Origin of the sequence: Gluconacetobacter dulcium (genome assembly GCF_014174165.1) — a bacterium.
GTDB lineage: Bacteria > Pseudomonadota > Alphaproteobacteria > Acetobacterales > Acetobacteraceae > Gluconacetobacter > Gluconacetobacter dulcium.
Map to the genome: position 1 here is coordinate 111,040 of NZ_JABEQN010000004.1, position 56,173 is coordinate 167,212.

Annotated in this window: 52 protein-coding genes (2 of these 52 running past the window's edge); 31 read left to right on the forward strand and 21 right to left on the reverse strand. The window is 67.0% G+C overall.

The window, feature by feature from the left end:
• The 10 genes from HLH25_RS04675 to HLH25_RS04720 all read left to right on the forward strand — a co-directional run.
• On the forward strand, positions 1-756 hold the 3' portion of the coding sequence (locus HLH25_RS04675) for an NCS2 family permease (RefSeq protein ID WP_182972972.1). The gene continues 609 nt to the left of window position 1, outside the view; only the last 756 of its 1,365 coding nucleotides appear in the window; its start codon lies beyond the left edge, outside the window; its stop codon occupies positions 754-756.
• The gene (locus HLH25_RS04680; protein WP_182972973.1) at positions 753-1,427 is read left to right on the forward strand and encodes a hypothetical protein; all 675 of its coding nucleotides are present in this window, start codon (positions 753-755) and stop codon (positions 1,425-1,427) included. The genes HLH25_RS04675 and HLH25_RS04680 overlap by 4 nt, the downstream gene beginning before the upstream one ends.
• A gap of 8 nt (positions 1,428-1,435) precedes the next feature.
• On the forward strand, positions 1,436-1,900 hold the full coding sequence (locus HLH25_RS04685) for a cupin domain-containing protein (RefSeq protein WP_182972974.1): 465 nt from the start codon (positions 1,436-1,438) through the stop codon (positions 1,898-1,900).
• Positions 1,897-2,529, forward strand: a complete 633-nt coding sequence (locus HLH25_RS04690) for an NUDIX hydrolase (protein WP_182972975.1) — start codon at positions 1,897-1,899, stop codon at positions 2,527-2,529. Before HLH25_RS04685 ends, HLH25_RS04690 begins: the two co-directional genes overlap by 4 nt.
• A 94-nt stretch (positions 2,530-2,623) precedes the next feature.
• Positions 2,624-4,507: a molecular chaperone HtpG gene (gene htpG, locus HLH25_RS04695; RefSeq protein ID WP_182972976.1), complete on the forward strand. Its 1,884-nt coding sequence runs from the start codon at positions 2,624-2,626 to the stop codon at positions 4,505-4,507.
• A 152-nt stretch (positions 4,508-4,659) separates the two neighbouring features.
• Positions 4,660-5,763, forward strand: coding sequence for an S-methyl-5-thioribose-1-phosphate isomerase (gene mtnA / locus HLH25_RS04700; protein WP_182972977.1), 1,104 nt, complete (start codon positions 4,660-4,662; stop codon positions 5,761-5,763).
• A 129-nt stretch (positions 5,764-5,892) separates the two neighbouring features.
• Entirely contained in the window at positions 5,893-7,704 is a 1,812-nt protein-coding gene (aspS, locus tag HLH25_RS04705) for an aspartate--tRNA ligase (protein WP_182972978.1), read from the forward strand.
• 67 nt (positions 7,705-7,771) lie between these two features.
• Entirely contained in the window at positions 7,772-8,608 is an 837-nt protein-coding gene (locus tag HLH25_RS04710; protein ID WP_182972979.1) for a cell envelope integrity EipB family protein, read from the forward strand.
• Entirely contained in the window at positions 8,602-10,005 is a 1,404-nt protein-coding gene (locus tag HLH25_RS04715) for an amino acid permease (RefSeq protein ID WP_182972980.1), read from the forward strand. The genes HLH25_RS04710 and HLH25_RS04715 overlap by 7 nt, the downstream gene beginning before the upstream one ends.
• Positions 10,006-10,117: 112 nt before the next feature.
• Positions 10,118-10,459, forward strand: a complete 342-nt coding sequence (locus HLH25_RS04720) for a YXWGXW repeat-containing protein (protein ID WP_182972981.1) — start codon at positions 10,118-10,120, stop codon at positions 10,457-10,459.
• A gap of 81 nt (positions 10,460-10,540) precedes the next feature.
• Here the strand turns inward: HLH25_RS04720 and HLH25_RS04725 are convergent, their stop codons facing one another.
• Positions 10,541-11,323, reverse strand: coding sequence for an exodeoxyribonuclease III (locus HLH25_RS04725; protein ID WP_182972982.1), 783 nt, complete (start codon positions 11,321-11,323; stop codon positions 10,541-10,543).
• A gap of 18 nt (positions 11,324-11,341) precedes the next feature.
• Positions 11,342-11,710, reverse strand: a complete 369-nt coding sequence (locus tag HLH25_RS04730) for a HesB/IscA family protein (RefSeq protein ID WP_182973087.1) — start codon at positions 11,708-11,710, stop codon at positions 11,342-11,344.
• A 151-nt stretch (positions 11,711-11,861) separates the two neighbouring features.
• Here HLH25_RS04730 and HLH25_RS04735 point away from each other — a divergent pair, with 151 nt between their 5' ends.
• The 8 genes from HLH25_RS04735 (at position 11,862) to serS (ending at position 20,304) form a co-directional block, all read left to right on the forward strand.
• Positions 11,862-13,043 carry a deoxyguanosinetriphosphate triphosphohydrolase gene (locus HLH25_RS04735; protein ID WP_182972983.1) on the forward strand — a complete coding sequence of 394 codons (1,182 nt, stop codon included), beginning with the start codon at positions 11,862-11,864 and terminating at the stop codon, positions 13,041-13,043.
• Between the two features lie 78 nt (positions 13,044-13,121).
• Positions 13,122-14,915 (forward strand): arginine--tRNA ligase, encoded by a 1,794-nt coding sequence (argS, locus tag HLH25_RS04740; RefSeq protein WP_182972984.1) that lies wholly within the window; start codon positions 13,122-13,124, stop codon positions 14,913-14,915.
• Positions 14,912-15,850, forward strand: a complete 939-nt coding sequence (locus tag HLH25_RS04745; protein WP_182972985.1) for an SPOR domain-containing protein — start codon at positions 14,912-14,914, stop codon at positions 15,848-15,850. Before argS ends, HLH25_RS04745 begins: the two co-directional genes overlap by 4 nt.
• Positions 15,851-15,931: 81 nt before the next feature.
• On the forward strand, positions 15,932-16,774 hold the full coding sequence (locus tag HLH25_RS04750; protein ID WP_182973088.1) for a segregation and condensation protein A: 843 nt from the start codon (positions 15,932-15,934) through the stop codon (positions 16,772-16,774).
• A 119-nt stretch (positions 16,775-16,893) separates the two neighbouring features.
• Positions 16,894-17,502 (forward strand): SMC-Scp complex subunit ScpB, encoded by a 609-nt coding sequence (gene scpB, locus HLH25_RS04755; RefSeq protein WP_246401410.1) that lies wholly within the window; start codon positions 16,894-16,896, stop codon positions 17,500-17,502.
• A 93-nt stretch (positions 17,503-17,595) separates the two neighbouring features.
• Positions 17,596-18,195 carry a Sec-independent protein translocase protein TatB gene (gene tatB / locus HLH25_RS04760; protein WP_182972987.1) on the forward strand — a complete coding sequence of 200 codons (600 nt, stop codon included), beginning with the start codon at positions 17,596-17,598 and terminating at the stop codon, positions 18,193-18,195.
• The gene (tatC, locus tag HLH25_RS04765; protein WP_415529601.1) at positions 18,195-19,037 is read left to right on the forward strand and encodes a twin-arginine translocase subunit TatC; all 843 of its coding nucleotides are present in this window, start codon (positions 18,195-18,197) and stop codon (positions 19,035-19,037) included. The genes tatB and tatC overlap by 1 nt, the downstream gene beginning before the upstream one ends.
• Positions 19,030-20,304 carry a serine--tRNA ligase gene (gene serS, locus HLH25_RS04770; protein WP_182972988.1) on the forward strand — a complete coding sequence of 425 codons (1,275 nt, stop codon included), beginning with the start codon at positions 19,030-19,032 and terminating at the stop codon, positions 20,302-20,304. Before tatC ends, serS begins: the two co-directional genes overlap by 8 nt.
• Positions 20,305-20,501: 197 nt before the next feature.
• On the opposite strand, the gene HLH25_RS04775 is transcribed toward serS, so the two are convergent.
• The 4 genes from HLH25_RS04775 to HLH25_RS04790 all read right to left on the reverse strand — a co-directional run bounded on the left by HLH25_RS04775 (position 20,502) and on the right by HLH25_RS04790 (position 27,161).
• Positions 20,502-21,701 carry a Dyp-type peroxidase gene (locus tag HLH25_RS04775; RefSeq protein ID WP_182972989.1) on the reverse strand — a complete coding sequence of 400 codons (1,200 nt, stop codon included), beginning with the start codon at positions 21,699-21,701 and terminating at the stop codon, positions 20,502-20,504.
• A gap of 11 nt (positions 21,702-21,712) precedes the next feature.
• Positions 21,713-22,867: an NHL repeat-containing protein gene (locus HLH25_RS04780; protein ID WP_246401342.1), complete on the reverse strand. Its 1,155-nt coding sequence runs from the start codon at positions 22,865-22,867 to the stop codon at positions 21,713-21,715.
• A 129-nt stretch (positions 22,868-22,996) separates the two neighbouring features.
• Positions 22,997-24,358 (reverse strand): carbohydrate porin, encoded by a 1,362-nt coding sequence (locus HLH25_RS04785; protein WP_246401345.1) that lies wholly within the window; start codon positions 24,356-24,358, stop codon positions 22,997-22,999.
• A 331-nt stretch (positions 24,359-24,689) separates the two neighbouring features.
• Positions 24,690-27,161 (reverse strand): helicase-related protein, encoded by a 2,472-nt coding sequence (locus tag HLH25_RS04790; protein WP_182972992.1) that lies wholly within the window; start codon positions 27,159-27,161, stop codon positions 24,690-24,692.
• 201 nt (positions 27,162-27,362) lie between these two features.
• On the opposite strand from HLH25_RS04790, the gene HLH25_RS04795 reads away from it, so the two are divergent.
• Positions 27,363-28,268 carry a ferredoxin--NADP reductase gene (locus HLH25_RS04795; RefSeq protein WP_182972993.1) on the forward strand — a complete coding sequence of 302 codons (906 nt, stop codon included), beginning with the start codon at positions 27,363-27,365 and terminating at the stop codon, positions 28,266-28,268.
• Positions 28,269-28,281: 13 nt separating this feature from the next.
• Positions 28,282-29,679, forward strand: a complete 1,398-nt coding sequence (gorA, locus tag HLH25_RS04800) for a glutathione-disulfide reductase (RefSeq protein WP_182972994.1) — start codon at positions 28,282-28,284, stop codon at positions 29,677-29,679.
• 67 nt (positions 29,680-29,746) lie between these two features.
• On the opposite strand, the gene HLH25_RS04805 is transcribed toward gorA, so the two are convergent.
• Positions 29,747-30,109 (reverse strand): hypothetical protein, encoded by a 363-nt coding sequence (locus HLH25_RS04805; RefSeq protein WP_182972995.1) that lies wholly within the window; start codon positions 30,107-30,109, stop codon positions 29,747-29,749.
• A gap of 406 nt (positions 30,110-30,515) precedes the next feature.
• Here HLH25_RS04805 and HLH25_RS04810 point away from each other — a divergent pair, with 406 nt between their 5' ends.
• From HLH25_RS04810 to HLH25_RS04830, 5 genes are all read left to right on the forward strand, one after another.
• A complete protein-coding gene (locus HLH25_RS04810) occupies positions 30,516-31,931 on the forward strand; it encodes a class II 3-deoxy-7-phosphoheptulonate synthase (RefSeq protein ID WP_182972996.1) in 1,416 nt (471 codons plus the stop codon).
• Positions 31,932-31,953: 22 nt separating this feature from the next.
• Positions 31,954-33,135 (forward strand): beta/alpha barrel domain-containing protein, encoded by a 1,182-nt coding sequence (locus HLH25_RS04815; RefSeq protein ID WP_182972997.1) that lies wholly within the window; start codon positions 31,954-31,956, stop codon positions 33,133-33,135.
• Between the two features lie 119 nt (positions 33,136-33,254).
• Positions 33,255-33,584 (forward strand): hypothetical protein, encoded by a 330-nt coding sequence (locus HLH25_RS04820; protein ID WP_220791690.1) that lies wholly within the window; start codon positions 33,255-33,257, stop codon positions 33,582-33,584.
• A gap of 60 nt (positions 33,585-33,644) precedes the next feature.
• On the forward strand, positions 33,645-34,979 hold the full coding sequence (gene gltX, locus HLH25_RS04825; protein WP_182972998.1) for a glutamate--tRNA ligase: 1,335 nt from the start codon (positions 33,645-33,647) through the stop codon (positions 34,977-34,979).
• 141 nt (positions 34,980-35,120) lie between these two features.
• On the forward strand, positions 35,121-36,005 hold the full coding sequence (locus HLH25_RS04830) for a hypothetical protein (RefSeq protein ID WP_182972999.1): 885 nt from the start codon (positions 35,121-35,123) through the stop codon (positions 36,003-36,005).
• A 20-nt stretch (positions 36,006-36,025) separates the two neighbouring features.
• On the opposite strand, the gene HLH25_RS04835 is transcribed toward HLH25_RS04830, so the two are convergent.
• A complete protein-coding gene (locus HLH25_RS04835; RefSeq protein ID WP_182973000.1) occupies positions 36,026-36,814 on the reverse strand; it encodes an RNA methyltransferase in 789 nt (262 codons plus the stop codon).
• On the reverse strand, positions 36,811-38,172 hold the full coding sequence (cysS, locus tag HLH25_RS04840) for a cysteine--tRNA ligase (protein WP_182973091.1): 1,362 nt from the start codon (positions 38,170-38,172) through the stop codon (positions 36,811-36,813). Before cysS ends, HLH25_RS04835 begins: the two co-directional genes overlap by 4 nt.
• A gap of 124 nt (positions 38,173-38,296) precedes the next feature.
• Here cysS and HLH25_RS04845 point away from each other — a divergent pair, with 124 nt between their 5' ends.
• Positions 38,297-39,700 carry an MATE family efflux transporter gene (locus HLH25_RS04845; protein ID WP_182973001.1) on the forward strand — a complete coding sequence of 468 codons (1,404 nt, stop codon included), beginning with the start codon at positions 38,297-38,299 and terminating at the stop codon, positions 39,698-39,700.
• On the opposite strand, the gene HLH25_RS04850 is transcribed toward HLH25_RS04845, so the two are convergent.
• The 3 genes from HLH25_RS04850 to HLH25_RS04860 form a co-directional block, all read right to left on the reverse strand.
• Positions 39,672-41,243, reverse strand: a complete 1,572-nt coding sequence (locus HLH25_RS04850) for a peptide chain release factor 3 (RefSeq protein WP_182973002.1) — start codon at positions 41,241-41,243, stop codon at positions 39,672-39,674. The two genes, HLH25_RS04845 and HLH25_RS04850, sit on opposite strands and share 29 nt — an antisense overlap.
• Before the next feature lie 99 nt (positions 41,244-41,342).
• Positions 41,343-41,960, reverse strand: a complete 618-nt coding sequence (rpsD, locus tag HLH25_RS04855; RefSeq protein ID WP_182973003.1) for a 30S ribosomal protein S4 — start codon at positions 41,958-41,960, stop codon at positions 41,343-41,345.
• 249 nt (positions 41,961-42,209) lie between these two features.
• Positions 42,210-42,710: a P-loop NTPase family protein gene (locus HLH25_RS04860; protein WP_246401363.1), complete on the reverse strand. Its 501-nt coding sequence runs from the start codon at positions 42,708-42,710 to the stop codon at positions 42,210-42,212.
• Positions 42,711-42,877: 167 nt separating this feature from the next.
• Between HLH25_RS04860 and HLH25_RS04865 the strand changes: the two genes are divergently transcribed.
• On the forward strand, positions 42,878-43,423 hold the full coding sequence (locus tag HLH25_RS04865) for an HdeD family acid-resistance protein (RefSeq protein WP_114726961.1): 546 nt from the start codon (positions 42,878-42,880) through the stop codon (positions 43,421-43,423).
• A gap of 49 nt (positions 43,424-43,472) precedes the next feature.
• Here HLH25_RS04865 and HLH25_RS04870 read toward each other — a convergent pair whose 3' ends face one another.
• From HLH25_RS04870 to HLH25_RS04880, 3 genes are all read right to left on the reverse strand, one after another.
• A complete protein-coding gene (locus HLH25_RS04870; protein ID WP_182973005.1) occupies positions 43,473-44,186 on the reverse strand; it encodes an NADPH-dependent F420 reductase in 714 nt (237 codons plus the stop codon).
• The gene (locus HLH25_RS04875; protein ID WP_182973006.1) at positions 44,183-44,779 is read right to left on the reverse strand and encodes a cupin domain-containing protein; all 597 of its coding nucleotides are present in this window, start codon (positions 44,777-44,779) and stop codon (positions 44,183-44,185) included. Before HLH25_RS04875 ends, HLH25_RS04870 begins: the two co-directional genes overlap by 4 nt.
• Positions 44,780-44,928: 149 nt before the next feature.
• Positions 44,929-45,861: a hypothetical protein gene (locus HLH25_RS04880; RefSeq protein WP_182973007.1), complete on the reverse strand. Its 933-nt coding sequence runs from the start codon at positions 45,859-45,861 to the stop codon at positions 44,929-44,931.
• Between the two features lie 166 nt (positions 45,862-46,027).
• Here HLH25_RS04880 and HLH25_RS04885 point away from each other — a divergent pair, with 166 nt between their 5' ends.
• Positions 46,028-47,002 (forward strand): bile acid:sodium symporter family protein, encoded by a 975-nt coding sequence (locus HLH25_RS04885; RefSeq protein WP_182973092.1) that lies wholly within the window; start codon positions 46,028-46,030, stop codon positions 47,000-47,002.
• Positions 47,003-47,198: 196 nt separating this feature from the next.
• On the opposite strand, the gene HLH25_RS04890 is transcribed toward HLH25_RS04885, so the two are convergent.
• Positions 47,199-47,996 carry an alpha/beta fold hydrolase gene (locus tag HLH25_RS04890; protein ID WP_182973008.1) on the reverse strand — a complete coding sequence of 266 codons (798 nt, stop codon included), beginning with the start codon at positions 47,994-47,996 and terminating at the stop codon, positions 47,199-47,201.
• Positions 47,997-48,120: 124 nt separating this feature from the next.
• Here HLH25_RS04890 and HLH25_RS04895 point away from each other — a divergent pair, with 124 nt between their 5' ends.
• Entirely contained in the window at positions 48,121-49,560 is a 1,440-nt protein-coding gene (locus HLH25_RS04895) for a pyridoxal phosphate-dependent decarboxylase family protein (RefSeq protein ID WP_182973009.1), read from the forward strand.
• 79 nt (positions 49,561-49,639) lie between these two features.
• Here the strand turns inward: HLH25_RS04895 and HLH25_RS04900 are convergent, their stop codons facing one another.
• The 3 genes from HLH25_RS04900 to HLH25_RS04910 all read right to left on the reverse strand — a co-directional run bounded on the left by HLH25_RS04900 (position 49,640) and on the right by HLH25_RS04910 (position 53,087).
• Positions 49,640-51,178 (reverse strand): APC family permease, encoded by a 1,539-nt coding sequence (locus HLH25_RS04900; protein ID WP_182973010.1) that lies wholly within the window; start codon positions 51,176-51,178, stop codon positions 49,640-49,642.
• Between the two features lie 175 nt (positions 51,179-51,353).
• Entirely contained in the window at positions 51,354-52,145 is a 792-nt protein-coding gene (locus HLH25_RS04905) for a GDSL-type esterase/lipase family protein (RefSeq protein ID WP_182973011.1), read from the reverse strand.
• A gap of 99 nt (positions 52,146-52,244) precedes the next feature.
• On the reverse strand, positions 52,245-53,087 hold the full coding sequence (locus tag HLH25_RS04910) for an undecaprenyl-diphosphate phosphatase (protein ID WP_182973012.1): 843 nt from the start codon (positions 53,085-53,087) through the stop codon (positions 52,245-52,247).
• Between the two features lie 116 nt (positions 53,088-53,203).
• Between HLH25_RS04910 and HLH25_RS04915 the strand changes: the two genes are divergently transcribed.
• The gene (locus HLH25_RS04915) at positions 53,204-53,671 is read left to right on the forward strand and encodes an MlaD family protein (protein ID WP_182973013.1); all 468 of its coding nucleotides are present in this window, start codon (positions 53,204-53,206) and stop codon (positions 53,669-53,671) included.
• 39 nt (positions 53,672-53,710) lie between these two features.
• Here the strand turns inward: HLH25_RS04915 and HLH25_RS04920 are convergent, their stop codons facing one another.
• Positions 53,711-54,808 (reverse strand): ATP-grasp domain-containing protein, encoded by a 1,098-nt coding sequence (locus HLH25_RS04920; RefSeq protein WP_182973014.1) that lies wholly within the window; start codon positions 54,806-54,808, stop codon positions 53,711-53,713.
• Positions 54,805-55,380, reverse strand: a complete 576-nt coding sequence (locus HLH25_RS04925) for a DedA family protein (RefSeq protein WP_114726973.1) — start codon at positions 55,378-55,380, stop codon at positions 54,805-54,807. The genes HLH25_RS04920 and HLH25_RS04925 overlap by 4 nt, the downstream gene beginning before the upstream one ends.
• 228 nt (positions 55,381-55,608) lie before the next feature.
• On the opposite strand from HLH25_RS04925, the gene HLH25_RS04930 reads away from it, so the two are divergent.
• On the forward strand, positions 55,609-56,173 hold the 5' portion of the coding sequence (locus HLH25_RS04930) for a lytic murein transglycosylase (protein WP_182973015.1). The gene runs 404 nt beyond the window's last position; 565 of the gene's 969 nt are visible here — the first part of the coding sequence; the start codon lies at positions 55,609-55,611; its stop codon lies beyond the right edge, outside the window.

Sequence of the window (56,173 nt, forward strand, 5' to 3'; positions counted from 1 at the left end):
CTGCTGAGCATCGTGGCGGTGACGCTGGCGGGGTGTTTCGTCCACCATCCCGATGGCCATCCGGTCACGTCGCGGCCCTCCGCCTGGCTGGAATGGCCGCATTATCCGGTCCACATGCTGTTTCCCTTCGATTTCCACGGGTTCGTCACGCATTTCGGCCTGGTGCTGCCGGTGACGCTGTATTTCTTCCTTGGCGATTTCTTCGATGCGACGGGCACCATGATGGCGGTGACGCGCAAGGCCGGACTGTCGGTCGAGGATGGGCAGCCGCTGCTTGGCCGTGCCGCCTTCGTGGCCGATGGTACGGCCAGCGTGATGGGTTCGATTCTCGGGACCTCCACGGTGTCGGCCTATCTGGAATCGTTGGTCGGGGCGGAGGCCGGGGGGCGGACCGGGCTGGTGGGGGTGACGGTGGCGGCGCTGTTCGCGCTGTCGTCCGTGCTGTGGCCGGTCATTACCGCCGTTCCGGCGGTGGCGACCGCGCCGGTGCTGATTCTGGTCGGGCTGGGCATGCTGTCCGACATGGGGCGGGCGGAGCAGGACGATGCGGGCGGGGTTCTCGTGCCCCTGCTGATGGTGCTGGTGACGGTCATGACCGGCAATTTCATGGTCAGTCTGGCGCTGGGGCTGCTGCTCTATACCGTGCTGGCGGCCGTGGGGCGGCGCTGGCGGGAGATGACGCCGATCCTGCTGCTGCTGGACGGGGTGTTCATTTTCTACCTCGTGCTGGCCAGCGGCATCGGGGGCGGGACGTGAGGGCGCCCGGCGCGTTGCTGCTGCTGTCGGGCCTGTTCTTCGCGGTGCCTGCCGCCGCGACGGAAGGGGGGAGTATGTGGCCCGATACGCCGGATGCGCGGCTGGAACTGGAGGCGCTGGTCGCGACGCTGGATGCGCGCCTGCTCTCCCACCCCAGCGCGACCCTGACGCTGGAAGGCTGGTGCCGCGATCACGGTCTGGCGCCGGTGGCCCATGTGGTGGCGCGCCGTGTGCCCGGCGCGACGCGGGCGCCGAGTGCCGGACAGCGGCGCGAACTGGCGGTTGGCGCGGAGGAGGAGGTGGCCTATCGCCGGGTGGAACTGGCGTGCGGGGGGCGCGTGCTGTCGGTGGCGGACAATTGGTATGTGCCCGCGCGCCTGACGCCGGCGATGAACGGGCTTCTGGCACGGACCGACACCGCGTTCGGCCATGTGGTGGCGGACCTGCATTTTACCCGCCGGACGTTGGAGAGCACCCGTCTGTTCGCGCCGCTGCCCGATGGATGGGAGCGGGACGGCCTGCCGCCGGCCGGGGCGGGGACGATTGCCATTCCGGCCGCGATCCTGCGCCATCGTGCGGTGCTGTATCGTCAGGACGGGGTGCCGTTCAGCGAGGTGGTGGAAACCTATACCGGTGCGATGCTGGATTTTCCGCCGCCGCCATTGAAGTGAGAGAGGCCATGACCCGATCCGCGATCGACCTGCGTGACCCCGACCTGCCGGCTGAGGCGGTACGGGAGGCGCTGGCGCTGGCGCCGCATCCGGAGGGTGGGTGGTATCGCGAAGTATGGCGCGACGCCCCGCCCGATGGCGGACGGGGCGCGGCGACGACCATCCAGTTTCTGCTGGCGCGGGGGGAGCGGTCGCATTGGCATCGGGTCGATGCCGCCGAAATCTGGTGCTGGCAGGGCGGCGCGCCCCTGCGGCTGCGCATGGCGCGGGATGGGGTGGAAGAGCGCGTGGTTCTGGGGCCATGCCCTGCCGAGGGGCACGTTCAGCAGGCGGTGGTGCCGGTGATGGACTGGCAGGCGGCCGAATCGCTGGGGGCGTGGAGCGTGGTGGGCTGCATCGTTGCCCCGGCCTTTCAGTTCTCGGGCTTCGAACTGGCGCCGCCCGGATGGTCGCCGGACGGGGTTGGGGCATGAGCGGCGAGCCTGAGTGGCTGGTCTGGGCGCGCGAGATCCAGGCCATTGCCCAGACCGGCCTGACCTTTGCCCGCGACCCGTTCGACCGGGAGCGATATGAGGCGCTGCGGAGCATCGCGGCGCGGATGATGGCGGCGGGCTGCGACGAGCCCGTGGCGCGGATCGAGGCCCTGTTTGCCGGGCAGGAAGGCTATGCGACGCCGAAGGTGGAGGTGCGGGCCGCCGTGTTTGACGATTCGGGCCGTATCCTGATGGTGCGCGAGGTGCTGGACGAGGGGCGCTGGACCCTGCCGGGTGGCTGGGCGGATGTGAACCTGACCCCGGCGGAGAACGCGGTGAAGGAAGTGCGCGAGGAGAGCGGTTATATCGTGACCGTGCGCAGGCTGGCGGCGGTGTGGGACCGCGCGCGGCAGGGGCATGGCGACAAGGCGTTCTCCTGCGTCAAATGCTTCTTCCTGTGCGATCTGGCGGGCGGGGAGGCGGCCACGAGTATCGAGACATCCGAGATCGCGTGGTTCGGCGCGGAGGAAATTCCCGAGGATCTGTCGCTGGGGCGGGTGTTGCCGGGGCAGATCCGGCGCATGTTCGACCATTACCGCGAACCCGGCCTGCCGGCCGATTTCGAGTGATGGGCGATCGACGCGGCGCAGGCCGTTGAAATCATGATATTCGTGACCCATATGTTGGGTCTGTGTGATTTGACGTAACAGAGAGATTTTCAACATGGTCGATCAGGCTACGGGTTCCGACACGAGCCGCCCCGCTGCGGCGGGTGGTGAGGAGCATGCTTTCAGCGCGGAGGTCGGGCGGCTGCTCGATCTGGTGGTGCATGCGCTGTATTCGGAGCGCGAGATTTTTCTGCGCGAACTGGTGGCCAATGCCGCCGACGCCACCGACCGGCGGCGTTTCGAGGCCCTGACCGATGCGGCGCAGGCGCTGCCCGAGGGCGCGAAGGTGCGCATCGACCCCGACAAGGACGCGCGGCGCCTGACCATCAGCGACGATGGCGCGGGGATGAGCAAGGAAGAGCTGGCGCGCAACCTGGGCACGATCGCGCGTTCGGGCACCCGTGCGTTCGGCGAGGAACTGGCCAAGCACAAGCCCGAGGAACGGTCCGGCCTGATCGGGCAGTTCGGTGTGGGCTTCTATGCCGCCTTCATGGTGGCGGACCATGTCGATGTGGTGTCGCGCCGGGCCGGGACGGACGAGGCGTGGCGCTGGTCTTCGGACGGGAAGGGCAGCTTTACCCTCAGCCCCGCGACGCGCGAGCAGCCGGGCACCGACATCATCCTGTACATGAAGGAGGATGCGGACGAGTTTCTGGATGCCTGGCGCCTGGAAGCGATCGTGCGCAAATGGGCCGATCACATCGCCTGGCCGATCACGATCCAGAGCGATGGCGAGGACAAGCCGGCCAATGCGGGCACCGCCCTGTGGCGCAAGCCGCGCGGCGAGGTGACGGAAGAGCAGCTCAACGAGTTCTACCGCCATGTCAGCCATAATTTCGATACGCCCTGGGCCACGCTGCACTGGCATGCCGAAGGCACGATCGAGTTTACAGCGCTGCTGTTCATCCCCGGTAGCCGCCCGTTCGAGTTCGGCGAGCAGGTGCGCGAGAGCAAGGTGCGGTTGCATGTCCGCCGCATGTTCATCACCGACGACGCGGCGCTGCTGCCGCCGTGGCTGCGCTTCGTGCAGGGGGTGGTCGATACCGAGGACCTGCCGCTGAACGTCTCGCGCGAGATGTTGCAGGCGACGCCGGTGTTGCAGCGCATCCGCAAGGCGGTGACCAACCGGGTGCTGAACGAGTTGCGGACCCGCGCCAAGGATGCCGAATCCTATGCCGCCTTCTGGGACAATTTCGGCCCGGTGGTGAAGGAAGGGATCTGGGACGACGCGGAATATCGCACCGACCTGGCGGGTCTGGCCCGGTTCCGCTCCAGCACCGAAGAGGGATGGACGACGCTGGCCGACTACGTGTCGCGGATGAAGGACGGGCAGGAGGCGATCTATTACCTGACCGGCGATAACCCCGACACGCTGCCGGCCTCGGCGCAACTGGAAGGGTTCAAGGCGCGCGGGATCGAAGTGCTGCTGCTGACCGATCCGGTCGATTCCTTCTGGCCCGATCGTCTGGGCACGTTCGAAGGGAAAGCACTGCGCAGCGTCAGCCAGAGCCATGCCGACCTTGAGAAGTTCGAAGCGCCGCTGACCGAAGGGGACAAGGCGGAACTGGACACGCTGCTGCCGGCGCTGAAGGAGGCGTTGGGCGAGGCGGTGTCGGACGTGCGCGGCAGCACGCGGCTGGTGAGCAGCGCGGTGGTGCTGGCGGCGGCCGGGCAGGGGCCGGACCTGCAATTGCAGCGCCTGCTGCGGCGCAGCGGCCAGGCGGTGCCCGATCTGGCGCCGGTGCTGGAGGTCAATCCGGCGCACCCGCTGATCCGCGATATGGCGGCGCGGGTGGCGCGGGGCGAGGCGGTGACCGATACCGCGCTGATCCTGCTGGATATCGCGCGGATTCAGGAAGGCGAGAGCCTGAAAGACCCGACCGCGTTCGCCAGCCGGCTGACGGCGACGCTGACCCATCTTCAGGGCGGCGCCGCTTAAAAAAACCGCCATGACAGGTTCACGTCTGTTTTGGGCGTGACCCTGCTAGAATGCCGCGTGAAGCCCGCAGCCTGACGGTTGCGGGCTTGATGCCGTGCCATTTGGGTGCTTCCCTGCGCGGCCTTTTTCCCCAGCCATTGGAACCGTGCGACATGAAGATCGGTAATGTCCCTTATCGCAGCGTATGGGTGGACCAGGACGATGGCTGGTCGGTCCATATCTTCGACCAGACCCGTCTGCCGTGGGCGCTGGATGTTCTGCGCCTGACCGAGCGGGACCAGGTGGCGCAGGCGATCCGCACCATGCAGGTGCGCGGTGCGCCGCTGATCGGCGCGGTGGCGGCCTATGGGCTGGCGCTGGCCTTGCGCGTCGATGCGTCCGATGCGGCCATGGAGCACGATGCGGCCCTGCTGGCGGAGACGCGCCCGACGGCGATCAATCTGCGCTGGGCGATCGACCGCATGCTGGCGCGCCTGCGCCCGCTGCCGGCCGAGGCGCGCGTTGCCGCCGCCTATGACGAGGCCGGGCGGATCTGCGACGAGGATGTGGCGCAGAACGAGGCGATCGGCCGCCATGGCCTGAGCCTGATTCAGGACATCGCGACGCGGCGGGGCGCGGGGGCGACGGTCAATATCCTCACCCACTGCAATGCCGGGTGGATCGCCACCGTGGACTGGGGCACCGCGCTGGCGCCGATCTACATGGCGCATGACAGCGGGCTGAAGGTGCATGTGTGGGTGGACGAAACCCGGCCGCGCAACCAGGGCGCCGCGCTGACGGCGTGGGAGCTGGGCAGCCATGGCGTGCCGCATACCGTGGTGGTGGACAATGCCGGCGGGCATCTGATGCAGCATGGCGCGGTGGATCTGGTGATCGTGGGCACCGACCGCGTGACGCGGGGCGGCGATGTGGCGAACAAGATCGGCACCTATCTGAAGGCGCTGGCGGCGCATGACAACGGCGTGCCGTTCTGGGTCGCGCTGCCTTCGACCACCATCGACTGGAGCGTGACGGACGGGCTGACCGAGATCCCGATCGAGGAGCGCGCGGGCGCCGAGGTGACGAGCGTGACCGGGCAGACCGCCGATGGCCGGATCGAGACCGTGCAGGTGACGCCGCCGGGCAGCGGGGCGGCCAATCCGGCCTTCGACGTGACGCCGGCGCGGCTGGTGACGGGGTTGATAACCGAGCGCGGGCTGTGCGCGGCTTCGCAGGCGGGGCTGGCCGAACTGTTTCCGGACCACGCCCGCGCGTGATCGTGGCGCGGAGGCTGGTGGGCGAAGGCAGACCTTGACAGGGGAGGCCCGGCCCGGCTTCCTCCGCCTTCGACCGAACGGGGCGCGCCGCGCTCCGTCCCTTGTTTTTTGGTGACACAGGACCGGACCATGCATCCCTACCGTACCCATAGCTGCGCCGCGCTTCGGGCCAGCGACGCCGGGCAGACCGCCCGCCTCTCCGGCTGGGTGCACAGCAAGCGCGATCATGGCGGTCTGCTGTTCATCGACCTGCGCGATCATTTCGGCATGACCCAGATCGTGATTCCCGCCGGTTCGCCGGTGCTGGAGGCGGTGGAGCGCGTGCGCGTGGAAAGCGTGCTGACGGTGACGGGCGAGGTGGTGCTGCGCGACGACGCGACGCGCAACCCGAACCTGCCGACCGGTGATATCGAACTGCGCGCGCAGACGGTGGACGTGCAGTCGGCGGCCGAGGTTCTGCCGTTCCAGGTCGCGGGGCATGAGAACTATCCCGAAGATCTGCGCCTGACCTATCGCTATATCGACCTGCGGCGCGACAAGGTGCACCGGAACATCCTGCTGCGCTCGCAGGTGATCGCCAGCCTGCGCCGCCGCATGACCGATCAGGGCTTCATCGAGTTCCAGACCCCGATCCTGACGGCGTCTTCGCCCGAGGGGGCGCGCGACTTCCTGGTGCCGGCGCGCATGCATCCGGGCAAGTTCTATGCTCTGCCGCAGGCGCCGCAGCAGTTCAAGCAGCTTGCGATGGTCGCCGGGTTCGACCGGTATTTCCAGATCGCGCCGTGTTTCCGCGACGAGGCGGCGCGTGCCGACCGCTCGCCGGGCGAGTTCTATCAGCTCGATTTCGAGATGGCCTTCGCCACCCAGGAAGACGTGTTCGCGACCCTGGAGCCGGTGATGGAGGGCGTGTTCCGCGAGTTCGGCGGTGGGCGCACGGTCAGCGCCGCGCCGTTCGAGCGCATTCCCTATGCCACGGCGATGAAGCTGTACGGCAGCGACAAGCCGGACCTGCGCAACCCGCTGCTGATCAGCGACGTGACCGAATCGTTCGCCGATTCGGGCTTCGGGCTGTTTGCCCGCATCGTCGCCGCCGGTGGCGAAGTGCGCGCGATTCCCGCACCGGGGGCGGGCGAGCGTCCGCGCGCCTTCTATGACAAGCTGAACAACTGGGCGCGCGAGGTCGGGGCCGGCGGGTTGGGCTACATCATCTTCGACGCCGAAGGCGGCAAAGGCCCGATCGCCAAGAACCTGGAGCCCGAGCGGGTGGAGGCGATCCGCGAGGCGACCGGGCTGAAGGCGGGCGATGCCGTGTTCTTCGCGGCGGGCAAGGGCGACGAGGTGGTGAAATTCTCCGGCCAGGTCCGCACGCGCATTGCGACCGAACTGGACCTGATCGAGGCGAATGCCTTCCGCTTCTGCTGGATCACCGACTTCCCGATGTATGAGCGCAACGAGGAAACGGGGCTGATCGATTTTTCGCACAACCCGTTCTCGATGCCGCAGGGCGGGCTGGAGGCGCTGAACAGCCAGGACCCGCTGACGATCACGGCCTATCAGTACGACATCGTGTGCAACGGCATCGAGCTGTCGTCGGGCGCGATCCGCAACCATCGTCCGGATGTGATGATCCGCGCGTTCGAACTGGCGGGTTATCCGGCCAGCGAGGTCGAGGCACGTTTCGGCGGCATGCTGAATGCCTTCCGCTACGGCGCGCCGCCGCATGGCGGTTCGGCGCCGGGTGTGGACCGTATGGTCATGCTGCTGGCCGACGAGCCGAACATCCGCGAGGTGATCCTGTTCCCGCTGAACCAGCAGGGCGAGGACCTGATGATGGGTGCCCCGGCGCCGGTTCCGCCGGAGCGGCTGAAGGAACTGTCGCTGGCACTCGACCTGCCGCGCCCCAAGCCGTCGGCGGGGAAAGACACCAAGCCGGCGGAATAGGCCGGATATGACATGTGACCGGCGGAGCATCATTGCGCGGAATGGCGCGATGGGCTCTGCTGTGACCATGACATCGAAGACTCCATGCGCCGCCACGGTGCGGCCGGCCAGGGGATTGTTGGCCGCCGTTCTGATGACCCTTGGGTGGAGCGCGGGACGCCCTGCCCAGGCGGAAACGCCGATCGCGCTGGCGCCGCATCGTGCGGTCTATGACCTGACGCTGGTCGCCGTGACCGGCGGCGATACGATTGCCGCCAGCGGCACCATGACCTACGTGGTCGGCAATGCCTGTTTGGCCTGGTCAACCCAGCAGCAATTGCGCCTGCAAACGGTGTCGCGCTCGGGTGGCGTGACCGAGATGGTGTCGGATTATGCGACGCTGGAGGCCAAGGACGGCCATAGTCTGGTGTTCCGTACCGTGCAGACCGCGAATGGCCACGAGGCCAGCCGCGTGATGGGCGAGGCGACGATGACGCCGACCGGCGGCGAGATCCGCTATACCCAGCCCAGCGCGCATACCGTCCATCTGGCGGCCGGCGTGATGTTTCCGATGGCCCATACCAGGGCGATCATCCGCGCCGGGGAGCAGGGACAGACTTCGCTGGCGCCGGCGCTGTTCGATGGAACCGGCGAGGACGGGGCGCAGGATACCTATGTCATGATCCTGGGGTGGAACCCTCCGCCCTCGCCCAGCCAGTATCCCGCACTGGCGCGCCTGCCCTCGGGGCGGGTGCATGTGGCGTTCTACACCGCGTCCTCTCATGACATGCGCCCCGATTACGAGATCGGGATGCGATATTTCGCCAATGGCGTCTCCGATGATCTGGATATGGATTTCGGCGATTTCCGCATGCACGGTACGCTGCATGAATTTACTCCAGCCCCGGAAGGTCACCGATGCTGAACCCCGCGCCGATTGAAGACAGCCCGCAGGATGCCGCCCCTGCCAACGGGAGCGGCTTGGCCCATTCGTTGCGCACCCGCCACGTTTCGATGATCGCGATCGGCGGGATGGTCGGGGCCGGGCTGTTCGTGAACACCTCGGTCATGATCGAGGGGGCGGGGCCGCTGGTGCTGCTGTCTTACCTGATGGCCGGGCTGATCGTCTTTATGGTCATGCGCATGCTGGGCGAGATGGCGATCGACTGCCCCGAGGCGGGGTCGTTCGTCGGGCATGTGCGGCGGGGGCTGGGGCATCGGGCCGCCTTCGTCACCGGCTGGTCGTACTGGCTGTTCTGGGTGGTGGTGGCCTCGGTGGAGGCCAAGGCGGCGGCGCTGATCGTGGCGCCGATGCTGGGCGTGGCCCAGTTGACGGTGGCGCTGGGGCTGATCGCGCTGATGACGGCCGTCAACATGGGGTCCGTGCGGGGGTATGGCGAGTTCGAATTCTGGTTCTCGCTGATGAAGATTACCGCGATCGGGGTGTTCACGCTCATTGCCGGGCTGGCGCTGTTCGGGGTGATCGGGTCTTCGCTGCATGGTGGGGTGGCGCATCTGTGGGACCAGGGCGGGTTCATGCCCCATGGGTTCGCGGCCTCGCTGTCGCTGCTGCCGGCGATCCTGTTCACCTTCGCGGGGGCCGAGATCGCGACCGTGGCGGCGGCGGAAACGGATAATCCCGGCTATAATATCGTCCAGGCGATCCGGACCGTCGTGGTGCGCGTGATGCTGTTCTACATGGGGTCGCTGGCCGTGATCCTGTGCCTGATTCCCTGGAACCAGATCCGGGCCGGGCACTCGCCGTTCCTTGATGTGCTGCATCGGATCGGCATTCCCGGCGCCGAGACCGCGATGACGGTGGTGGTGCTGGTGGCCATCGCGTCGTGCCTCAATTCCACCTTGTATGTCACGTCGCGCATTCTGTTCGAGATGGCGGCGCATGGCGATGCGCCGGCGGCGCTGGTGCGGACCGGGGCCAGCGGGGCGCCGCGCCGGGCGATTGCCATCGGCAGTCTGGTGGCCTGTGTGCTGACCGTGATTGCCGCGACCTTTCCGGGCGAGGTTTTCGGCTTTCTGCTCAATGCTTCCGGGGCGATCATCCTGTTCGACTATCTGATGGTGGTCTTCGCCCAGATCGCCCTGCGCCGGAAGATGTATGGCGAGGGGCGGCAGCCGGCCTTTCCGATGCTGCTGTTTCCCTACCTCTCATGGCTGACGGTCGGTGCCATCCTGCTGGTGATGGTGACGATGATCCTGACGCCGGATACGCGGGTGCAGATCGAACTGGGCAGCCTGACGCTGATTCTGATCGTGGCGCTGGGGGCGGTGACGCCACGTCGGCGCGGCCGCGCGCCGACGTGACGGCGCGCGGTTTCACACGGTTATTTTTTCGCCATTTCAACGCCATGATGATCGGACCATAGTGCCGTTGACGGGAGACCACGATCCCGTACGCGGACAGGAGTTGGTTTGCATGAACAGGCAGATTGTCAGGGGTGCCCTGCTGGCGCTGGGTGTGATCGCCGGGGGAACCATGGCGGTGGGCGACGCGGCCCCGGCGCAGGCGCAAGCCTATCGCTACGGGCCGGTGACGCCGGGCTGGGCGCCGCCCCCGATGCCGCCGCCGCGTGCCGAAATGGTGCCGCGCCCGCGCCCCGGCTGGGTTTGGGTCGGCGGCGGTTGGGACTGGGTCAATGGCGGATATGTCTGGGTACCGGGGCGTTATGTGCGCCGTGGCCGGTATGCCGGCTGGGGACCGGGGCGCTGGATGCAGCGTGGCCCGCGCTGGGTCTGGGTACGGCCCGGCTGGCGCTGACGGCCGGCTTGCGCTGACGGAACGATGTGAAAGTCCCCCCGTCAGCGCCGTGGGTCAGCGCCGTGGCTGACGGGGGTGGCTTCAGGTCGGGGTGTCGTCCAGCGTGATGACCAGGGGAACGTGGTCGGAGGGCTGGTTGCGGCCGCGTTCGTCCCGGTCCGGGTGGGCGTCGCGCAGGCGCTCCGCCAGGCGGGGGGAGAGCAGGGCGTGATCGATGCGCAGGCCGCAATCGCGTGACCAGGCGCCGGCCTGATAGTCCCAGAACGTGTATTGGCGGCCGTGCGGGTGCAGGGCGCGCACGGCGTCGGTCAGGCCCAGCCAGATCAGGCGGCGGAAGGCGGCGCGGGTTTCCGGGCGCACCAGGGCGTCGGTTGGCGGCAGGGCGCCGGGCGCGCAATCCTCGTCGGTCGGGCAGACATTATAGTCGCCGGCCAGCACGAAATCCCGGCCGGCATCGAGCAGGGCGCGCGCGTGCAGGGCCAGGGCCTCCATGAAGGCCAGCTTGGCCTCGTATCCCGCGCTGCCGCCCGAATTGCCGTTGGGGAGATACAGGTTGCCGAAGATCAGGCCGTTTGCCTCGATTTCCACATAACGGGCCTGCGGGGCGTCGTCGTTCAGCGGGGGCAGGGCGCGGGTCGTGATGGTGAAGGGCACGCGCGAGAGGATGGCGACGCCGTTATAGCTCTTCTGCCCGACCACGACCGGGTCGTAGCCGGCGGCGCGGAAGGCTTCGACGGGGAAGGCGGCGTCCTCGCACTTGATTTCCTGGAGGCCGAGCAGGTCGGGTTTCTCGCGCTCCAGCCAGTCCAGTACATGCGTCTGGCGCTGGCGGATGGAATTGACGTTCCAGCTTGCGATTTTCATCTTGGACGGGCGGCCTGCTCAGTCGATCGAGAAGCTGGTGCCGCACCCGCAGGACGAGGTGGCGTTGGGGTTGCGCACCGTGAAATGCGCGCCCATCAGCGAATCGTTGAAATGCAGTTCCGCGCCCGACAGCAGGTCCATGCTGGCGGGGTCGACCCGGACGCGGGCGTTGCCGACGGGCACCACGATGTCGTCGGGGCGGGCCTCGCCGTCCAGGGCGAAGCTGTACTGGAAGCCGTTGCAGCCGCCGGCCAGCACGCTGACCCGCAGCGCGGTGGAGGTGGCGTCGACGCCCGGCTGGGCGGCGATGATGTCCTGAAGCCGGGTCGCGGCCTCGGGCGAGACGCGGAAGGCCGTGTCGGGCGAGGGGGAAGTGGGAAGCGGCATGTCCATCGGGATCACCATCGTCGCGCGGCCCTTGGCGGCATGCTGAGCCAGCATGCTGGCCTTGCGGCGCCGGGCGGGTTATCGACAGGGGGCGGAGGTCCGGCTTGTCCGAGGCCGGGATTACGCCACCCATCCGGGATTGGGGTTATATATGAGCGTCGCACCCTATGCTGTCCAGACCGCCACCGCCCGGGGGCGTCTGCATGCCGAGGCGGAATCGCCCAGTCGTTCTCCATGGCAGCGCGACCGTGACCGGGTGCTGCATTCGGCGGGCTTTCGGACGCTGCAATACAAGACGCAGGTCTTCGTCAACCATCAGGGCGATTTCTTCCGCACCCGGCTGACCCACTCGCTGGAAGTGGCGCAGATCGCGCGCTCCATCGCCCGCAGCCTGTCGGTGGACGAGGACCTGACCGAGACGCTGGCGCTGGCGCATGATCTGGGCCACACGCCGTTCGGCCATGCCGGTGAGGACGCGCTGGCCGCGGCCATGCGGGATTGGGGGGGCTTCGACCACAATACCCAGACCCTGCGCCAGGTGACCAAGCTGGAACGCCGGTATTTCGATTTCGACGGGCTGAACCTGACCTGGGAGACGCTGGAAGGGTTGATCAAGCATAACGGCCCGGTGGACCACCCGACCGGCTATGTCGCCCGGTATGCGGACGGGCTGGGGCTGGATCTGTCCAGCTATGCCTCGGTCGAGGCCCAGATTGCCGCCATGGCCGACGATATCGCCTATCACGCCCACGACCTGGATGACGGGATGCGGGCCGGGCTGCTGGACCTGGCGGATCTGGCGGACCTGCCGGTGGTCGGCGCGGCGCTGGCGCTGGTGCGGGAGCGGGCGGGCGGGGTCGCCATGTCGGGCGACGTGGCCGAGGAGACGCATCTTCAGGACCGGATGCGGCATGAGACCATCCGCCGGGTGATCAATGCGCTGGCGGTGGATTTGACGGAGCAGACACGGCGCAATCTGGCGGAGCTGGCCCCGCGATCGGCCGATGACGTGCGCGGGGCCGCGATGCCGGTGGTGGCCTACAGCCCGGACATGGCGCGCGATAACGGGGCGATCCGCACCTTTCTGTATGCGCGGATGTATCGGCACTGGCGGGTCAACCGGATGACGCGCAAGGCGCGGATCGCGGTCGAATCGATCTTCTCGATTCTGGCCGACGATATTTCGCTGTTGCCGGACGGCTGGCGGCAGGAGGCGCGGGCGACCGACGCGATGGGTGCGCGGCGGATCGTGGCCGATTATATAGCCGGGATGACGGATCGATTCGCGATGGAAGAACATCGACGGTTGACGGATCTGTCCGTGGCGGGCTGAAACGCCCGACCAGTAACGTTCATACGCGCTGGGCGGGCGATCCGTCCGCGCCGGTGTTTCAGTGGGAAGCCGCATCGCATGTCCGACAGCCTGTTCGTTCGCTATCTCTCGCATGTGCGCGATGCCCTGCGACGGATCGTTCCGGACCTGCCGGAGGAGGTGGCGGCGCGGGTGGAACTGACCCCGACGCGCGATCCGGCGCATGGCGACATGGCGACCAATGCCGCCCTGCTGGCCGCCAAGCCGGCGCGGCGCCGCCCGGCCGAGATCGCGGCCGAACTGGCGGCGGCGCTGGTGGAGGTGCCGGGCATCGCGAAGGCGGAACCGGCCGGGCCTGGCTTCGTCAACCTGACGCTGGACGAATCGGTGCTGCGCGCGGTGGTGGGCGACGTGCTGCGGGCCGGCGAATCCTATGGCGACGCCACGCTGGGGCAGGGTGTCCGGGTGAATGTGGAATATGTCTCGGCCAACCCGACCGGGCCGATGCATGTGGGGCATTGCCGGGGCGCCGTCGTTGGCGATGCGCTGGCCAATCTGCTGGCCAAGGCCGGCTATGCGGTCACCAAGGAATATTACATCAACGATGCCGGCGCTCAGGTGATCGCGCTGGCCTGGGCCGCCTACTGGCGGTACCTGGAGGCCATCGGCACGACCATGGACCGCGAGGCGTTCGCCGCGCTGGTGCCCGGCGGCATCCAGTATGGCGGCGATTATCTGGTGCCGGTGGGGCAGGCGCTGGCCGAGTTGCACGGCACCGGGCTGGCCGGGCCGGATGGCCAGCCGGCGGCGGCCGAGCTCTGGATGGACACGGTGAAGCCCTTCGTGGTCGGCGCGATGATGGCGATGATCCGCGAGGACCTGGACGCGCTGGGCGTGCGGCATGATGTCTTTACCAGCGAGGCCGCGATCCTGGCCGGTGGCGTGACCGATCGGGCCATCGCGCGGCTGGATGCGCAGGGCCTGCTTTATGAAGGCGTGCTGGAGCCGCCGAAGGGCAAGCTGCCCGACGATTGGGAGGCCCGGCCGCAGACGCTGTTCCGCTCCACCGCGTTCGGCGACGACGTGGACCGGCCGTTGCGCAAGTCGGACGGGTCGAACACCTATTTCGCCAACGATATCGGCTATCACGACGACAAGGTGCGTCGTGGCGCGGACCTGCTGATCGATGTCTGGGGCGCCGACCATGGCGGTTACGTCACCCGGATGAAGGCGGCGGTGCAGGCGCTGGCGGTTGGGGGCAAGGCGGTCGGGTTCGATGTGCTGCTGTGCCAGATCGTGCGGATCGTGCGCGACGGGCAGCCGGTGCGGATGTCCAAGCGGGCGGGTACCTTCGTCACGCTGCGCGACCTGATCGACGAGGTGGGGCGCGATGCCGTGCGCTTTACCATGCTGACGCGCAAGGCCGATGCCCAGATGGAGTTCGATCTGGACCAGGTGGTGGCGCAGACCCGCGATAATCCGGTGTTCTATGTGCAGTACGCCCATGCGCGCTGCCGTTCCGTGCTGCGGGCGGCGCAGGAGATGCTGGGGGAGGCGGCGATTACGCCAGTGGCGCTGGTCGAGGCGGACCTCGATGGAATCGGGTCGGATGCCGAAATGGCGCTGCTGCGGCGGATCGCCCAGTGGCCGCGCACGGTGGAAGGGGCCGCCCAGGCGCATGAGCCGCACCGGATTGCCTTCTATCTTGGCGAGTTGGCGGGCGATTTCCATACATTGTGGAATCGTGGCCGCGATGATGCGACACTGCGCTTTCTGCAGGAAGATGATCTGGTTGCCACCCGTGCGAAGCTGGCGATGGTCGAGGCTACGGCCACGGTCATCCGTTCGGGTCTGGCGGTTCTGGGTGTTGAGCCGGTTGAGGAAATGCGATGAGCGATACCGATCCCTCCGGCCGCGACCCTTATGAGGACCGCCTGAACCGCGTGCGCGAGCGCATGAGCGCCGATTACGGCGATGAGGAAGCGCCGCCGCCACAGCGCAAGCGCCCGGCCCGCCGGGCCGGCGGATTGCTGGGCGCCGACCCCACGACGCGGCGGCTGGCCTATGGTGCGGCGGGGCTGGGTGGCTTGCTGGTGCTTGGCATCGGCGGCTGGGCGCTGCTGGGACACCAGCAGACGGGCATTCCCGTTCTTGGGCCGCCGCCCGGCCCGGTGCGGGTACGGCCGGTCGATCCGGGTGGCATGCAGGTTCTGGGAGCCGAGGCGCCAACTGGCGATGATGGCGCGGTGGCGCGTCTGGCACCGGGGCCGGAACAGCCGCGCCCCGACCGTCTGGCCCAGCAATACGGCCAGCCGCCGGCCACGGATGCGGCAACGGCAACGGCATCGACACCGGCCGCGACGCCGCCTGTTGCGGCATCCGTGCCGGCACCGGCCAGCGCGCCTGTGTCCGAGGCGCCGCTCGCGTCGCCTGCCGCCAGTCCCGCGCCGGCTGCCGCCGTTCCGGGCTCTGGTGCCGCGTTGCCGCCGCCGTCGGCGTCGCTGCCCGCCAAGCCTGCCGCATCCGCGCCGGTGGCCGCCAGTGCCGCGCCTGCGGTGGCGCCGGCCGCTCCGGTGGCGGGCGGGCGCTATGGCGTGCAGCTTGCGGCGCTGGATTCGCAGCAGGCGGCCGAGAAGGAGTGGGCGCGCCTGACGCAGCATTATCCGGAGCTGTTCGGGAGCCATACGCCGGTCATCGAGCGGACCGAACGCAATGGCGCCGTGTTCTTCCGGCTGCGCACGCGCGGGTTTGCCAGCATCGCCCAGGCTACGTCGTTCTGCGAGCATGTGCGGCTGAACGGTCTGGCCTGCACCCTGGCCGGGTTCTAGGCCGGGCCATTGGCGACCGCGCCCGTCGACAGTCTGCATGGGCCAGGGCAGGAGGGCCTGCCCGATGGGCTGACCGCGCCCATGCTGCATCTGGACGGGTTCGAGGGGCCGCTGGATCTGCTGCTGGAACTGGCGCGGGCGCAGAAGGTCGATCTGGCGCGGATTTCGATCCTGCAACTGGTCGAGCAATATCTGGCGATCGTTGAATCGGCCCGCCGCATCCGGCTGGAACTGGCGGCCGACTGGCTGGTGATGGCCGCATGGCTGGCCTGGCTGAAATCGCGCCTGCTGCTGCCGGCCGAGGACGGCGAGGATATCGACGCCGAGGAGGCGGCCGAACTGCTCCAGGCGCGGCTGGTCGAACTGGCGCGGATCGGGCAGGCGGCGGCGTGGTTGGGGGCGCGCCCCCAGTTGGGCCGCGACGTATTTGCCCGTGGCGAGCGCGAGGACCTGACGGAAATCGACCGTTCCGGGCTGGCGCTGGACCTGCCGCAATTGATGGGTGCCTATATGGCCGCCATGCGGCGGGGGGCGCGCAAGCGGGTCTATCAGCCTCGGCGGATGCATTTCTGGACGGTGCAGGACGCGCTGGCCCGATTGCACCGCCTGCTGGGCGCCGACACCATCCCCGGTGGCGGGGCGTGGTGCGAGCTTGGGGCTTTCCTGCCCGAAGGGGGGCCGGCGATGGAGGGCGAGGATGACGAGGAACGCATGCGGCAGCGCCGGGCGGCGATGGCCGGCACGCTGATCGCCGGGCTGGAACTGGCCCGCAACGGGACGATCGAACTGCGGCAGGATGAACAGTTCGGCCGGATCATGCTGCGCCCCAATGCCGGAGGGCAGGCGGTCGATGGTCCGGATGTGGGGCCGGATACGGGGCCGGATATGGCGCCGGAAATGGAGAGGATGGACGCGGCGGAATGACCGACGACAGTCAGCAGGCACCGTCCGCGCCGGTTTCCGGCGAGGAACCGGGTATTGCCGGGGCCGTGGGCAGCCCGGCTTCGGGACATTCCGAGGAGGCGGGGACGCCGGCCGTGCCGATGGCGATCCGGCTGATCGAGGCCATGATCTTTGCCAGCCCGGAGCCGGTATCCGAACGCGCGATCGCCGAATTGCTGGAGGGGCAGGGTCTGGTGCCGCCCGAGGCCGAGGATCTGGCGGCCTATGTGCGTGCCGTGATCGAGGGCGTCGTGAGGCAATATGAGGGACGGGGCGTGGCGCCGGTCCAGGTGGCCGGTGGATGGCAGTTCAGGACCGTGGCCGACCTGGCGCCCCGCCTGACCCGCGTGTTGCAGCGCCCGCGCCGACTGCCCCGTGCCACGCTGGAGAGCCTGGCGATCATCGCCTATCACCAGCCCTGCACCCGCGCGGAAATCGAGGACATTCGCGGCGTGTCGCTGAGCCAGCAGGTGCTGGACAATCTGCTGGAAGCCTCGCTGATCGTGCCGCGCGGGCGCAAGGAGGTTCCGGGGCGGCCGATCCTGTGGGGGACATCGGCCGATTTCCTGCGGCATTTCGGCCTGCGCGACCTGCGCGACCTGCCCCGGCGCGAGGAATTGCTGGTGGATGTGCCGGATAATCCCGTCCTGCGGGCCGCCGCTCCGGATGAGGCGAAGACGGAAGCGGTTTCCGCTCCGCCGGTGGCGTGATAGGTGTCCTTCCTTTCCGCGCCTGTTTCGACGCGGTTCGCGCCCTGTCATGTCTGAGTTGGTCAATGTCCATATCTGAGCCACGGATCGGTCATGTTTGATTTCGCATGGTCCGAGATGGCGCTGATCGGTGTCGTCGCCCTGTTGCTGATCGGGCCAAAGGACATGCCGGTGGCGATCCGCACCGTCACCGGTCTGATCAAGAAGGCCCGCAAGATGGCCTCGGAATTTCAGACCCATGTCGATGAGATGGTGCGCGAGGCCGACCTGACCGAGGCGCGGGATACGCTGAGCGGCATCCGGCGCTTCAATGTCCGCAACCAGATCATGCGGGCGATCGACGATGACGGAACGCTTCAGCGCACCTTCAACGAATCGCCGCTGGATACGCGGCCCGGAGCACCGCTGGTCCCGCCGCTGGGCGCGGCACCCGGTTACGATCCGGACGGGCAGCATCGTTATGGCTATGTGCCGCCGGCGCAGCCTCGGGACGATGCAGCCTTTCCGGCGGTCGTCGATGCCGGTCCTGCGCCCGCCCTGCTGCCGCCTGCCGTGGCGCGGCGGCTGGCGGCCGATCGGGCGCGGCTGCATCCGCCCGCTTTCCTGCCGCCGGTGCGGGTGATCCATGGGGCGCGGCGCGTGCCGGTGGATGCGCCCGGTGCGCGCACGGTGCACGCGGGAGAGCCGACGTGATGGACGAGTCCAAGCCGGGAGCGACGAACCTGAACGACGACAATCGGAGCCATGGCGATCCGATCAACGACCAGCCGATGCCGCTGCTGGAACATCTGGTCGAATTGCGGCGCCGCCTGATCTGGTCGGCGGCGGCGTTCGGACTGTGTTTCCTGCTGTGCTACCATTTCTCGGCGCGGATCTATCTGTTTCTCGCCCAGCCGCTGGGCGACGTGATGCGCGCACAGGGCGAGCAGCCGCATCTGATCTATACGGCGCTGTATGAAGCCTTCTTTACCTACATCAAGGTGGCGATCTTCGGCGCGGGGTTCCTGTCCTTTCCGATGGTGGCCATGCAGGCGTGGATGTTCGTGGCGCCGGGGCTGTATCGCAGCGAGAAGCGGGCCTTTCTGCCGTTTCTGGTCGCGACCCCGATCATGTTCGTGATGGGGGCGGCGCTGGCCTATTATTTCGTCTTTCCCTTCGCCTGGAAATTCTTCCTGTCGTTCCAGACCGCCGACGGGCAGGACGGGCTGCAGATCCAGCTTCAGGCCAAGGTGTCGGAATATCTCGCGCTGGTCATGAAGCTGATCATGGCGTTCGGCGTGGCGTTTGAACTGCCGGTGGCGCTGACGCTGCTGGCGCGGGTGGGGATCGTGACCGCCGCCACGCTGAAACGCTTCCGGCGCTATGCCTATGTGGGGGCTTTCGTGATCGCGGCGATCCTGACGCCGCCGGATATCATCACCCAGACCGGTCTGGCGGTGCCGCTGATCGGGTTGTACGAAATTTCCATCATCTGTGCGCGCATGGTTCAACCCAAGCGCCCCGAGGACCCGGACCAGGAGAATTCCGATGCATGACCTTCGCGCGCTCCGCGCCGATCCGGCCGCTTTTGACGCATCCCTGACGCGCCGGGGCGATGCCCCCGTTGCCGGTCATGTGGTGCGGCTGGACGAAGACCGGCGTGCCGCCGTCACGGCGTTGCAGGATCGGCAGGCCCGGCGCAAGACGCTGTCGAAGGAGATTGGAACCCTGCGGCGGACGGGAGCCGACAGCGCGGCGCTGGAGGCAGAGGCTGTTGCGCTGCGCGAGGAGATCGAGCGGCTTGAAGCGGTGGTCCGGGATTGCGATGCCGAAATCCGCGATCTGCTGGTGACGCTGCCCAACCGGCTGGATGAGGCCGTGCCCGATGGGGCGGACGAGGCCGCCAATGTGGTCGTGCATCAGGTCGGCGAGCGGCGGAACTTCGCCTTCGCCCCGCGCGAGCATTTCGCGCTGGGCGAGGCGCTGGGCATGATGGATTTCGAGACCGCGTCCAAATTGTCCGGTGCGCGCTTCGTGGTGCTGCGGGGGGCGCTGGCGCGGATGGAGCGGGCGCTGGGGCAGTTCATGCTCGACCTGCATGTGCAGGAGCATGGCTATACCGAGACGGCGGTGCCGGTGCTGGTCAATGAGGCCGCGATGTTCGGCACCGACAAGCTGCCGAAATTCGCCGACCAGTCCTTCCGCACCGAGGACGGGCGCTGGCTGGTGCCGACCGCCGAGGTGCCTCTGACGGCCAGCGTGGCGGGGGACATTCTGCCGGGGGCGGCCCTGCCGCGCCGGATGGTGGCGCTGTCCTCCTGTTTTCGCAGCGAGGCCGGGGCATCCGGCCGCGATACGCGGGGCATGCTGCGGCAGCACCAGTTCCAGAAGGTGGAGATGGTGTCTGTCACCCGGCCGGAAGACAGCGACGCGGAACTGGAGCGCATGACACGATGCGCCGAGACGGTGCTGGAGCGGCTGGGCATTCCCTATCGCCGCATGCTGCTGTGCGCCGGCGATACCGGTTTCGGTGCGGCGAAGACGTTCGACCTGGAAGCGTGGCTGCCGGGGCAGGATGCGTGGCGGGAGATTTCGTCGTGCTCCACCACGCGCGATTTCCAGGCGCGGCGGATGAATGCCCGTTTCCGGCCGGCCGAAGGGGCCGCGCCGGAGTTTGTCCATACGCTCAACGGCTCCGGCCTGGCGGTCGGGCGCACGTTGATCGCGGTGATGGAGAATTACCAGAACGAGGACGGCAGCATCACGGTGCCGGAGGTGCTGCGGCCGTATATGGGTGGGCTTGCGGTGGTGGGAGTGCCCTGACGCGCGCCGGGGCGTCAATATTCCCCGCCCAGATTGAGTTGCGGTCGGTTCGCGACACCGGGTGACGGTGGATCGAACTGTCGGAATGCGTTTTTCGGCGGAGCGGGGCGCTGGGGTGGAGGGGCGTGCGCGCAGGAGGCGAGCAGCGTGACAAGGGCGATTCCGAACCATCGCGAAATCGCCTTTATCCCGTGCATTTACGCCTCCAGAAGCCGTTGGCCCACATAGTCGCCGGACGCGCGTCCGGGGCAGGCGAACAGGCCGCCGCCGACATGGGTGGTGAACTGGTTCATCATATCGAATTTCGACATGCGTTCGAAGATTTTTGTGAAACCGGTACGCGGGTCCTGCTGATAGGCGAGGAACATCAATCCGGCGTCGAACTCGTTGCCCTGGCGCCACGGCGGCCATCGTTCGGCGACGTAGCTCAAACCGTTGTCATAGGCATAGGCGCGCCTCAGAATCTGGGCGCCCTCATTTTCCTCGGGAGCCGCGAGGCGCGCGTGGGCGCCCTGGGCCGTGACGGGGTTGCCGTCCTTGTCCATCTGCTTCAGCGTCAGGGGTTGGAACTCGCGGTGGCCGCCGATGGGCGCGCCGCTCTGTTTCTGGCGCCCCATGGTCTGTTCCTGGAACCCGACTTTCATCCTGTCCCAATGTTCCAGCGCCATGCGGATGATGCGCGCGACCAGATAGGTTCCGCCCTGCATCCAGGGCAGATCGTCCGGCGCGGCCCAGAGGACGCGATCGGCGACCTTGGGGTCGTCGATGTCGGGATTGATCGTTCCGTCCTTGAAGCCCATCAGGTTGCGCGGCGTTTTGCCCTTGCCGAAGCTCGGCATGAAGCCGGTCTGGGCCCAGCGGGGCGTTGCCGTGTCGTAGGCGAGCGCCGCGAGGACGCGTATGGCGTGAAACGCTGTCTGCGGATCGCCCGCGCAACTCTGGATGCACAGATCGCCGCCCGTATGGGCCGGGACGAGTTGATCTCCGTTGAAACGCGGAAGATCGGCCAAGGGCGCCGGACGCCGGGCGGCCAGATTGTAACGATCCTTGCCGTCCTTGAGGAACAGGCCGGGGCCGAAGCCGAAGGTCAGCGTCAGACCCTTCGCCGACAGCCCTTCCGCGTCTTGTGGATCGACGAAGCCGGGGACGGGCCGTCCGGCCATCAACGCATCGGCCGCCATGCTCCAGCGCCGCATCAGCGCGGCGACGTCCTGACGCTTTTCGGCGGTCAGGTCGAAGGCGATGAAATAGAGAAAGGGCTGTTGCGGCGTCGCGATCCCCGGTTGGTGCGGCACGGAAGGCGTTATGGCGAAAGCGGGTGACGAGGCGAGCAGGTGCGTGCCCGCAACGCCCAGCGCCGCACTGAGAACGGCGCGGCGCGGCAGTGAAATGATCATAGCCGGTCGCCTCAAGGCGCGCTCAGATTGAGCGTGTTCATATCATCCTCGACATAATAGAAACCTTTGTTGTCCGGTGTCATGGCCAGGCCGAAGAGATCGCCGTTGCCGGGCGGTTGCTGCGCCTGGTCGCTGTCCACCCATTGCGCGTAGATCTGTTTTTTGGCGTCCGGGTCGATTTCGACGACCTGCCCGTTGCGCCCGTTGGCGACCAGCAGGTGATGTCCGGGCACCCAGATCATCGCCAGGGGCCAGTTCAGCAATCCCCCCTTGGTAATGACCCGCCCCACCGCGTCGTTCTGGCGTGTGACCGGGTCCGTGCGGTTCACCGCATTGTCGATGGCGGTGACTTCCTCGTCATACCCGTCGGTCACGTAAAGCGTGCCATCGGTGTCGAGGGCGAGGCCGGTCGGGCCAAAGAGAAAATTGTCGCGATCCGCGCGTCCGGCGAACCCGCTGGCGACGACCGTCTGCTTTTCGAGAACCGGCGGCTGACCAGATGGAATGCGCAGATTCATCCGCAGTACGGTCGCATTGTGCAGGATCGGCGGATAATGGGTGACGGGGTCGCGCACATCGGGCGCCGGCAGGCCGGCGGCGGCCATCGAGATGAACAGCACGGCGGAATCGCCGTTATCGATGCTGGCGATATCGCCCCATGGGCCGGTGATGAGGGGTCCCTTCCATGCCTCGGTGAACGTGCCGTTGGCGTCGAAGACGAGCACGCAACCGTCGCCCTTCGTCCCGGTCGTGCCGTCCTTGCTCGGCGTGCTGCCGACAATGACCCACCCGGATTTCAGGATTGTCAACGCGGTCGTAAAGCCGATTCCTCCCGGGCAGGCGGCAAGGTTGGGTGGCACGCTCGCAAAAAGCCGCGATGTCTTCGTCGCGGGCGAATAGACGACAAGCGTCGTGCCGGTCCCTTGAAGATTGGTGATGTTGTTGAAATTCGTGACCATCACCTCGTCCTTGTGCAAGACACCCATGTCTTGCGGCACCAGGAAGACGGCGTAGGGGTTCAGGTCGCCATTGCCGGGGCTTGTGGAAGCGAGCATCATGTGGCGGTGGATCGTCTCCAGGAAGCCTTTGGGGGCCGCCGCGGCATGTTGGCTCCCGCAGGCCCAGGCGGCGCCGACAAAGGCAAGGGCGGAGAGAATGGAGCGCATCGTGGGTCTCATGAGGTTTGCACCCGGAGCATTTCCACCGAACAACAGGTTCGATGGAAATTTTCTGGTTTGTTGTTTTTTACGAGCGGTTTAACCTTTTCGAACGCACGCGTTCAAAAAGGATATGCTCTAGAAAGCGATGTTCGAGCGGAGGCCGATGACCGCGATGTCCTTGATCCGCCGGTCGGGATGGAGCGGATTGGGCACGCCGCCCGAGGGGTTGAAGATGTACTGGAAATCGGGCTGCAATTGCAGCCAGCCCGTCATCTGGCATTGGTACATCAGTTCCATGTAGGATTCGCCGCCCTGCGCGGGGCTGTAGGCGCCGGTATATCTGCGAACGGCACGATCGTAATTCGCCAGCGCGCTGCTGACATGGGTGTACCCCATGGCGAGGCCGAGCGTATCGTCCTGCCGGTACGGCAGCGGGTCTTTGAAGGTGAAGCCGAAATTCATGCTGAAATCGATGGGAACACGATCGGCCTGGGGCGTGCCCATGGCGCGGCCAAAGACGTTGAATGTCCGGTTGGGATCGACATGGCTGCGCCAGAGCATCTGGTCCGCGACCGCATAGAAACTGAACGCGCCCCGATGGGTCAGGGCTGTGCCGTTACTGGCGGGCGAGGCCAGCGCATTGCCCGTATTGTCCCAATACTGGTCGGAAAATGGTTCCGAATCATACCATCCGCCAATACGGTAGACGCGCGAAAGCGCCTCTACCTCATCGGGCGAGACCATGGCCCCCAGCCCCGGATAAACATATTGGAATTCCACGATCGCCATGACGCCTCGATTGAGGACGAAACTGGTGCCCGACCGATTGCTCTGCTGGGCGTCGCCCGAGACGTTATAGGCCGGGCTGCCGCTGAAGATGCCAGCTTGCACGTAAAGCGGCGTCGTAAGCCAGTATTTGCCGCGCACGCCAAGCGCGGATAGCGGATAGGCTGGACCGCCGCCCGGCAGATCGGCGGAGGGGACCATCGGCCAGCCGAACATGGTGTTGGCGAACACAAGCGCGTTGCTGCTGACCATCCATTCCTGATCGAGACTCTGTTGGCCGATCTTGATGTCCAGCTTCTGCTGGTCGAGAAGCTTCTGATCGAACCAGAGTTCCCAAAGCCGCGTCGAACGGTCGGCTTCGATGCCGCTGATGGTCTGATAGGCGTCGAGATTGTCGGCGCTGAGGTTGCGGCCGTGGACCTGCTCCATGCTGACCTGGAATGTTCCGCCATACCAGCCGAAGGCGCGCTGGGTGTTCATCTGAAGTACTGCCACGGTCAGGCCGTCATAATCGGCACCGCGACGCATGCCGCCGGAAGGATTGCCGAACACCTCGGATGTTTCCTGGACGGCGAGTACGATACCGGCTTTTCCCAGTTCCGAGCGCAGGCCCCACATGTTGCCGAGCAGATTCGCGCTGCGCTTCCAATTGTCGAGAAAACCGAAGACGCCGTTTGACGATTCGTCTCCGGCCGCCGCTGCGTTACCCATATTGACCATCGGCGCGACCGCGTGAGCGCTGGTGCCGGTAAGCAGAAACGTTACGATGAAGCCACATATTCGCCGGGAGTGAGGATTCTTCCCGCCTTTTTGTCTGATGCGCTCACGATAAGACACTTGTTTCGTTCCATGCAGATGCGACTTAATATTAATTTCATGTGCGGCAATGTTTTGCAATAGATTTTCATAATCATTCTCATTTTCAGGGAACGGAAACGGTCGGGTCGCGTTTCAAGGGATTCGGGTCTTGGAACGGGCGCGACCGCAGGCCAGGCGGTTCGGGACGATGGAGCCGGTCAGACGACGTCGTGTCGTTCGGCGATCAGCGCGTCCGGAGGCTCTTGCCGCGCGGTCTGTCTGTCCGCTTGTAGGTGTTCGGACCAGGGGGGTGATCGCTGGATCTGCCGTCGCCGGATTGGCTGCGAGGTCCATGACCGGGGTGTTTCGATACCGGGCGTCCCCGCCCGGCTTCGTCCGCGCGGGCGCGGCTGCTCTGCTGGCGCAGAACGTCTTCGATCCAGTCGTTGAGGCGGGCGGTGGCGTCTTCGGCGTCTTCGCTCGCGCGGTAGGCGTCGGGGAAGCGCAGGGCCAGCCAGCGCCAGGCGACCAGGCGCTTGTGGCGTTTTTCCGCGCGTTCCAGCTCGACGCGATCGGCGCGTTCGGCGGGGGGGAGGCGGCCGGTGCCGGGGGGAATGACCGGACGGTCGGCGGCGTGATCGGCGGCCCACTGGACGAGGCGCTGGATGCCGTTGTCGCGGTCGTCCACCGGGCACATCGCATAGACCCAGCGCTGGGCCAGCGTCAGGCCGGTGACACCTTCCAATGCGGTGGCGATGGCGAACGCCTGCTCCATGTTGGCCAGGCGGTAGTTCGGGTCGTCATGGCGCAGCACGGCGCGGCGGATGCGCGACAGCACGCCGAACAGGCTCTCGGACCCGATTTCGGCCGCGACCGCCTGGATGATGTCGGAATCGGGCTGGACCTGCGGGCGCAGGTCGGTCGGTTCGGCCGGTGGCGCGGCGAGCATGGTGCGCACGAACGCGGCGCTACCCGCGCCGGCCAGCACCGCCACGATGCCCTGTTCGTGCTTGCCGTAGCGGCCGGCGCGGCCGCCGATCTGCTTGACCTCCTGCGCGTTCAGGTCGCGGGTCTGGGTGCCGTCGAACTTGCGCAGGGCGGTGAAGATCACGCGCCGGATCGTCAGGTTCAGGCCCATGCCGATGGCGTCGGTGGCGATCAGGATATCGGCGGCGCCGTCGTTGAAGCGCTGGGCTTCGGCCCGGCGGACCTCGGGGCTGAGGGCGCCGTAGACCACGGCGACCTTGCGGCCGCGTGCGACCAGCAGGGCGCGCAGGTCCAGCACCTCGCGCCGTGAGAAGGCGATCAGCGCGTCATGCGGTTTCAGGTCCTTGATCTGGACCGCCTCGCTGGCGGTGACCAGCGGGCCTTTGCGTTCCAGTCGGACTTCATCCAGCGGGTCGCCGCAGAGTTCGGCGATGCGGCGGACCATCGGCACGCAGTCAGGGGCGCCCAGTACGTAGAGGTGCCGCGCGGGGGCGCCCATGATCGCCGCCGTCCAGGCCGCGCCGCGATCGGGGTCCGACAGCATCTGGGCTTCGTCGATGATGGCGACGTCGACGGGGTTGTGCAGCGGGCACATCTCGACCGTGGCGGCAAGGTGGCGGCTGCCGGGGACGTCGATCCGCTCTTCGCCCGTTGCCAGCGAGGTGGGGACGCCGCGCGCGGTCAGGGCTTCGCGGAATTCGTGGGCCAGCAGGCGCAAGGGGGCCAGGGCCATGCCGCTTTCGGCCCGTGCCAGGGCTTCCAGCGCCGTGTGGGACTTGCCGCTGTTGGTCGGGCCGGTGACCAGGGTGATCCGGCGCTTCAATGCGCGTGCGGTCTTGAAATGTGCGGCGTAGCGATCGAGTGCCGCGACGCGGGCGATGACGGCGTTGCCGACCTTGCGGGTGCCGGCGTCGGGAACCAGGGCGGGGGTGGTGGGGGCGCCGCCGCGCCATTCCGGCAGGTGCTTGCGCAGCGCCACCAGTTCCCTGGGGTCGAATTCCCAGTGCTCCGTGCCGTCCGGCTGCGGCACGCGGCGGGCGACGGGCAGGCGGTTTTCGGCGATCCAGCGCAGGGCTTCCTTGCCCGAGCAGCGCAGCAGGCGGGGGACCTCGGAGAAGCCGACCAGGCTGGCTTCCCATTCCTGCAGCCGGCGTTCTTCCTCGGTGCGGCGGGTGCGGGCGGCCTGTTCGATGGCCTCCTGTTCCTGCCGCCTGATGTCGGCGTCGCGCCGCATGCCCTCGACGAAGCCCGAGCGCGGGTCCAGCGCGAAGGCTTCGGCCACCGCGCGCGACAGGGTTTCGGTCTCGGCGGGGGTCAGGACGCGGCCGGTGCCGTCGAACAGGTCGGCGCGGATGGTTTCGACCGCCGCCTCGGGGGTGGGGGCGGTGGCCCGCAGGCGCGCGCGGATGACGGCGGACAGCGCATCGAGCAGCCGGGCGTCATCGGGTTCGGGGTCCTCGATCGTGGCGGCGGCGGCTTCGGTATCCGCGCGGGTGACCCACACCTGGCCCGACCGGCGGGTGAGGTCCATCAGGCGCGAGCCCCACGGCTTGCGGCGTACGGTACACAGCGCCGCGCGGAAAGTTGCATCGTCGACGCGATCCTGCCCCGGTGTCAGGGCACGGGCGATCGTGCGTTCCAGTTTGGGCAGTTCGCGGGTTTCGACGGTCAGGCCGGTTTCGGCAATGGCGGCGGCGACGGCGCTGACGGCGGGGGAATTGGATGTCATATCCGGTTTGTGCGCCATTGCGCGTCATCTCACAACGGTTGTGCGTGGGGCAGATCTGCCCGTGTCTCAACCCTCCGATCGCGGTTTTGTGCTGGCATCGGGGGCGTAGGGTGCTTAAACATCTCTCCCTCCTGCACGAACGGGGCGCATGCCGCGGGTCGTGGCCTATGAGTTCCTGTCATGACGGAGAGTTCTGATCTCATGTCCGATACGTTGACCATGCCTGTTGGGACCACCCCTGTCGGGACCCTGCCTGCGGAGGCCGTGCCGAGCGGTCTGGAACCCGTTCCGGGTGAGGCTGGCGTGTATCATCTGGCCGAGCCGACCAAGACCTACGGCCATCTGAATGCCGAGACGGTCCTGACCGTTCATCACTGGACCGATCGTCTGTTCAGCTTCACCACCACCCGCGATGCCGCGCTGCGGTTCGAGAACGGGCAGTTCGCGATGATCGGCATCGAGGTCGAGGGCAAGCCGCTGCTGCGCGCCTATTCGATCGCGAGCGCGAATTACGAGGAACAGCTCGAATTCCTCTCCATCGCCGTGCCCGACGGCCCGCTGACCTCGCGCCTGCGGCACGTCAAGCCGGGCGACAAGGTGCTGATCGGCCGCAAGCCCACCGGCACGCTGCTGCTGGACAATCTGCGCCCCGGCCGCAACCTGTATTTCCTCTCGACGGGTACCGGGCTGGCGCCGTTCATGAGCCTGATCAAGGACCCGGCGGTTTATGAGCGGTTCGACAAGGTGATCCTGAGCCATACGGTGCGGATTTCGGGCGAACTGGCCTATGCCAACCATATCCGCCACGAACTGCCGCAGCATGAATTCCTGGGCGAGGATGTGTCGGGCAAGCTGCTGTACTATCCGGCGGTGACGCGAGAGGAATTCGCGGTGACCGACCGCATCACCAAGCTGATCGAGTCCGGCAAGATCTTCACCGATCTGAATATTCCGGAACTGGACCCCGAGCATGACCGCGTGATGATCTGCGGTTCGCCCGAAATGCTGGCCGACACCGAAGCACTGCTGGAATCCCGCGGCTTCGACGAGGGCAACAATTCGAAGCCCGGTGCCTATGTGGTCGAAAAGGCGTTCGCCGAACGCTGATCGGGAATCCGACATGACGTATGATTTCGACCTGTTCGTCATCGGTGCGGGGTCGGGCGGTGTGCGTTGCGCGCGCATCGCCGCCGCGCACGGTGCTCGCGTGGCCGTCGCCGAAAACCGGCATTGGGGCGGCACCTGCGTCAATCTGGGGTGCGTGCCCAAGAAGCTGATGGTGCAGGCCGCCGAATATGGCGATCTGGCCCGTGACAGCCATGGGTTTGGCTGGGAGGTCGCCCCCGGCCATCATGACTGGGCGGCGCTGATCGCCGCCAAGGACCATGAGATTACGCGCCTGAACGGCATCTATGTCTCGATGCTGGAAAAATCCGGGGTGAGGCTGTTTACCGGCACCGCCCGGTTCGAGGATGCGCATACCGTCGTGATCGGGCCGGGCGCGTTGGCGCCCGACGCGCCGGTGCGGCGCGTGACGGCGGCGCGGATCGTGATCGCGACCGGGTCGCGGCCGGATCTGCCCGAGATTCCGGGAATCGAGCATGCGATTTCCTCAGACCAGGCGTTTCATCTCGACGCGCGGCCGAAGCGGGTGTGCATGGTCGGCGGCGGTTATATCGGCGTGGAGTTCGCCGGTATCTTCCAGGGGCTGGGGTCGGAGGTCGATCTGGTCTATCGCCAGCATCTGCCGCTGCGCGGGTTCGACCATGATCTGCGCACGGCGCTGCACGAGGCCATTGAGAGCAGGGGTATCCGGCAGCATGCCGGGCGGTCGCCGGTTGCGATCCGTGCCCATGGCAGCCACTACACGGTCGAACTGGATAATGGCGCGAAGATCGAGACCGATTGTGTGTTCTTCGCGACCGGGCGCAATCCGAATGTGGATGCGCTGGGGCTGAACCATGCCGGTGTGTCGGTGACGGCGGGTGGGCGGATCGTCGTCGATGCCATGGGCGAGACCAACGTGCCGGGCATCTTCGCCATCGGTGACGTGACGAACCGGATGAACCTGACGCCGGTTGCCATTGCCGAGGGCCATAGTCTGGCCGATCGTCTGTTCGGTCACGGACATCCGCGCGAATGGTCGCTGGAGACGACGCCCAAGGCCGTGTTCTTCTCGCCGCCGCTGGCCAGTGTCGGCCTGACCGAGAGCGAAGCCGCGCGCGAGGGCAATGTCGATATCTATCTGGCGCGCTTTACGCCGATGCGTCACACGCTCAGTGGCCGCACGCGCAAGACGGTAATGAAGCTGGTGGTGGATCAGGCGAGCCAGAAGGTCGTCGGTGCGCACATGCTGGGTGACGATGCGCCGGAGATGATGCAGGGGCTGGCCATTGCCGTGACGGCGGGGCTGACCAAGCAGGATTTTGACCGCACGGTCGGCATTCATCCGACCTCGGCCGAGGAGTTCGTGACCATGCGGACGCGCACGCGGGTCACGGAGCGGTCCAGCGACTGAACTGTGCGATGTTGCCCGTTCCGGACGCGCGCCGGATCGGGCAGCGCGCGTTTTCCTGGCGGATGACTTAGCGCGGCGTGACCCAGCCATTGCCTGTGGCGTCGCCGAGCTGGCCCTGACCGTAGGGGCTGCTGCTCTGATAGGCGCTGCCGAAGCGTGACAGGTCGGTGCCGGTGACCGCGTCGCGATGCACGTTGGCTTCGTGATCCGGGTCCGGCCCATGCGTCATGTCCATCGACGGTGCGTCCTGATAGCCGGGCGGCAGGCTGCGACGGCCTTTGACGGTCAGGTCTTCGCCGCGCTGGGCTTCGACCCCGTCCTGGTTCTGCGGATGCTGCTGCGTGTCGCCAGGTGCTGCGAGCGCGGGGACGGCAAGCAGGCAGAAGCCGGCCAGAAGCGGAAGCAGGCTGGTGCGGAATGTGGCCGGCATGGGAAATCCTTCCATTTCATATGGGACACACCATGTCATGTGTGCCTTGGGCCGTTAAGACCCCTTCCATGCCGCAGGTGGGCGAGAGGGGGGCCTTGCGGGGCGATCCGTGGCATATGATAGCGACCTGTCCCTGTTCCAGCCGGTCTAGCCGATTGCGGCGGGCCGTTGCACGCCCGGAAAACATGGCAGGCAGGCGGGGAAAGCGGTGCATCGGTCATGCGGGCGTACGAATATGTCGTCCGGCGCCTGCGAGACGATGATCCTCTTTGCGTTGAGAGGCGATTTTCGACATAAAGGCTCCCCCGTTGCAAGGCCGGCCATCGGGGCGCGGGCTGGGGAAGATGGCGGCGCGCATCGCTGGGATGTCGCGACCGGACGATCAGAGGAATTTTAGGAACCGACCATGAGTGCGACGCACAGCCACGACAAATCTTCCCGGCAGGCCTGGACGCCGGAAAGCTGGCGGTCGTTTCCCATCCGTCAGGTTCCGTCATATCCCGACGCGACCGTGCTACAGGCGGTCGAGGACCGGCTGCGCCGATATCCGCCGCTGGTCTTTGCCGGCGAGGCGCGGCGCCTGAAGGCCAGCCTGGCCGCCGCATCGCAGGGCAAGGCCTTCGTGTTGCAGGGCGGCGCGTGCGCCGAGAGCTTCAGCGAGTTTACCGCCGATATCGTCCGCGACACGTTCCGCGTGCTGTTGCAGATGTCGGTGGTGCTGACCTTCGGTGCCAAGGTGCCGGTGGTGAAGATCGGCCGCATGGCTGGCCAGTACGCCAAGCCCCGTTCGTCGGACAGCGAGACGGTGGATGGCGTGAGCCTGCCGTCCTATCGCGGTGACATCATCAACGGTGCGGCCTTCACGCCCGAGGCGCGGATTCCCGACCCGGTGCGGATGGAAACCGGCTATTTCCAGTCGGCCGGGGTGATGAACCTGCTGCGGGCATTTGCCGGCGGCGGCTATGCCAACCTGCATGAGGTGCATCGCTGGAACCTGGGCTTCGTCGAGCGTTCGCCGCTGGCCAAGCGTTATGGCGTGCTGGCCGAGCGGATCGACGAGACGCTGGCTTTCATGGCCGCCTGTGGCGTGACCGGTGCCACCAGCCGGCAGTTGGACGAGACCGAGTTCTATACCTCGCACGAGGCGCTGCTGCTGCCTTATGAACAGGCTTTGACGCGCATCGATTCCACGACGGGGGAATGGTACGACTGCTCGGCCCATTTCGTCTGGATCGGTGATCGGACCCGCCAGCCGGATGGCGCGCATGTCGAGTTCCTGCGTGGCGTGCGCAACCCGATCGGCATCAAGGTGGGACCGACGACGACGATCGAGGATCTGGAGCGCCTGCTGGAGATCCTGAATCCGAAGGACGAGCCGGGCCGGATCTCGCTGATCTCGCGCATGGGGGCCGAGGGCGTGACGCGGCATCTGCCGGCGCTGCTGCGCAAGGTCGTGGCCTCGGGACGCACGGTCACATGGTTGTGCGATCCGATGCATGGCAACACGATCTCGACCGTCAACAAGATCAAGACCCGGTCGTTCGAAGCGATTTTGAGCGAGATTCGCGGGTTTTTCGACGTGTTTCAGGCGGAAAACGCGCACCCTGGCGGGGTGCATGTGGAGATGACCGGGCAGAACGTGACGGAGTGCGTGGGCGGTGCTCACCGCTTGACGGAAGCCGATCTTGGTGAACGGTATGAGACCTTCTGCGACCCGAGGCTGAATGCCGAGCAGTCGCTGGAGATGGCATTCCTGCTGGCCGAGGAACTGACGGCGCGCCTGCGTGGCGGGTCGGGCAAGACGGGCACGGAGGCCGCGTAACGGAAAAAACATCGGAGGAACGATGTCGGCAGTCCAGTCACCTACGGCATTCGGTCCATCTCAGGCGCTCGATGATGCGACCATCCGGGCGCGGACCGATGCGTATTTCAACCGGACGCGCGACATCGTCACCCGCTTCGGCGATCGGCGGGTGACCTATGCCCTGTTCGTCCGCCGGCCGGTCCTCTCCGCGACGCGGCTGATGACCGAATGGCTGGACAACGTGGCCCGCGTCAGGGGGATAACCCTGACGCATGAGGTGATGTTTGCCGAGGGCGCGTGGGTCGGGGCGGGGGAGCCGCTGGTTTACATCACCGGCTCGTTCGCGGCGCTGGCCGACCTGGAGACTCTGCTGTTGCAGAAGCTCGGGCCGCCCTGCGTGGCGGCGCTGAATGCCTACCAGATGGCGATGGCGCTGCCGAAGGTGCGCTTTCTCGCCATGGAGGCCCGGCATTGCGCCGGCTTCGAGATGCAGGAGCAGATGGCCTATGCGGCCTCGATCGGCAGTCTCGCGGCGCGGAGCGAGGGGGCGCTGGGTTTTGTCGGTGGTGCGAACGATGCCACGGCGGGCTTTTTCGGCCAGTCGGCCGGGCTGGGCACCATGCCGCATGCCCTGATCGGCTATGCGGGCTCGACGCTGCGCGCCGCCGAGATGTTCCATGAGGCGTTTCCCGAATCCGACCTCGTGGTGCTGACCGATTATTTCGGGCACGAGGTCACGGACGGGCTGGCGGTGTGCCGCGCCTTTCCCGAACTGGCGGCGGCGGGGCGGCTGGCGGTGCGGCTGGATACCCATGGCGGGCGGTTTCTGGAGGGGCTGGACCCCCAGAAATCCTATGCCGCGCTGGAGCGGAATACCCCCGGCACCATCCGGCGCTATCGGTCCGAGACCGAATTGCGGAATCTGGTCGGGACCGGTGTTTCGGCCGCCGCGATCTGGCGCATGCGCGAAGTATTGGACGAGGCCGGGTTCCCGAAGGTGCGGATTATCGTCTCGTCGGGGTTCAACGTCGAGAAATGCCTGGCGATGGCCGATGCGCATGCGCCGATCGACGTGGTGGGAACCGGCTCGTTCATTCCCGATCGCTGGTCGGAAACCTATGCGACCGCCGACATCGTGTCGTATGACGGCGAACCCCGCGTGAAGGTCGGCCGTGAGTTTCTGCTGCGTCGCGCGGGCGATCGGGCTGCCGCCGGCACTTGATCCCATTCTGCCGTCGGGGCATGGCCCTGCGGGCATCATGACAGGGAATTGCGCATTTGACCGATACTCCTCCCATTTCCGAATCCACGGCGGACGAGTCGGGCTGGCGCGTCCGGATCATGGATCTGTCGGGCGGCGCCGAAGAGGGAATCGTCGAGGAAATCGGCGGTTTCGTCGATCTGTCCCATGCCAATGCGTTTGCGCGGGCCTATGTGCGCGACAGCATCGAGCGTTGCCGGGTGCCCGGTGCCGCGCCGCGCGAGGTGCTGCAATCGTGGCTGACGTTCGGCGAGGATGCCGAAATCCAGGACGCGGGTGACGAAGCCTGGCGTTCGGCGAACGAACTGGACGATTTCACGGCCAATCCCGCCACGTCGATGGAGCGGGACTGGCGGGCGCTGGACCCGCGCCGGCTGGTCGAGGATGACGAGGACGATATCGAAGAATAACGGCCGGGCCGGCGGGCGTTCCGGCTGGTCTTTCCGGCGCGTCCGACGCATATAGGCGGCATGAAACTCCGCTTTGCGCCCAGCCCGACGGGCTTGATCCATGTCGGCAACGCCCGTCAGGCGATTGCCAACGCCCTGTATGCGCGCCGCCATGGCGCCACGTTCCAGCTCCGCATCGACGATACCGACCGCGAGCGTTCGCGCGAGGAGTATGCCGATGCGCTGCGCACCGACCTGACATGGCTCGGGATCGGCTGGGACGAGACGTTCCGCCAGTCGGATCGTCTGGACCGCTATGCGGCGGCGATCGAGACGCTGAAGGATAGCGGCCGCCTGTATCCGTGCTTCGAGAGCGAGCAGGAACTGGCCGCCAAGCGCGAGGCGCGCATCCGCATGCGCAAGCCGCCGGTCTATGACCGCGCCATGCTGCGCATGACGGCCGAGCAGCGCGCCCAGGCCGAGGCCAACGGCAAGGTGCCATACTGGCGCTTCCGTCTGTCCGACGGGATCGTGGCGTGGGACGACCTGGTCATGGGGCGTTCGCAGGTCAAGCTGCCCTCCATTTCCGATCCTGTGCTGGTGCGGGCCGACGGCACGGTGCTGTATACGCTGGCATCGGTGGTGGACGACCTGGAAACCGGGGTTACGCATATTCTGCGTGGCGAGGACCATCTGACCAATACCGGCGTGCAGATCGACATTGCCGAGGCGCTGGGTGCGCGGCCGGGGCGCTTTACCTTCGCGCATCTGCCGCTGCTGCTGGACGAGGCGGGGGGAAAGCTGTCCAAGCGCTTCGACGGGCTGTCGCTGCGTGCCCTGCGGCAGGACGGGATCGATCCGGGGGCCGTCGTCTCGTATCTGGCGCGGCTGGGCAGTTCGGACGATCCGGCGCCATTGTCCTTCGCGGAACTGGCGGCCACCTATGATGTCCGCCGTGTCTCGCGTTCGGCCGCGCGGTTCGACATGCGGCAGTTGATGGCGCTGAACCGCAAGGTGATGCACCAGAAGCCGTTCGCCGACATGCGCGACCTGCTGCCGGAAGGGGCGACCGAAGCGTTCTGGCTGGCCGTGCGCGGCAATGTCGACCTGCTGTCGGAACTGCGGCACTGGTGGGATGTGGTCGGCGGCACGATCGTGCCGCCGGTGCAGGACGAGGAGGAGGGCGGCTATCTGCTTCAGGCGCTGTCGCTTCTGCCGGACGATCCGTGGGATTCCGAGACCTGGAAGAGCTGGACCGATGCGATCCGTGCCGCGACGGGGCGTAGCGGCAAGGGGCTGTTCCACCCGCTGCGCGTCGCCTTGACGGGTGAGGAGAAGGGGCCGGAAATGCGCGACCTGCTGCCGTTGATGGGCCACGCGCGCGTGGCGGAACGGCTGCGTATTGCCGCACGCTGACGGCGGTTATCGGAAAAGTTCTAATCGAGACGCCATTTTGCGTTCCGGGGCGCTTTGACACAAGATGCTCGGCTTCCGGCAGCGATGCGCAACAGCGCGCTGCCCTCGGACAATGTGACCAGGCATCCCCGGAGGCGCGTGATGACGACAGCAGCGACCACGACAGAAAAAGCGGGAACCGCAAATCGGAGCAGGCGGAGCCGCCGAAGGGAAGAGATCCTGCTTGCGCTCCTGAACAGGATCAGTGGCGATAAGGCGGAAGATCTGGTCGTACGCCTGCTGGAGGCGCCTGAGACGCTTGAAGCGGTCGCCCGCGAGATCGGGGCCAGTCCGTCGGTGGAGGCATTGCGCAAGCTGGGGACGACCCTCGATATCATGAAATCAGGCCGCCTGGAGGCGGATTACGCTTATGTCGGCCTGCCCGATGAGGCGCGGGCGTGCGGATTTCGACAAGGATTCGAGACATTCATGCGGTCCCGCCTGGGCAAGCGGGCGGATAGTTTCGCATTGATGTTCGAGCACCTCGACCGTCATCGCGATCCGCTCATCATCGAGACGGGATGTCTGCGTGTGCCGAACAATTGGGAAGGCGACGGGCAGAGCACGTTCCAGTTCGACTGGTACGCACGCGAAAAGAATGGCTCCGTCATCACGATCGATATCAATCCGGACAGCGTCGATAGCGCCCGGCGTGCCTGTAGCGGGGTGACGCAGACGATCCTGAATGATTCCGTCTCGGCGCTCGATATGTTGAGCGCGCGCATGACGGGGCCGGCGGCGCTGATTTATCTCGACAGCTTCGATCTCGATATGAAAGACCCCATGCCCAGCGCCGTGCATCATGCGCTGGAAATCATGGCTGTGCGTTCGCTCATCGGGCCGGGGACGCTGATCTGCGTGGATGATTTCAATGTTCCACCGCTCGGGCCGGGTGGAAAAGGGCTGATTGTGGATCAGTTCCTGCACAACATCCGTGCCGAGGTGCTGTATTCCGGCTATCAGAAGCTCTGGCGGATGCCAGGTTAAAGGCGCGGGGCCGGCGTGCTTCAGCCTTCGCCGCCGGTTCCTCGCGCCTTGCGGCCACGGGCCAGTTCGGTCACCACGCCGTGCAGGGTGCGGAGTTCCTGTTCCGTGACTTCGCCACGGGTGAAGAAATGGCGCAGGTTGCGGACCATGCCGGGGCGCTTCTGCTCGTTGCGCAGGAAACCGCATTCATCGAGCTGGCCGACGAGATTGCGCATGAAATTGTCCAGTTCGCCCTTGGTGGCGACGTGGGTTTCGTTGGTCATCAACGTGCGCGGCGGGGTGGTGTCTTCGGCCATCCACCATTCATAGGCCATGATCATGACCGCCTGCGCCAGGTTCAGCGACATGAAGGCCGGGTTCAGCGGGTAGCGGATCAGCGCGTCGGCGCGGGCCATGTCCTCGTTGTCCAGCCCGGCGCGCTCGGGGCCGAACATCAGGCCGGTGCGCAGGCCACGGCTGCTCATCTGCCGCAGTTCGGCGGCGCCGCCTCGGGCGGTGAGCACCGTCTTGACGATGTGGCGCGGGCGGGGGCAGGTCGCGAGGACGTGGTGCAGGTCGGCCACCGCGTCATCGACGGTTTCATGCACCGTCGCGGCGTCGAGAATCCGGTCGGCGCCGGAGGCCGCGCGCCAGGCGCGTTCCAGCGGCCAGCCGTCGCGCGGGGCGACCAGCCGCAGGTGGAACAGGCCGCCATTGGCCATGGCGCGTGCCGTGGTGCCGATATTTTCGGCCATCTGCGGGCGCACCAGGATCACGACCGGGCTGTTGCCGATCGGGCCGATATCCGCCCCGCCGTCGCGGCCGGTCATGCGCGCCTCCAGGTGGTGCCGGTGGGGCCGTCTTCCAGCAGGATGCCGCGTGTGGCGAGGTCGTCGCGGATGGCATCGGCCCGCGCGAAGTCGCGGGATTTGCGGGCGGCGAGACGTTCGGCGATCAGGGTTTCGATTTCGGCCTCGTCGACGCTGGCGCCGGCGCGGAACCAGGCATCGGCCGACTGGCCCAGCAGGCCCAGCAGGCGGCCGGATGCGCGCAGGCCGCGTGCGGCGTCGCGGTCGCCGGCCAGGGCGCGATCGGCGAGGGCGTGCATCTCGGCCAGGGCGCGCGGTGTGTTGAGATCGTCGCACATCGCGGCCAGGACCTCGGCCGGGACCGGATCGGTTTCGTCGGGCGGGAGGTCGCCGATGGCGCGGTAGAAGCGGTTCAGCGTCTGTTTTGCCTCGTCCAGCCCGGTGCGGGTGAAGTTCAGCACCGAATGGTACTGGGCATGCAGCAGCAGGAGGCGCAGCGCCTCGGCGGGGGTGTCGGACAGGATGTCGCGGATGGTCAGGAAGTTGCCCAGCGATTTGGACATCTTCTCGCCATTCACCAGCAGCATCGCGTTATGCACCCAGTGGTTCGCGAAGCGGCTGTGCGGGAAGCAGCACTGGCTTTGTGCCCGTTCGTTTTCGTGGTGCGGGAACAGCAGGTCGCTGCCGCCGCCGTGGATGTCGAAGCTCTCGCCCAGATAGCGGTGCGACATGGCCGAGCATTCGATATGCCAGCCCGGCCGGCCCCGACCCCACGGGCTTTCCCAGCCCGGCAGGCCGGGTTCGGAGGGCTTCCACAGCACGAAATCGCCGGCGTCGCGCTTGTAGGGCGCGACCTCGACCCTGGCGCCGGCCAGCAGGTCATCGGGCGAGCGGCCGGAAAGGGCACCGTAACCGGGGAAGCGGGCGACGGCGAACAGGACGTGGCCCTGGGCCTCGTAGGCGTGGCCGCCGGCGATCAGGCGCTCGATCAGCGCGATCATTTCGGCGATGTGATGGGTGGCGCGGGGTTCCACGTCGGGCGGCAGCACGCCGACGGCGGCCAGGTCGGCGTGGAAATCGCGGATCGTGCGGGCGGTCAGGTTGTCGATCGTCTCGCCGTTCGCATGGGCGCGGGCGTTGATCTTGTCGTCGACGTCGGTGATGTTGCGGACGTAGGTGACGCGCGGATACAGGTGGCGCAGCAGGCGCACCAGGATGTCGGCGGTGATCATGGCCCGCAGGTTGCCGATATGCGCCAGGTCATAGACCGTGGGGCCGCAGTAATAGACCCGCACATTCTCCGGATCGAGAGGCGCGAAGGGAACCGTCGTGCGGCTGCTGCTGTCGTGCAGGGTCAGTTGCGGCGTGGTGTCGGACATGATGGCGCCTAGATGCGACAGGGACGGGGCGGACGCAACACCCTTATGCAGGGCGGCCGCCGAATAGCGGAATGCGGCGTGCGGCATCTGGTCTTTCGGGGGCCGATCTGCTCTGGATGCGCCCATGTCGGACCCAGCCTTGCCCCAATCGGAACTTCGTCTTCTGCTGCGTGTCGCGGCCCCGATCGCCCTGGCGCAGATCGCGCAGATGGCCATGGGCGTGACCGACAGCGTGTTGCTGGGCGGGCTGGGAGCGGATGCCCTGGCCATCGGCGGGCTGTCCACCACGCTGTTCTTTACCGTTCTCGCGGTCTTGCAGGCGATGCTGGGGGCGGGCGGGGTGCTGATTGCCCAGGCGCGCGGGCGGGGGGACAGCGACAGGATCGCCCCGATCCATGCCATGCTGCTGGTGATGGCGCTGCTGCTGTGCCTGCCGTGTCTGGCGATTCTGGACCAGGCGGGCACGCTGCTGCGGCTGATGCATCAGCCCGAATCCTTTGTCGGCCCGGTGTCGTCCTTTACCCATATCCTGATGTGGGGCGTGCCGCCCGCGCTGATCGGGACCGGGGTGGTGGAGGTGGTGCTGCCGGCGCTGGATGCGCAGGGGCTGCTGCTGCGGGTGATGCCGGTGGTGGCGGTGGTGAACGGCGTGCTGAACGCGGCGCTGATCCACGGGCTGTTCGGCCTGCCGGCGCTGGGGTTGCAGGGATCGGCCCTGGCGACCGCGCTGACCATGTGGGGGAGCGCGCTGGTGCTGCTGGCGATGGTGCATTCCCGGCCGCATCTGCGCCTGCTGCTGTGGCCGTTGCGGCCGTTTGCGGCCGACATGCTGGTGCTGTTGCGGCTGGGGTTGCCGATGTTCGCGGCGGCCGGAGCCGAGATCATGCTGTTCGAGGTCACGGGGCTGCAGGCGGCGACATTGGGGCCGCGCGCGCTGGCGGCGTTCCAGATCGTGTTGAGCGTGACCGCGACCACCTACATGGTGACCATGGCGCTGGGGCAGGCGGCGAATGTGCGGGCGGCCTACTGGACCGGAGCGGGGCAGCCCGAGCGGGTGCGCCGCGCGGCGCGGGTGGCGGTGGGCACCGCGATCACCGGCATGGGAGTGGTGGGGTGCCTGATCTATCTGTTGCGTGCCCGGATCGTGGCTTTCTATCTGGACCCGTCGGTGCCGGCCAATGCGGAAAGCGCGCGGATCGCCACGGCGGCGCTGCTGGTGGCGGCGATCTTTCAGATGGCCGACGGCACCCAGGCGGTGCTGGTGGGCGTGCTGCGCGGGCGGGGCGATGCCATGGTGCCGATGGTACTGGCCATCGCCGGCTACTGGGGCGTGGGCTTTCCGCTGGCCAACTGGCTGGCCTTCCGGTGCGGGTTTGGCGTGGTGGGGCTATGGGGCGGCGTGGCGACGGCGCTGGTGGTCGTGGCGCTGATGCTGGGGGCGCGGGTTGTCTATACGCTGGGCAGGGAACGGGCGGCCGTGACGCCGCCCGAGGCCGATATCAGCGGGATTCCACGCCGATCTGCTTGATGTCGTGGAAGGTCAGGTCGGGGTTCATCTCGGCCGTGCGGCGCATCATGAAGGCCGAGCCCGCGAGGAACACCGGGTCGCCGTCCAGATCGTCGGCCATCGCCGAGCGGTTGGCCATGGCGAACAGTTCCAGCTTCGTCTTGTCGCCCACCACCCAGCGCGCGAGGTTGTAGGGGGTGGATTCGAAGCCGATGCTCACCCCGTATTCGCCGCTGAGGCGGGCCTGAAGCACGTCGAGCTGGAGCGTGCCGACCACGCCGACGATCGGCGGCGCGCCGTCCTGCGGGCGGAAAAGCTGGACCACGCCTTCCTCGGCCAGTTCGGTGAGGGCCTGGCGCAGCTTCTTGGCCTTCATCGCGTCGTCCAGACGGACGCGGCGGAGGATTTCCGGCGCGAAATGCGGGACGCCGGTGAAGCGCAGGTCCTCGCCCGCGGTGAGCGTGTCGCCGATGCGCAGCGTGCCGTGGTTGGGGATGCCTACCACGTCGCCGGCGAAGGCTTCCTCGGCCAACTGGCGGTCGCGGGCGAAGAAGAACTGGGGCGTGTGCAGGGCGAACTGCTTGCCGGTGCGGGTGTGCTTCAGCCGCATGCCGCGCTCCAGCCGGCCCGAGCAGATCCGCGCGAAGGCCATGCGGTCGCGGTGGTTGGGGTCCATGTTGGCCTGGATCTTGAAGACCAGGGCGGTCAGGCCGGTTTCGTCCGCGCGGACGGTGCGGGTTTCGGTCGCCTGGTCGCGCGGTGGTGGGCCGAAGGCCACCAGCGCGTCCAGCAGATCGGTTACGCCGATTTCCTTCATCGCGCTGCCGAAGAAGACGGGCGTGAGGTGGCCGGCATTGAAGCTTTCGCGGTCGAAGGTCGGGAGCGCGGCCTCGGCCAGTTCCAGTTCCTCGGCCAGTTGCACCATGCGCGGGTCGGACTGCTCCAGCGGGGGCGAGACATGAAGCTGGCGCTCGCGGAGGTCGTAGGTGCCGGCGAACTGCGCGGCGCGGCCGACCGGCCAGGTGGCCGGCGCGGTGTCCAGCGCCAGGGCGGAAGAGATTTCGTCCAGCAGCGTGAACGGGTCCTGCGCCTCGCGGTCCATCTTGTTGATGAAGGTGACGATGGGGATATCGCGCAGGCGGCAGATCTCGAACAGCTTGCGGGTCCGGTCCTCGATGCCCTTGGCGGCGTCGATCACCATCACCGCCGAGTCCACGGCCGTCAGCGTGCGGTAGGTATCTTCCGAGAAATCTTCATGGCCCGGCGTGTCGAGCAGGTTGAAGATGCAGCCGCCATATTCGAACGTCATGACCGAGGTGACGACGGAAATACCGCGATCGCGCTCGATGCCCATCCAGTCCGACCGCGTGCGGCGGCGTTCGCCCTTGGCCCGCACGTTGCCCGCCATCTGGATCGCGCCGCCAGCCCGCAGGATGCGTTCGGTCAGCGTGGTCTTGCCCGCGTCGGGGTGCGAAATGATGGCGAAGGTGCGCCGCCGGGCGATTTCGCGGGCGATGGTCGGGGCGAGGTCGGTGGAGGGCTCGGCGTTCACGGCAAAATCCATGCGGGCTGATGGTTCGGGCGGCTGGTCCCAGAAACACAGACGCCGGGCGCAGGGGATTCCCCCGCGCCCGGCGCTGCGGTCGTTGGTCTGGAGACCGGATCAGCGCGAGTAGAACTCGATGACCAGGTTCGGTTCCATCTGCACAGGGTAGGGAACGTCCGACAGCTTCGGCGCGCGCACGAAGCGGCCCTTCATCTGGCGGTGATCGACTTCCACATATTCCGGCACGTCACGCTCGCCGCTCTGCGCCGCGTCGAGGACGATGGCGAGCTGCTTGGACTTCTCGCGGACCTCGATCACGTCGCCATCGCGCACCAGGAAGGACGGGATGTTGACCTTGCGGCCGTTGACCGTGACGTGGCCGTGGCTGACGAACTGGCGGGCGGCGAACGGCGTCATCGCGAACTTCAGGCGATAGACGACCGCGTCCAGCCGGCGCTCCAGCAGGTCGATCAGGTTCTCGGAGGTGTCGCCCTTGCGGCGCACGGCCTCGTCGTAATACTTGCGGAACTGCTTCTCGCTGATGTTGCCGTAATAGCCCTTCAGCTTCTGCTTCGCCATCAGCTGGACCGAGAAGTCCGACGGCTTCTGCTTGCGGCGCTGGCCGTGCTGGCCGGGGCCGTATTCCCGCTTGTTGACCGGCGACTTCGCGCGGCCCCACAGGTTGACGCCAAGGCGGCGATTGATTTTGTACTTGCTCTCAAGGCGCTTGCTCATCGCGCGCGGTCTTTCATAGTCGATGGACGGCATCGTGGCCCGAAGGCCGGTTGCCGCCCTGTATTGCACCGGTAGGCCCTGTTCCGCATGAACAGGGCGGGCGCGAACCGCATTACCGGTGCCGGGGAGCAATCACCCGATCAGGCACCGGCCGGTCCGTCCACGTTCCCGGCAGTGGAGGCGGCCTATAGGCGGTTCGGCCCCGGCCTGTCAACCGGATGAGATGGTGGTGGTGGGCCGGGGATTGGGTCAGGATGCGGAGCGGACAAGATTTTCCGAACGGTAGAAGCGCGCGATTGCGCCCGGCGTGGACAGGCTGATCTTGGGCAGGCTGATCCGGTTGAATCGTTCCCTGTACTTCCGGCGGTTCTTTCGGGTCGCGACCGCGATGTGATGGATCATGTCCCATTTGACGCTGTCCTGAGCCCCGTCCAGTCCGCCATGGCGTTCATGCTCGAACCATGAGCGACGGAAATAGCGCAGGAGGCTTGTCGCGGTAGACGTGTCGAGCAGGATGAAGCCCGTCGCGCGTGCCAGCCTTTGCAGCAGGAACCGGGAATAATTGCCGTCCATGACCCAATGCTGGCCCGAAATGGCGGCATCGTGGAGGATCATGAAGTCTTCATCCGCCCTTGGTACCCAATCCGTCCCCGGCAGGTGGGACAATTGATCCAGATGAATGGGTGGCAGGCCGCGTGCCCGCCCGATTGCGCTGGCCAGGGTCGATTTTCCGCTATTCGATGGGCCCATGATGCAGATTCGCGGGCCGAGCTCGGCAAGGGTCGTCATCGGGGCTCGCAGGATGAGGGCGGTCACGCGCCGCATGGCGGGAGGGATGAAAAAAAGCCGGTGTAGTACGCCGTAAAGTCCGTATAATCCACAATATCGACTGTTCCAGGTAATATTGAGGAGAAGCCATGGCCACCCCGTTTACGCAGCGCTGGCAACTATTCGTCCTGCTGGGTCTGCTGTCCGTCGCGCTGGGCATTGTTGCCTGGATCGATGCGATTTCCGTTACCCTCGCCAGTACCGTCATCATCGGCATCGTGCTGGTGATCGCGGGTGGGGCGCAGTTGTTCCATGCTTTCGCGGTGCGCGACTGGGGTGGCTTCATGCTGTCGCTGCTGGGCGGCGCGCTCTACGTCGCTGGTGGTATTTCGCTGATGTACGAGCCGGTCACGGGGTCGATTGTGCTGACGCTGTTCATTGCCGCGTGCCTGATCGTATCGGGAACCATGCGCATGCTGATCGCGGCGCGCCACCGGGAACTGAACGGCTGGTGGATCATTCTGGGCGCCGGGTTGATCAGCCTGCTGGTCGGCGTGTGCCTGTATATGACGCTGCCCTGGTCGGGGTTGTGGCTGATCGGCACCTTCATCGCGGTGGAACTGATCGCCGCCGGCGTGGGCTGGGTGCAGTTCGGCCTTGCGCTGCGTCAGGCGAACACTCTGACCGGTCCCTGACGCTGGGAACCATCCAGAAGACGGACGCGGGGGGCATGGCCCCCCGTTTTCATGTCCGGGGCAGGTGCAGGCGGGTGCGCAGGTCCGCGGCCGTCAGGTCGGCCTCGAACCCGTCGGAGCCGGGCTGGAACAGGCGGGCGGCCGCCAGCGGGCCGACCGCGACCGGGTCGAACCCGGCCTCGGCAATCAGGGTGCCGACCGTGCGCATGGCCGCCGGGTCGTCGCCGGCATAGGGAATGCCCAGCAATGGCGGTGGGCGGTGGGCCTCGGCGCGGATGGTCGACATATCTTCGGAATTGAAGGCGCGGACGATGTGCGCGCCGGGGAAAAAGGACTGGGTGGTGATGCCCGCGCCTTGCTCGCGCGCCGTGCTGGCGATTTCGCCATCGCGCCACGGATAGGGATTGCAGGCGTCGATCACGATCTTCCCGGCCAGCAGGTCGCGCAGGCTGGCGCCCAGGCTGGGAAGCGCGCCGTAGGGAACGGCGAGCAGGACGACATCACCGAACCGGGCGGCATCCTGCGGTGTGCCGGCCTGCGCGTTCTGGCCCAGCGCCTCGGCCGCCGCGCGGGCCGAGGCGATATCGTTGGCCGAGAGCATGACCGGATGACCGGCGCGTAGCCACAGGCCGGCCAGCGTGCTGCCGACATGACCGGCCCCGATGGTGCCGATGCGCAGCGATTGCGCCGCCAGGACGCGGCGGGCGGGCAGCAGGGCGCATAGTCCGGCCAGGAGCGTGCGGCGGTGCATGCTGTGCGTCATGCCTGGTGCCACAGGGCGGTCAGCGGGCCGCCGGCGCCTTTTGCCGGGTCGCTGGCGGGGAAGGGGACGTGGTTCATCCGTGCGATCTCCTCGGCCGAGAGCGCGTTGCGGCGCAGGTCGAAATGCTGGTCGGGCGGGTAGGCGCCGACGACCAGAAAATCGTCATCCGAGCCCAGGTTGCGGTGGCCGGTGCCGGCGGGCAGCAGCACGACATCACCCGCCCGGACATCGACGACCCGGCCGCCGGGGCCGCCGAGCATCAGCCGGGCCGAGCCGGACGCGACCCCCAGCACCTCGTGCGCCGTGGAATGGAAATGGTGGAAATCATAGACCCCCCAGCGCCATTGGGGTGGCCAGCCATTGGCGGTGAACAGGTCTTCGAACGCCGAAGCCGGGTCGTGGCCCGGCAGGGCCAGCACGTTGCGGTAATAGAGGACCGGCAGGTGGTCGTTGTTGGGCACCCAGTCGTTGCGCGGCAGCATGAAGGACTCGACGTCATGGTCGCGTGCGCCGGCGGCATGCACCTCCGCCCCGGCCAGCGAGAGGCCGAGACCGGCGAGGAAGGTCTGGAAAGCGCGTCGCGAGACGGTCATGTCCGGTATCCTCCAGCGGTTGGTGGAGGCGTTACTATGTCTCGTTCGTGAAACGGGCGACCAGTGAAAAGCAGTTTAAGAGGCGGTGCGCGGAGCCGCTCTGGAACCGTGCGTCGGGTCGCCGCCAGCGCGCATTTTCGGTCAGGCTTTCAGCGCAGGGGGAGGGGGATGTGATTGACGGTGAGGATGCCGCCAGACCATTCGACATCCCAGGACGTATCGGTGGCATCGGTATGATGCCCGACCAGATTGGCGATGATCAGGGCGGCGGCCGGCCGGGTCTGGCCTGCGGCGCGCAGGACTTCGATCAGTTCGGGCAGGTTGCGCATGCTCATATGGCCGCGGGCGGAGGCCGCGTCGGGGTTGCCGGTCAGCTCCGCCGAGCCGCTGCCTGCAAGCTGCATGTCGCCACGGCGCGCCTGCAACGTCCGGATCGTGACCGGCACGGCGACGCTGTGGGCCGGGCGGCCGGCGGTCGCGGCCAGCAGGGGGCCGAGTGCCTGGGCCGGCACCGTGAAATCCGATTGGGCGTCCTGCGGCAGCAGGGATGCCAGTACGGTGTCGCCGTTCATGCCCGCGCCGTGCAGGTCCAGCGAAACGGCGATGGGCTGCGTGCCGCTGCCGCCGGACAGATGCAGGTGCAGGGCGGCGAAGCGGATCTGTTTCGCGCCGGTATGGGCGACCGGTGCGGACCACGAAATGTCATATGCCCTGCCGGCCGCCAGTCCGGACAGGATCGGCTGGAGGGTCGAGAGGAAATAATCCGCCGTGCAGCCGGCATCATGATGGTTGACCAGCGCCCCCAGCAGCACGACCGACGCGGCGTCGAGGATATCGTGCATGTCGTTGGCGCTGCCGCCGGCTCCGGTGACCGTGACCGATGCGGCGTGCAGCGAAGGGGCGCCCGCGCCCGGTGAGAAATGCAGCCCGTAATTGTGGGCGGTGGCTCCGGCCGCCGAGGTGGACAGGCTTCCGGCCGTGCCGATGGCGCAGGCGGGCGGCAGCGGGGCGGCGCGTGCGGTGCCGGCCATGGCGAGAACGGTGCCGACGAGAAGCGGCAGAACGGGAATGCGCGTGATCATCGACTTGCCCCGGCAATTACGATCCTATACCGCCCTTCCTTGGCACGGGATCGTGACCGAGGCGAGGCACGCTGCGATATTCCGGCGGAGATCGCGCCGGTCCATGGTGCGGACCGCCGACTCGACTTTAAAATCCAGTGTATCCACCGCCAGCGGACTGTTTCTGATGCTCAAGCCCGATCCGTTCCTGATCAGCCTCGTCTGCACCGTGATCCTCGCCACGGTCCTGCCCTGTCGTGGCGCCGCCGTGCCGGTCTTTCAGGATCTGGCGATCGCGGTCATCGCCGTGATGTTCTTCATGCAGGGCGCGCGTCTGTCGCGCGAGGCCGTGGTGGGGGGCTTGGTGAACTGGCGGCTGCATCTGGCCATCCTGCTGTGTACCTTCGCGCTGTTTCCGCTGCTGGGGCTGGGCCTGCACGCGCTGTTTCCGAACATGCTGCATCCGTCGGTCTGGCTGGGCATCCTGTTCCTGTGCTGCCTGCCGTCCACGGTGCAGTCCTCGATCGCGTTCACCTCGATCGCGCGCGGCAATGTGCCGGCCGCCGTCTGCGCCGCGACCACGTCCAACATCCTGGGCATTTTCATCACCCCGATCCTGACCGGGCTGGTGCTGGCGCGCCACGGCACGGCTTCGGGGCAGGGGGGCGTTGTCGCCATCATGCTGCAATTGCTGCTGCCCTTCGTGCTGGGGCAGGTGCTGCAACCGTGGCTGGGTAAATGGGCGCATCGCAACAAGCGCCTGTTGTCCATGACCGATCGCGGGTCGATCCTGATCGTGGTCTATACCGCGTTCAGCGAGGCCGTGGTGCAGGGATTGTGGCACCAGATGCCGCTCTCGCAGATCGGGCTGATCATGCTGGCGGACAGTATCCTGCTCGCCCTCGTGCTGCTGATCACCATGTCGGGCAGCCGGGTTCTGGGCTTTCCGCGGGAAGACGAGATCGCGATCGTGTTCTGCGGGTCGAAGAAGACCCTGGCATCGGGCGTGCCGATGGCGAACGTGCTGTTTCCCGCCGCGACCGTGGGGCTGGTGGTGCTGCCGCTGATGATCTTCCACCAGATCCAGCTCTTTGTCTGCGCGGTGCTGGCCCGGCGTTATGCCGATGCCTGGGAGCGCCGGCAGGAATCCGAGGCGCTCTAGAAAAGCGTCCTGACGCCTCGGAGCGTGTCCTAAAGCCGGGTTGGTGGCGGAGTGACCGCGATTGGCTGTGCATTGGGGGTCGGGGCGGGGCTCCGGGGCCGCATCAAGGCGGCTCCGATGCCTGGAAAGCACGGCCAGACGCGCGGCTGACGCCGCGCCTCGGCTTACCATCGGCGCTTTTGGAAGACGCGCGACTTCAGGGCTTCAGGAAGGCCGATAGCGCGGCCAGCAGGTCCTTGGGGGCTTCCTCGGGGATGTAGTAGCCGGATGCGATTTCGGCTTCGACCAGCGGGCCGGTGGCGTAGGGGCGCCAGAGATCGGCGGGATTGTACCATCCGCCCAGTCGGCCTTCGCGCGACCAGGCGACCAGCAGCGGACAGGCGATGCGCAGGTCGCCCGGATAGGGCGGGATACGGTTATGGCCGTTCGCCCCCGGCGTTTCGCCCGCCGGCATGGTTTGCAGGTAGTCGGCCACCGCCGGGCGGCTGAACGGTGCCGTGGAATGCGGGGCGGGGCGGGTCCATTCCTCGGGCACCGCCATCGTCGCCGATTCGGGCTTCGGATGAAGCTGGGCGAACCAGCAACTACTGTAACGCGACAGTTCGAAGGCGAGGTCGGCGCGCCCGTAATGGCCGGGCGAGGGGATACATTCGATCGCGGCCATGCGGGTGACCCGCTCCGGCGCCAGCCACGCGGCGTAGGCGGCGATATGGCCGCCCGTGCCGTGCCCGGCCACGGCCAGGTGCTCATGCCCCAGATCGTGCGCCAGGCGCAGCAGCTCCTCCGCCTGGCGCCGGAAATCCAGGTCGCGCGGCAGGTCCGGGCACAGCACGGTGTAGGTGTCGGCCAGGTCTGGCGCGATGGCGTGCCAGGCCGCGTGGCTTTGCATCTGGCCATGCAGCAGGACCAGCAGCGTGCCTTGCCCCCCAAGCCTGGCCCGGCGCGGGCTGTTGCCCCACGCCACTTCCGTCAATTCGAGTTTGCCGAAGAACATGCAGGTTCCATTGAAGACTTGATGCGCCCGATGGCGCACATATAGGCACGCATTGAATGATTGGACAGAGCCGCGCGACTGGCCAGCCCGCCGGTCGCCGGCAGAAAAGGAAACGGATGCGCCCATGACCGGCCTGGACCCCGACAATTGGGACGATCTGCGTCGTCTCGGCCATCGGATGATCGACGATATGGTCGACCGGTTGGCGACCTTGCGCGATGGGCCGGTCTGGCGCCCGATGCCCGCTGCGGTGCGCGCGGCCCTGCATGAGCCCCTGCCGACCGGCCCGACCGCGCCGGAGAAGCTGTATGAGCATTTTCGCGAGCGAATCGTGCCCTATGCCACAGGCAACACGCATCCGGGATTCATGGGGTGGGTGCATGGGGGCGGCACGGGTGTGGGCATGCTGGCCGAGCTGCTGGCGGGTGGGCTGAACGCCAATTGCGGCGGGCGCGACCATGCGCCGGTCGAAATCGAGCGGGCGGTCATCGGCTGGGCGGCCCGGATCATGGGCTTTCCCGACGAGACCACCGGATTGCTGGTCACCGGGTCGTCGATGGCGAACATGATCGCGGTCGTGACCGCCAGCCGGGCCGTGCCTGATGGATTGGCGCTGCGCCGGGAGGGGGTGGGCGGGCGCAGGCTGGTCGGCTATGCCGCCGCCACCGCCCATGGCTGCATCGCCCGCGCGTTCGACCTGACCGGGCTGGGCACCGATGCGCTGCGCGTCTTGCCGGTGGATGCCGATCACCGCATGGATCTGGCGGCGTTGCGGGCCGCGATTGCCGCCGACCGCGCGGCGGGGCTGGAGCCGTTTATCGTGATCGGCACCGCCGGTACGGTCGATACCGGCGCGATCGACGATCTGGACGGGATTGCGGATATCGCGGCACGGGAGGGGCTGTGGTTCCATGTGGATGGGGCATTCGGTGCGCTGGCCATGCTCTCGCCCGCTCTTCGTTCGTCGTTGCGGGGGCTGGAGCGGGCCGACAGTCTGGCGTTCGATTTCCATAAATGGGCGCAGGTTCCCTATGACGCCGGGTGCATTCTGGTCCGTACGCCGGGCCGGCAGGCGGCGGCGTTCGCGCAGTCCCTGGCCTATCTGTCGCGCGAGGATCGGGGGCTGGCGGGTAATGCGCCCTGGTTCTGTGATCTGGGGCCGGACCTGTCACGCGGTTTTCGCGCGCTCAAGGTATGGATGACGCTGGGCACCTACGGCACCGACCGGATGGGGCTGATGGTCGATGAATGTTGCGCGGTGGCCGGGCATCTGGCCCGGCGGGTGGACGCGGAACCGCTGCTGGAGCGTCTGGCCCCGGTGGGGCTGAATATCGTCTGTTTCCGCGTGCGCGTGCCCGGCGTGGATCTGGATTGGCTGAATGGCGAACTGGTGAAGGATCTGCACGAATCGGGTGCCGCCGCGCCGTCGACGACGACGGTGGCGGGTGTTCGGGCGATTCGGGCAGCCATCGTCAATCATCGCACGGTGGCGGCGGATGCCGATGCGATGATTGACGCGCTGTTGCGGTTGCTGGCGGAGCGGCTGGAGGCCGTCGCCGGATAGGGCGCGGGAGCGGAGCGGGTGACGTGGGGTGGCCGGGTGCGCGCTGGGCCGTCGCCCGCGCGCTTGTTCCGTCAGTTTCTCAGATGATGGCCTTGCCGTCTTCCCGGCCGAGGCGCGAGTGGGAATGGCCGTAGAATGCGTAGCTGAGGATGCCCAGCGCCACATAGGTGCCCAGCAGGATCATCGGTAGCGGATTGCCGTTGAACAGGGCGCGGACCATGTCGATGAACAGGGGGCCGGCCATGATCAGGCAGAACACGATGCCCAGCGCCGGTGCCACGCCGATCCAGACTCCGGCGATCCGGATGCCGCCCAGCGGCACGCTGAAGGGGCGCGGCAGGTCTGGCCGGGCGTTGCGCTGCCAGATGACCGTGAAGCAGACGATGCCGAAGGCGGCCGCCGTGCCCAGGCTGACCAGGTCGCTGATGATGTCGATCGGCAGGGTTGCCGTGGCGACGGCGACGATCGCGCCCAGCACGATGGTGCCGACCCACGGCGTGCGGAAGGTGGGATGCAGGCGGCAGAAGATCGGCGGCAGCAGCCCGTCCCGGGCGATGGTGAAGAAGACGCGGGTCTGGCCGTAGAGCAGGCCGAGGATGACCGAGCAGAGGCCGACCACGGCGCCGACCTTGATGAGCAGCGCCAGCCAGGGCTGGCCGATCGCGTCGACCGCGATCGCCAGCGGGTCGGCCACGCCCAGTTGGCGGAAGGGAACGACCCCGATCAGCACCGTGGCGACGCACATATAGACCAGCGTGCAGAACACCAGCGAACCGATGATGCCCAGCGGCACGTCGCGCCGTGGGTTGCGGGCCTCGGCCGACGCGGTCGATACGGTCTCGAACCCTACATAGGCGAAGAAGATGACCGAGGCGGCGCGAAAGATGCCGGGCACCCCGAAATGAAACCCGCCCTCGCTGGGCGGGATGAAGGGCAGCAGGTTCTGCGGATGGATGTAGCGGATGCCGAAGACAAGGAAGAGCATCAGCACGCCGACTTTGACGAACACGATCAGCGTGTTGATCCGCGCCGATTCCTCGATGCCGAGAACCAGCAGGCCGGTGACCACCGCCACCGACAGAGCGCCCACCAGATCGAGCCGGGGGGCGACCAGAAGGCTGGCGCCATGGGCCGTGGGCAGGGTCTGGACCAGGGTTGTGCTCAGGAAGCCGGGCACCTGGACGCCCAGATCGTGCAGCAGGCTAGTGGCGTAGCCGGAAAACCCGGCCGCCACGCCGGCGCAGGACACGCCATATTCCAGCAGCAGCAGCCACCCGACCGCCCAGGCGGCTCCTTCGCCCATCGAGACGTAGGCATAGCTGTAGGCCGAGCCGGAGACGGGCATCGTCGAGGCCAGTTCGCCGTAGGACAATGCCGTGAACAGGCAGGCCAGGCCGGCGACCAGGAAGGACAGCAGGATGGCCGGCCCCGCGTAATTGGCGGCGGCGGTGCCGGTCATGACGTAAATGCCGGCGCCGATGGTGGAGCCGATCCCCAGCATCATCAACTGAACAGGGCCGAGCGTGCGCCGCAATCCGTGGTTCTGGCTCTCGGCTTCGATCTGCTGGATGGTTTTTCGGAGCCGTAGGCGACTGGTAGAAGCTGGAGGGAGAGGCATAAATTTCACAATATCATAACGGGGAATGCCTGTATCGTTGCAAAAGGGGTTCGTGCGCAAGGCCGCAGACGGCACGGCGCGCCGTGGCCTGACGGGATGTGAACAGGCGCTTTCGACGCTGTTTGAAAGGCGGGTCCGTCGGGCGATCTCTGGGCGCGCTGTCCGCTTGGCGTGCTCAGTGGCGGTGGTCGCCGAGGATGGCTGCCACGGTCGGCTCGATCATGCGCGCGATATCCTGCTGTGCGGCCGCGGTGGGGTGGAGCGGCGGGTCGGGCGGGGTCAGATGCGGGTCCAGGAAACGTGTCCGGTCGGGCGCGCCGTTGGCCTCCACGGCGCTGCCGACATCGAGCAGGTGCAGCCATGGGCGGCTCTGGCGGATGTCGGCCTCCAGCATGCCGTTCAACTGTCGTGTGTTCGCGCTGATCCAGGGCGAACGGATCGAGGGCAGGACTTTCAGCAGCAGGACCTGCGTGGTGGGGAAGCGGGCGTGGATCGTATCGACGATGCGCGTGATGCCCGGATAGGTGTGGGCCGCGTCGATATGGACATGGCCGAAATTATTGGCGCCGATCATGAGGATGAACAGGCGGGGGGGCTTGCGGAAATCCAGTTCGCCATGCGCCAGGCGCCACAGGACGTGGCAGGTGCTGTCGCCCTTGAAGCCAAGATTGATGGCGTGCCGGTCACCATAATAATGCTGCCAGACCGGGGCGAAGTCGCGCCAGGGTTCCGGGCCGTTGCGCTCCCAGTTCTGGGTGATCGAATCGCCCAGCCAGACGACATCGAACTGGCCGTTGGCGATTTCGGCCTGTTTGTCGGCAAAGCGATGGTGCCACCACGGGGTGTCCATGCGCGAGACCTGCTCGACGGCCAGATTGGCGGTCGCGGCGGGTGCGATGGCGGGGGCGGAGAGGGCGAGCAGCGTGGTGATCGCCAGCACGGGGCGAAAGCGGGTGGAACGGGTCATGATATCCGGAATTTCTGGTGGCTCGTGGGCGCTGTTTGAAAAGTCGGCCTGCCGCGTGAGCGTGGCGGATCGTCGGCAGGTGACTTTGCAGGCAGGGCCTCAGTGGCCGAGGACGATATAGGCGGCGGCGCCGGCGATGATGCAGTAATAGCCGAACGGGCGGAGCGCCCATTGCTCGTGCTTGCGGAAATAGCGCATCAGGAAGGCGGTGCTGGCCAGCGCGGTGATGGCCGCCACCACGGCGGCGACCGTGGCCAGTTGCATCTGCCCGGGGGCGAGGGTGACGTGGCGCATATGCGCGGCCTCGCGGACCGCGGCGCCGATGATGACCGGCTGGGCCATCAGGAAGGAGAAATGCGCGGCGCCCTCGTGATTGAGCTTGCGGAACAGGCCGCCGACCATCGTGGCCCCCGAGCGCGAGATGCCGGGGAAAAAGGCGAGGCACTGCCACAGGCCGATGATCAGGGCGTCGGCATAGGTAAGCGAGGCGATGGGGCGCCCGAGCTGGATGGCGCGGTTGCCGCGCAGCCGGTCGGCGAACAGCAGCAGGAAGCCGTTGATGACGAGGAAGATCGAGGCATAGCGGGCGCTGCCGAACAAGGCTCGCAGCCAATGTTCCAGCAGGCCGCCGATCAGGACGGCGGGAATGGTGGCCACCGCCAGCAGGGCCAGGATGTGGATGCTCTCCGCCTGTCGCTGGCTGCCGTGGCGGCCGGAAAGGCCCCGGAAGATGGCGATCCAGTCGCTGCGGAAGAAATACAGCAGGGCGACCGCCGTCCCCAGATGCAGCATGACCAGGAAGGGGAGGAAGATCTCGCCTTGGGGATCGAACACCCAGCCGAGCAGGGCCGGGACAATGACGGCGTGGCCCAGGCTGCTGACCGGGAAGAGTTCGGTCGCGCCCTGGAGGATCGCGATCATGATGGCTTGGAAAACTGTCATTGTCCGGCTGTCCATGGCGATTTAGACTGGCGTGGTGCCCATTTTTCACCAGCTCGGCAAGCACTTGCCTGAGAGTATGGCGAATTGCGGGCCGCAGGGAATGAGGAGAGAGGCATTTGGTGCGTGAAAAAGGAAGCGCGGTTGTCTTCAGCAGCCTGGTCCTGCTGGTGGCGGTCGTATTCTACGTCTACGCCCGCGCCTCGCAGACCGATCTGAGCGGTGACCGCTATCCGCTGACGGCGCGGTTCATGTCCGCCAACGGCCTGCATGTGGGGGCGGATGTCCAACTGGCTGGCGTGCCCGTGGGGCGCGTGACCGATATCGTGCTGGACCCGGTGATGGCGGTGGCGAATGTGCGCTTCACGGTGGATCGGGCGTTGTCTCTGCCGAACGACAGCGCGGTGGTGATCGGCAGTGCGACGATGACCAGCGACGATTCGCTGATGATCCAGCCGGGGAAGGCAAAGGATCGGCTGGCAGCCGGCGCGGTGATCACCAACGCGCAGGAGGCCGTCAGCCTGGAGCAGCAGGTCAGTAATTACATCTTCGGGAATGGTGGCCTGCCCTCCGATTCGACGCCGTAGCCCGCGCCGGATTGTCGGGGGGCGCCACGGAACCGGCTCTCAGTCGTTAAGCGGATAGGAAGCCAGAAGTTTCTTCTGGAGGCGCCAGTAACGCAGCATCGTGAAGGCGCCGGATGACTGCCAGCCGGCCTTCTTCTTCTTGGCGCCGATGCGGAACGTTTCGCGGTAATGCATGAACTGTGCGGCATAGGCCTCACGCAGGGTGGTGCGGGAGTCCCAGATATGGGTGGCTTCCGACCCCACGCCGTTGATTTCGATGATTTCGAACCCCCGGCCGAGTCGCAGGGCGGCGATCGAATCGAACTTCAAATCGATTCGGCCGAAATGGAAATCGGGGATGTCGCGCATGATGCGGTCGATCTGTTCCGTCAGGGCCGGCGTGATGTCGTCGGCGCCGTTGCGGAAGATCGAGCCCTTGCAGTGGTTGCCGGCGAAGACCAGGCGCATCGTCTCTCCCGCCGGCAGAACGTCGTGAACCCGCGCGCCGAGCCGGGGCAGGTAGAGATGCGGCACCAGGCGGGTGCGGGCGTCGGCGTCGATCAGCTCGCGGACGGTCGAGCGGCCGTCACCGACCAGGATTGGGGCTTCCTTGTAGGTGAGCGATGTGATCCGGCCCCGTTCTTCGTCGGGATGGCGAATGTAGAAGATCCCGGCCTCGTGCTCGAAGGGGATGAGACGCTGCATGACCAGCCGGATGTCCGGCGGAAACAGCGCCACGGCGGCGGCCAGTTCCGCAGGGGTGGTGACGAGCTTCACGCCCGTGCCGTTGCAGCCGATATCGGGCTTTACGACGACCGGCAGCGTCAGTCCGGCGCGGGCCAGGGCCGCTGTCGCGGCGGCGGCGTCGTCGGCCGATCCGGTGGTGACGGTGGTGTAGGGGGCGATCCACTGGCGTGCGGCATCGCCGGCCATATCCAGGATGTCGGTCTTGCTCTCTCCGCACAGGCCGCCGGTTTCGATCCGTGGGTTGGCGGCGGTGGGCAGGCTGAGGTCGCCATGGCGCAGGCCCATCAGAATCCAGTACAGCACGATGGGTGTGTAGAAGGCCCAGCCCGGCCAGAATTCGAACATCGACAGTGGGGACGGTGGCCGGGATGCGCCTGCCTTGGAGGGGGCGGCGGCGGTGGCATGGGTCATCGGGAGGGACTCCGCACATTGGCCACGATCCGGCCGACGAGAAGAATGGTCAGGGCGAAGCCTCCCATTCCGGCCCATTTCCATGCACCCAGATGGGTGATCAGGAAATGGCCGACCTGTAGCGATACCGCGAAGAGCAGCGTTGTCCAGATCAGGGTTGCCAGGATCGCCGCCAGCGCGAAGCGCCGCACCGATGCGTTGAAGAACCCGCAGGCGGTATAGAGCGGCAGGCGCGCGCCGGGGATGAAGCGGCTGATGAACACGATACGGAACACGTTGCGGCCGAACCAGTTTCCGCCGTTTTCATCCTGGGGAACCTTGACCCAGCGCCGGGCCGCGGGCCACAGGGCCGCCAGCCTGCCCAGGCCGTACAGGCCCAGATCGCCGGCCACGATCCCGACATAAAGTGCGAGTAAGGCAACGGGCAGGGCGACCTGGCCGGTCTGGACCTCCATCGCCGTCAGGATGGTCGCGGCGTCTTCGAGGATGAAGGTGCCGATAATGATGACCAGTGCCTGGACGACAGGCGCTGCCCCGGCTTTGGCGAACAGGGCGGAGAGTGAGGGAAACATGACCGGGTTGCCGCCGTTCAGTCCTGGGACGGCAGAAAAAATCGGCTCGGAATCCTCACGTCGTGAACCTCTTGCCCATGGAACCCGTTCGACGCGGCGGCCGGACGAACCGGCCGGGGCGGTGCCCAGGCTGCGGACCTTGTGGCACGCTTCGCGATCACCGCCAAATCGCCTGCCGCCAGCGGCGAGGATTGAAAGCCACCGGCCGGTTGTGGCACAGCTTCCGTCATGATCGGACGCCGTGATTTCCTGCTGTCGGCCTCGGCCGCTTTCGCCGCCGTGCCCGCCGCGCGGGCGGCGACGCAATCCTATGCCGCGTTTCTGGCCGGTGTGCGGGCCGAGGCGGTGGGACATGGCCTGTCGGCCACGATCATCGACCGCGCGCTGGCGCTGCATGCGCCGAATGCACGGGTGCTGGAACTGGATCGCCACCAGCCCGAATTTACCCTGACCTGGGCGCAATACTGCCAGAAGGTGCTGACACCGAAGAAGCTTGCCGACGGGCGCGCGGCGGCGGCCAGCCGCGCCGCGTTGCTGGCGGAGGTCAGCGGGCATTTCAATGTCGACCGCCAGCCGCTGGTAGGGATCTGGGGGCTGGAATCGGCCTATGGCACGCGGATGGGGTCGTTCCATGTCGCGGATGCGCTGGCCACGCTGGCCTATGACGGGCGGCGGGCGTCGTTCTTCCGGGGCGAACTGATGAATGCGCTGCGGATTCTCGACCATGGGGATGTCGCACCCGATTCGATGCTGGGCAGCTATGCCGGCGCGATGGGGCAGCCCCAGTTCATGC

Excerpts from the sequence above, each read along its gene's own strand:
- HLH25_RS04685 (WP_182972974.1), top strand. The coding sequence starts at position 1,436 with ATGACCCGATCCGCGATCGACCTGCGTGACCCCGACCTGCCGGCTGAG.
- HLH25_RS04690 (WP_182972975.1), top strand. The coding sequence starts at position 1,897 with ATGAGCGGCGAGCCTGAGTGGCTGGTCTGGGCGCGCGAGATCCAGGCC.
- htpG (WP_182972976.1), top strand. The coding sequence starts at position 2,624 with ATGGTCGATCAGGCTACGGGTTCCGACACGAGCCGCCCCGCTGCGGCG.
- mtnA (WP_182972977.1), top strand. The coding sequence starts at position 4,660 with ATGAAGATCGGTAATGTCCCTTATCGCAGCGTATGGGTGGACCAGGAC.
- aspS (WP_182972978.1), top strand. The coding sequence starts at position 5,893 with ATGCATCCCTACCGTACCCATAGCTGCGCCGCGCTTCGGGCCAGCGAC.
- HLH25_RS04710 (WP_182972979.1), top strand. The coding sequence starts at position 7,772 with ATGACATCGAAGACTCCATGCGCCGCCACGGTGCGGCCGGCCAGGGGA.
- HLH25_RS04715 (WP_182972980.1), top strand. The coding sequence starts at position 8,602 with ATGCTGAACCCCGCGCCGATTGAAGACAGCCCGCAGGATGCCGCCCCT.
- HLH25_RS04720 (WP_182972981.1), top strand. The coding sequence starts at position 10,118 with ATGAACAGGCAGATTGTCAGGGGTGCCCTGCTGGCGCTGGGTGTGATC.
- HLH25_RS04725 (WP_182972982.1), bottom strand. The coding sequence starts at position 11,323 with ATGAAAATCGCAAGCTGGAACGTCAATTCCATCCGCCAGCGCCAGACG.
- HLH25_RS04730 (WP_182973087.1), bottom strand. The coding sequence starts at position 11,710 with ATGCCGCTTCCCACTTCCCCCTCGCCCGACACGGCCTTCCGCGTCTCG.
- HLH25_RS04735 (WP_182972983.1), top strand. The coding sequence starts at position 11,862 with ATGAGCGTCGCACCCTATGCTGTCCAGACCGCCACCGCCCGGGGGCGT.
- argS (WP_182972984.1), top strand. The coding sequence starts at position 13,122 with ATGTCCGACAGCCTGTTCGTTCGCTATCTCTCGCATGTGCGCGATGCC.
- HLH25_RS04745 (WP_182972985.1), top strand. The coding sequence starts at position 14,912 with ATGAGCGATACCGATCCCTCCGGCCGCGACCCTTATGAGGACCGCCTG.
- HLH25_RS04750 (WP_182973088.1), top strand. The coding sequence starts at position 15,932 with ATGCTGCATCTGGACGGGTTCGAGGGGCCGCTGGATCTGCTGCTGGAA.
- scpB (WP_246401410.1), top strand. The coding sequence starts at position 16,894 with ATGGCGATCCGGCTGATCGAGGCCATGATCTTTGCCAGCCCGGAGCCG.
- tatB (WP_182972987.1), top strand. The coding sequence starts at position 17,596 with ATGTTTGATTTCGCATGGTCCGAGATGGCGCTGATCGGTGTCGTCGCC.
- tatC (WP_415529601.1), top strand. The coding sequence starts at position 18,195 with ATGGACGAGTCCAAGCCGGGAGCGACGAACCTGAACGACGACAATCGG.
- serS (WP_182972988.1), top strand. The coding sequence starts at position 19,030 with ATGCATGACCTTCGCGCGCTCCGCGCCGATCCGGCCGCTTTTGACGCA.
- HLH25_RS04775 (WP_182972989.1), bottom strand. The coding sequence starts at position 21,701 with ATGATCATTTCACTGCCGCGCCGCGCCGTTCTCAGTGCGGCGCTGGGC.
- HLH25_RS04780 (WP_246401342.1), bottom strand. The coding sequence starts at position 22,867 with ATGCGCTCCATTCTCTCCGCCCTTGCCTTTGTCGGCGCCGCCTGGGCC.
- HLH25_RS04785 (WP_246401345.1), bottom strand. The coding sequence starts at position 24,358 with ATGGGTAACGCAGCGGCGGCCGGAGACGAATCGTCAAACGGCGTCTTC.
- HLH25_RS04790 (WP_182972992.1), bottom strand. The coding sequence starts at position 27,161 with ATGACATCCAATTCCCCCGCCGTCAGCGCCGTCGCCGCCGCCATTGCC.
- HLH25_RS04795 (WP_182972993.1), top strand. The coding sequence starts at position 27,363 with ATGTCCGATACGTTGACCATGCCTGTTGGGACCACCCCTGTCGGGACC.
- gorA (WP_182972994.1), top strand. The coding sequence starts at position 28,282 with ATGACGTATGATTTCGACCTGTTCGTCATCGGTGCGGGGTCGGGCGGT.
- HLH25_RS04805 (WP_182972995.1), bottom strand. The coding sequence starts at position 30,109 with ATGCCGGCCACATTCCGCACCAGCCTGCTTCCGCTTCTGGCCGGCTTC.
- HLH25_RS04810 (WP_182972996.1), top strand. The coding sequence starts at position 30,516 with ATGAGTGCGACGCACAGCCACGACAAATCTTCCCGGCAGGCCTGGACG.
- HLH25_RS04815 (WP_182972997.1), top strand. The coding sequence starts at position 31,954 with ATGTCGGCAGTCCAGTCACCTACGGCATTCGGTCCATCTCAGGCGCTC.
- HLH25_RS04820 (WP_220791690.1), top strand. The coding sequence starts at position 33,255 with ATGGATCTGTCGGGCGGCGCCGAAGAGGGAATCGTCGAGGAAATCGGC.
- gltX (WP_182972998.1), top strand. The coding sequence starts at position 33,645 with ATGAAACTCCGCTTTGCGCCCAGCCCGACGGGCTTGATCCATGTCGGC.
- HLH25_RS04830 (WP_182972999.1), top strand. The coding sequence starts at position 35,121 with ATGACGACAGCAGCGACCACGACAGAAAAAGCGGGAACCGCAAATCGG.
- HLH25_RS04835 (WP_182973000.1), bottom strand. The coding sequence starts at position 36,814 with ATGACCGGCCGCGACGGCGGGGCGGATATCGGCCCGATCGGCAACAGC.
- cysS (WP_182973091.1), bottom strand. The coding sequence starts at position 38,172 with ATGTCCGACACCACGCCGCAACTGACCCTGCACGACAGCAGCAGCCGC.
- HLH25_RS04845 (WP_182973001.1), top strand. The coding sequence starts at position 38,297 with ATGTCGGACCCAGCCTTGCCCCAATCGGAACTTCGTCTTCTGCTGCGT.
- HLH25_RS04850 (WP_182973002.1), bottom strand. The coding sequence starts at position 41,243 with ATGGATTTTGCCGTGAACGCCGAGCCCTCCACCGACCTCGCCCCGACC.
- rpsD (WP_182973003.1), bottom strand. The coding sequence starts at position 41,960 with ATGAGCAAGCGCCTTGAGAGCAAGTACAAAATCAATCGCCGCCTTGGC.
- HLH25_RS04860 (WP_246401363.1), bottom strand. The coding sequence starts at position 42,710 with ATGGGCCCATCGAATAGCGGAAAATCGACCCTGGCCAGCGCAATCGGG.
- HLH25_RS04865 (WP_114726961.1), top strand. The coding sequence starts at position 42,878 with ATGGCCACCCCGTTTACGCAGCGCTGGCAACTATTCGTCCTGCTGGGT.
- HLH25_RS04870 (WP_182973005.1), bottom strand. The coding sequence starts at position 44,186 with ATGACGCACAGCATGCACCGCCGCACGCTCCTGGCCGGACTATGCGCC.
- HLH25_RS04875 (WP_182973006.1), bottom strand. The coding sequence starts at position 44,779 with ATGACCGTCTCGCGACGCGCTTTCCAGACCTTCCTCGCCGGTCTCGGC.
- HLH25_RS04880 (WP_182973007.1), bottom strand. The coding sequence starts at position 45,861 with ATGATCACGCGCATTCCCGTTCTGCCGCTTCTCGTCGGCACCGTTCTC.
- HLH25_RS04885 (WP_182973092.1), top strand. The coding sequence starts at position 46,028 with ATGCTCAAGCCCGATCCGTTCCTGATCAGCCTCGTCTGCACCGTGATC.
- HLH25_RS04890 (WP_182973008.1), bottom strand. The coding sequence starts at position 47,996 with ATGTTCTTCGGCAAACTCGAATTGACGGAAGTGGCGTGGGGCAACAGC.
- HLH25_RS04895 (WP_182973009.1), top strand. The coding sequence starts at position 48,121 with ATGACCGGCCTGGACCCCGACAATTGGGACGATCTGCGTCGTCTCGGC.
- HLH25_RS04900 (WP_182973010.1), bottom strand. The coding sequence starts at position 51,178 with ATGCCTCTCCCTCCAGCTTCTACCAGTCGCCTACGGCTCCGAAAAACC.
- HLH25_RS04905 (WP_182973011.1), bottom strand. The coding sequence starts at position 52,145 with ATGACCCGTTCCACCCGCTTTCGCCCCGTGCTGGCGATCACCACGCTG.
- HLH25_RS04910 (WP_182973012.1), bottom strand. The coding sequence starts at position 53,087 with ATGACAGTTTTCCAAGCCATCATGATCGCGATCCTCCAGGGCGCGACC.
- HLH25_RS04920 (WP_182973014.1), bottom strand. The coding sequence starts at position 54,808 with ATGACCCATGCCACCGCCGCCGCCCCCTCCAAGGCAGGCGCATCCCGG.
- HLH25_RS04925 (WP_114726973.1), bottom strand. The coding sequence starts at position 55,380 with ATGTTTCCCTCACTCTCCGCCCTGTTCGCCAAAGCCGGGGCAGCGCCT.